General features: G+C 71.9%; 49 protein-coding genes, 1 pseudogene and 1 riboswitch (2 of these 51 running past the window's edge). Of the genes and pseudogenes, 27 read left to right on the plus strand and 23 right to left on the minus strand.

Features of this window, described 5'->3' with window-relative positions:
- Window positions 1–1803, plus strand: the 3' portion of a protein-coding gene (locus OG520_RS33320) for a peptidase C14 (protein ID WP_406015565.1). It extends 357 nt beyond the left edge of the window; only the last 1803 of its 2160 coding nucleotides appear in the window; its start codon lies off the left edge, out of view; it ends in the stop codon at window positions 1801–1803.
- Entirely contained in the window at window positions 1800–2732 is a 933-nt protein-coding gene (locus OG520_RS33325; RefSeq protein WP_406015566.1) for a GNAT family N-acetyltransferase, read from the plus strand. Before OG520_RS33320 ends, OG520_RS33325 begins: the two co-directional genes overlap by 4 nt.
- Before the next feature lie 18 nt (window positions 2733–2750).
- Here the strand turns inward: OG520_RS33325 and OG520_RS33330 are convergent, their stop codons facing one another.
- The 3 genes from OG520_RS33330 to OG520_RS33340 form a co-directional block, all read right to left on the minus strand.
- Complete coding sequence (locus tag OG520_RS33330) at window positions 2751–3455, minus strand: DUF5995 family protein (RefSeq protein ID WP_406015567.1); 705 nt, start codon at window positions 3453–3455, stop codon at window positions 2751–2753.
- A gap of 161 nt (window positions 3456–3616) precedes the next feature.
- On the minus strand, window positions 3617–5002 hold the full coding sequence (locus OG520_RS33335; RefSeq protein WP_406015568.1) for a uracil-xanthine permease family protein: 1386 nt from the start codon (window positions 5000–5002) through the stop codon (window positions 3617–3619).
- Between the two features lie 183 nt (window positions 5003–5185).
- The gene (locus OG520_RS33340) at window positions 5186–6418 is read right to left on the minus strand and encodes an MFS transporter (RefSeq protein WP_406015569.1); all 1233 of its coding nucleotides are present in this window, start codon (window positions 6416–6418) and stop codon (window positions 5186–5188) included.
- 147 nt (window positions 6419–6565) lie between these two features.
- Here OG520_RS33340 and OG520_RS33345 point away from each other — a divergent pair, with 147 nt between their 5' ends.
- On the plus strand, window positions 6566–7756 hold the full coding sequence (locus tag OG520_RS33345; protein WP_399334838.1) for an ROK family transcriptional regulator: 1191 nt from the start codon (window positions 6566–6568) through the stop codon (window positions 7754–7756).
- Here the strand turns inward: OG520_RS33345 and OG520_RS33350 are convergent.
- Entirely contained in the window at window positions 7726–8058 is a 333-nt protein-coding gene (locus tag OG520_RS33350; protein WP_406015570.1) for a hypothetical protein, read from the minus strand. The genes OG520_RS33345 and OG520_RS33350 overlap by 31 nt on opposite strands.
- Window positions 8059–8290: 232 nt before the next feature.
- A riboswitch (FMN riboswitch) is annotated at window positions 8291–8421 on the plus strand.
- A 159-nt stretch (window positions 8422–8580) separates the two neighbouring features.
- Between OG520_RS33350 and ribD the strand changes: the two genes are divergently transcribed.
- The 10 genes from ribD (at window position 8581) to OG520_RS33400 (ending at window position 17137) form a co-directional block, all read left to right on the plus strand.
- Window positions 8581–9681: a bifunctional diaminohydroxyphosphoribosylaminopyrimidine deaminase/5-amino-6-(5-phosphoribosylamino)uracil reductase RibD gene (gene ribD / locus OG520_RS33355; RefSeq protein ID WP_406015571.1), complete on the plus strand. Its 1101-nt coding sequence runs from the start codon at window positions 8581–8583 to the stop codon at window positions 9679–9681.
- The gene (locus OG520_RS33360; protein ID WP_406015572.1) at window positions 9682–10299 is read left to right on the plus strand and encodes a riboflavin synthase; all 618 of its coding nucleotides are present in this window, start codon (window positions 9682–9684) and stop codon (window positions 10297–10299) included. It begins immediately after the preceding gene.
- Window positions 10296–10940: a nicotinamide riboside transporter PnuC gene (locus OG520_RS33365; protein ID WP_384755341.1), complete on the plus strand. Its 645-nt coding sequence runs from the start codon at window positions 10296–10298 to the stop codon at window positions 10938–10940. The genes OG520_RS33360 and OG520_RS33365 overlap by 4 nt, the downstream gene beginning before the upstream one ends.
- Window positions 10937–12235 carry a bifunctional 3,4-dihydroxy-2-butanone-4-phosphate synthase/GTP cyclohydrolase II gene (locus OG520_RS33370; RefSeq protein ID WP_385550381.1) on the plus strand — a complete coding sequence of 433 codons (1299 nt, stop codon included), beginning with the start codon at window positions 10937–10939 and terminating at the stop codon, window positions 12233–12235. Before OG520_RS33365 ends, OG520_RS33370 begins: the two co-directional genes overlap by 4 nt.
- 28 nt (window positions 12236–12263) lie before the next feature.
- Complete coding sequence (ribH, locus tag OG520_RS33375) at window positions 12264–12749, plus strand: 6,7-dimethyl-8-ribityllumazine synthase (RefSeq protein WP_266422233.1); 486 nt, start codon at window positions 12264–12266, stop codon at window positions 12747–12749.
- A gap of 34 nt (window positions 12750–12783) precedes the next feature.
- Entirely contained in the window at window positions 12784–13056 is a 273-nt protein-coding gene (locus tag OG520_RS33380; protein ID WP_018524273.1) for a phosphoribosyl-ATP diphosphatase, read from the plus strand.
- 71 nt (window positions 13057–13127) lie between these two features.
- Window positions 13128–13976 carry an ATP phosphoribosyltransferase gene (hisG, locus tag OG520_RS33385; protein WP_406015573.1) on the plus strand — a complete coding sequence of 283 codons (849 nt, stop codon included), beginning with the start codon at window positions 13128–13130 and terminating at the stop codon, window positions 13974–13976.
- Window positions 13977–14011: 35 nt separating this feature from the next.
- On the plus strand, window positions 14012–14476 hold the full coding sequence (locus OG520_RS33390; RefSeq protein ID WP_399334852.1) for a PH domain-containing protein: 465 nt from the start codon (window positions 14012–14014) through the stop codon (window positions 14474–14476).
- A 193-nt stretch (window positions 14477–14669) separates the two neighbouring features.
- Window positions 14670–16034: a hemolysin family protein gene (locus OG520_RS33395; RefSeq protein ID WP_406015574.1), complete on the plus strand. Its 1365-nt coding sequence runs from the start codon at window positions 14670–14672 to the stop codon at window positions 16032–16034.
- Window positions 16031–17137 (plus strand): hemolysin family protein, encoded by a 1107-nt coding sequence (locus OG520_RS33400; RefSeq protein WP_406015575.1) that lies wholly within the window; start codon window positions 16031–16033, stop codon window positions 17135–17137. The genes OG520_RS33395 and OG520_RS33400 overlap by 4 nt, the downstream gene beginning before the upstream one ends.
- Before the next feature lie 110 nt (window positions 17138–17247).
- Here OG520_RS33400 and OG520_RS33405 read toward each other — a convergent pair whose 3' ends face one another.
- Both OG520_RS33405 and OG520_RS33410 read right to left on the minus strand, forming a co-directional pair.
- On the minus strand, window positions 17248–19161 hold the full coding sequence (locus OG520_RS33405) for an AAA family ATPase (protein WP_406015576.1): 1914 nt from the start codon (window positions 19159–19161) through the stop codon (window positions 17248–17250).
- 361 nt (window positions 19162–19522) lie between these two features.
- Window positions 19523–20152: a uridine kinase gene (locus tag OG520_RS33410; protein ID WP_406015577.1), complete on the minus strand. Its 630-nt coding sequence runs from the start codon at window positions 20150–20152 to the stop codon at window positions 19523–19525.
- 175 nt (window positions 20153–20327) lie between these two features.
- Here OG520_RS33410 and OG520_RS33415 point away from each other — a divergent pair, with 175 nt between their 5' ends.
- Complete coding sequence (locus OG520_RS33415) at window positions 20328–21698, plus strand: peptidase C39 family protein (protein ID WP_406015578.1); 1371 nt, start codon at window positions 20328–20330, stop codon at window positions 21696–21698.
- A 258-nt stretch (window positions 21699–21956) separates the two neighbouring features.
- On the opposite strand, the gene OG520_RS33420 is transcribed toward OG520_RS33415, so the two are convergent.
- The 7 genes from OG520_RS33420 to OG520_RS33450 all read right to left on the minus strand — a co-directional run bounded on the left by OG520_RS33420 (window position 21957) and on the right by OG520_RS33450 (window position 29893).
- Window positions 21957–22484, minus strand: coding sequence for a GNAT family N-acetyltransferase (locus OG520_RS33420; RefSeq protein ID WP_406015579.1), 528 nt, complete (start codon window positions 22482–22484; stop codon window positions 21957–21959).
- 170 nt (window positions 22485–22654) lie between these two features.
- Window positions 22655–23683 (minus strand): LacI family DNA-binding transcriptional regulator, encoded by a 1029-nt coding sequence (locus tag OG520_RS33425; RefSeq protein WP_406015580.1) that lies wholly within the window; start codon window positions 23681–23683, stop codon window positions 22655–22657.
- 58 nt (window positions 23684–23741) lie between these two features.
- Window positions 23742–25595 carry a glycoside hydrolase family 36 protein gene (locus OG520_RS33430; protein ID WP_406015581.1) on the minus strand — a complete coding sequence of 618 codons (1854 nt, stop codon included), beginning with the start codon at window positions 25593–25595 and terminating at the stop codon, window positions 23742–23744.
- A 5-nt stretch (window positions 25596–25600) separates the two neighbouring features.
- Window positions 25601–26416 (minus strand): carbohydrate ABC transporter permease, encoded by an 816-nt coding sequence (locus tag OG520_RS33435; RefSeq protein WP_399334871.1) that lies wholly within the window; start codon window positions 26414–26416, stop codon window positions 25601–25603.
- Window positions 26413–27375 carry a carbohydrate ABC transporter permease gene (locus tag OG520_RS33440; protein ID WP_406015582.1) on the minus strand — a complete coding sequence of 321 codons (963 nt, stop codon included), beginning with the start codon at window positions 27373–27375 and terminating at the stop codon, window positions 26413–26415. Before OG520_RS33440 ends, OG520_RS33435 begins: the two co-directional genes overlap by 4 nt.
- A 5-nt stretch (window positions 27376–27380) precedes the next feature.
- Window positions 27381–28709 carry an extracellular solute-binding protein gene (locus tag OG520_RS33445; RefSeq protein WP_406015583.1) on the minus strand — a complete coding sequence of 443 codons (1329 nt, stop codon included), beginning with the start codon at window positions 28707–28709 and terminating at the stop codon, window positions 27381–27383.
- The gene (locus tag OG520_RS33450; RefSeq protein WP_406015584.1) at window positions 28694–29893 is read right to left on the minus strand and encodes an aminotransferase class V-fold PLP-dependent enzyme; all 1200 of its coding nucleotides are present in this window, start codon (window positions 29891–29893) and stop codon (window positions 28694–28696) included. Before OG520_RS33450 ends, OG520_RS33445 begins: the two co-directional genes overlap by 16 nt.
- Window positions 29894–30053: 160 nt before the next feature.
- Here OG520_RS33450 and OG520_RS33455 point away from each other — a divergent pair, with 160 nt between their 5' ends.
- Window positions 30054–30419: a hypothetical protein gene (locus OG520_RS33455; protein ID WP_399334879.1), complete on the plus strand. Its 366-nt coding sequence runs from the start codon at window positions 30054–30056 to the stop codon at window positions 30417–30419.
- Between the two features lie 538 nt (window positions 30420–30957).
- Here the strand turns inward: OG520_RS33455 and OG520_RS33460 are convergent.
- From OG520_RS33460 to OG520_RS33470, 3 genes are all read right to left on the minus strand, one after another.
- Window positions 30958–32331, minus strand: coding sequence for an alkaline phosphatase (locus tag OG520_RS33460; protein WP_406015585.1), 1374 nt, complete (start codon window positions 32329–32331; stop codon window positions 30958–30960).
- 224 nt (window positions 32332–32555) lie between these two features.
- Complete coding sequence (argG, locus tag OG520_RS33465; protein WP_399334883.1) at window positions 32556–34004, minus strand: argininosuccinate synthase; 1449 nt, start codon at window positions 34002–34004, stop codon at window positions 32556–32558.
- Window positions 34005–34123: 119 nt separating this feature from the next.
- On the minus strand, window positions 34124–35398 hold the full coding sequence (locus OG520_RS33470) for a glycoside hydrolase family 18 protein (RefSeq protein WP_406015586.1): 1275 nt from the start codon (window positions 35396–35398) through the stop codon (window positions 34124–34126).
- Window positions 35399–35773: 375 nt separating this feature from the next.
- Here OG520_RS33470 and OG520_RS33475 point away from each other — a divergent pair, with 375 nt between their 5' ends.
- Window positions 35774–36946 (plus strand): acyl-CoA dehydrogenase family protein, encoded by a 1173-nt coding sequence (locus tag OG520_RS33475; RefSeq protein ID WP_406015587.1) that lies wholly within the window; start codon window positions 35774–35776, stop codon window positions 36944–36946.
- Between the two features lie 464 nt (window positions 36947–37410).
- Here OG520_RS33475 and OG520_RS33480 read toward each other — a convergent pair whose 3' ends face one another.
- Entirely contained in the window at window positions 37411–37818 is a 408-nt protein-coding gene (locus tag OG520_RS33480; RefSeq protein ID WP_266422321.1) for a hypothetical protein, read from the minus strand.
- A 204-nt stretch (window positions 37819–38022) separates the two neighbouring features.
- On the opposite strand from OG520_RS33480, the gene OG520_RS33485 reads away from it, so the two are divergent.
- From OG520_RS33485 to fxsA, 4 genes are all read left to right on the plus strand, one after another.
- Complete coding sequence (locus OG520_RS33485; RefSeq protein WP_399334887.1) at window positions 38023–38463, plus strand: Lrp/AsnC family transcriptional regulator; 441 nt, start codon at window positions 38023–38025, stop codon at window positions 38461–38463.
- A 46-nt stretch (window positions 38464–38509) separates the two neighbouring features.
- Window positions 38510–40156, plus strand: coding sequence for an amidohydrolase (locus OG520_RS33490; RefSeq protein WP_406015588.1), 1647 nt, complete (start codon window positions 38510–38512; stop codon window positions 40154–40156).
- Window positions 40157–40704: 548 nt separating this feature from the next.
- Entirely contained in the window at window positions 40705–41472 is a 768-nt protein-coding gene (locus OG520_RS33495) for a polyprenol monophosphomannose synthase (protein WP_399334889.1), read from the plus strand.
- Between the two features lie 99 nt (window positions 41473–41571).
- A complete protein-coding gene (gene fxsA, locus OG520_RS33500; RefSeq protein WP_406015589.1) occupies window positions 41572–42162 on the plus strand; it encodes an FxsA family membrane protein in 591 nt (196 codons plus the stop codon).
- A 101-nt stretch (window positions 42163–42263) separates the two neighbouring features.
- On the opposite strand, the gene OG520_RS33505 is transcribed toward fxsA, so the two are convergent.
- From OG520_RS33505 to OG520_RS33520, 4 genes are all read right to left on the minus strand, one after another.
- On the minus strand, window positions 42264–42638 hold the full coding sequence (locus OG520_RS33505; protein ID WP_007262928.1) for an RNA polymerase-binding protein RbpA: 375 nt from the start codon (window positions 42636–42638) through the stop codon (window positions 42264–42266).
- Window positions 42639–42913: 275 nt separating this feature from the next.
- Complete coding sequence (locus tag OG520_RS33510) at window positions 42914–44287, minus strand: MFS transporter (protein WP_266422332.1); 1374 nt, start codon at window positions 44285–44287, stop codon at window positions 42914–42916.
- A 46-nt stretch (window positions 44288–44333) separates the two neighbouring features.
- The gene (locus OG520_RS33515; RefSeq protein WP_406015590.1) at window positions 44334–45098 is read right to left on the minus strand and encodes a glycerophosphodiester phosphodiesterase; all 765 of its coding nucleotides are present in this window, start codon (window positions 45096–45098) and stop codon (window positions 44334–44336) included.
- The gene (locus OG520_RS33520; protein WP_399334893.1) at window positions 45095–45850 is read right to left on the minus strand and encodes a YitT family protein; all 756 of its coding nucleotides are present in this window, start codon (window positions 45848–45850) and stop codon (window positions 45095–45097) included. The genes OG520_RS33515 and OG520_RS33520 overlap by 4 nt, the downstream gene beginning before the upstream one ends.
- 102 nt (window positions 45851–45952) lie before the next feature.
- Here OG520_RS33520 and OG520_RS33525 point away from each other — a divergent pair, with 102 nt between their 5' ends.
- Window positions 45953–47452, plus strand: coding sequence for a PLP-dependent aminotransferase family protein (locus OG520_RS33525; protein ID WP_399334895.1), 1500 nt, complete (start codon window positions 45953–45955; stop codon window positions 47450–47452).
- A gap of 68 nt (window positions 47453–47520) precedes the next feature.
- On the opposite strand, the gene OG520_RS33530 is transcribed toward OG520_RS33525, so the two are convergent.
- Both OG520_RS33530 and OG520_RS33535 read right to left on the minus strand, forming a co-directional pair.
- The gene (locus tag OG520_RS33530; RefSeq protein ID WP_406015591.1) at window positions 47521–49107 is read right to left on the minus strand and encodes a hypothetical protein; all 1587 of its coding nucleotides are present in this window, start codon (window positions 49105–49107) and stop codon (window positions 47521–47523) included.
- A 37-nt stretch (window positions 49108–49144) separates the two neighbouring features.
- Window positions 49145–49339, minus strand: coding sequence for a hypothetical protein (locus OG520_RS33535; RefSeq protein ID WP_018103962.1), 195 nt, complete (start codon window positions 49337–49339; stop codon window positions 49145–49147).
- 314 nt (window positions 49340–49653) lie between these two features.
- On the opposite strand from OG520_RS33535, the gene OG520_RS33540 reads away from it, so the two are divergent.
- The 6 genes and pseudogenes from OG520_RS33540 to OG520_RS33565 all read left to right on the plus strand — a co-directional run.
- Window positions 49654–50046 carry an ankyrin repeat domain-containing protein gene (locus tag OG520_RS33540; RefSeq protein ID WP_406015592.1) on the plus strand — a complete coding sequence of 131 codons (393 nt, stop codon included), beginning with the start codon at window positions 49654–49656 and terminating at the stop codon, window positions 50044–50046.
- A gap of 218 nt (window positions 50047–50264) precedes the next feature.
- Window positions 50265–51683, plus strand: coding sequence for a HEAT repeat domain-containing protein (locus tag OG520_RS33545; RefSeq protein ID WP_399334901.1), 1419 nt, complete (start codon window positions 50265–50267; stop codon window positions 51681–51683).
- A 166-nt stretch (window positions 51684–51849) separates the two neighbouring features.
- A pseudogene (locus OG520_RS33550) lies at window positions 51850–52379 on the plus strand (glycosyltransferase); the annotation flags it as partial.
- Between the two features lie 791 nt (window positions 52380–53170).
- Window positions 53171–53425: a hypothetical protein gene (locus OG520_RS33555; protein WP_406015593.1), complete on the plus strand. Its 255-nt coding sequence runs from the start codon at window positions 53171–53173 to the stop codon at window positions 53423–53425.
- On the plus strand, window positions 53422–57078 hold the full coding sequence (locus OG520_RS33560; RefSeq protein ID WP_406015594.1) for a hydantoinase B/oxoprolinase family protein: 3657 nt from the start codon (window positions 53422–53424) through the stop codon (window positions 57076–57078). The genes OG520_RS33555 and OG520_RS33560 overlap by 4 nt, the downstream gene beginning before the upstream one ends.
- A gap of 83 nt (window positions 57079–57161) precedes the next feature.
- Window positions 57162–57671, plus strand: the 5' end (the start) of a protein-coding gene (locus OG520_RS33565; RefSeq protein WP_399334903.1) for a hypothetical protein. The gene runs 1017 nt beyond the window's last position; 510 of the gene's 1527 nt are visible here — the first part of the coding sequence; its start codon is at window positions 57162–57164; its stop codon lies beyond the right edge, outside the window.

The raw sequence follows: 57671 nt of genomic DNA on the forward strand, positions 1-57671 counted from the left end.
ACCGGAACCCTCGACTTCCGCACCTTCGGCCACTTCGACGCGAAGACCCCCGCCGACGCCGCCCTCGACGCCATGATCGCCGACAACAGCGTCCACCGCATCGAAGCCCACACCGACCTTCTCCTCACCAAACGCCACCTCTTCAACCGCTCCGACATCGAACTCGACTTCGGCGGCCACCGCATACGCACCGAAGGCATCGAGAAGAACACCCACGACAACCCCTTCGGCGCCGTCCTCTCCTTCCGCGGCACCGTCACCGACACCACCGTCAGGCACGCGCTCTCCGGCAAGGTCATCGAGCTCACCGACACCTTCCCGGTCCCCGACGCCAAGGCGTTCGAGGTCGGTCAGTGGTGGGCCGTGCAGGTCGACCCGGTCGCGGGCGGCGGCGGTGACGAGCGCGAACTGCAGAAGCTGGTCGAGATCACCGAGATCGTCGACGCGGGACACATCCGGATCGGCTACCTCAACGGCTGGGAACTCGCCGCTGGCCGCAACCTCACCTGGACCCGCGTCGAACCGGTCCGCAACACGCACATCCGCAACATGGTCTTCGAGGGCGCCGGCCCCGACGAGTACACCGGCTCGCACCCCGTCAGCTTCGAGTACGCGGTGGGCTGCGACGTCTCCGGAATCCATGCCACCGGCACCTTCTGGCCGGTCATCATGCGCCGCTGGTGCACCCGCTTCCGCACCGAGGAGTGCTCGCTGAAGAACCCGCCCACCGTCGAGTACGGCGGCGCGGGCTATCTCACCCAGCAGATCTACTGCCTGTACGGGCGGGTCGCGGACTGCACCACCAGCAATGTGCGCCACCTCAACGACCTCACCGCCTCCGCCTACTGCACCGTGGTGAACTGCCACGGCGACGGCGACGACGCGGGCGGCAATCCCTTCACGACGCACGGGCAGTACGAGCACGATCTGCTCTTCGACGGCAACTCCGGACTGATGGACATTGCCAACTCCGGTGCGCAGTGGGGGATTTCCGCGAAGCGGATCACCGTACGCAGACATGTCTGCTCCTGGTTCACCGCCAACACCAAGATCACCGACCTGACCCTCGAGGACATCACGGTGATCGCGCGCCCCACCTTCGACCAGGCCGGCACCCTCACCGTCAACGCCGACGGCGCCCAGGTGCGCGGCTGCACCGCGAAGACCTTCGCCGTCGCCCAGCGTTCCGCCCGCTCCACCCGGCCGACCACCATCAGCGACTGCTCCTTCGAGCCGCCCGCGGGCGCCGTCCTCGTACAGACCCCGGTCACCGCGCCCGTGCACTTCGTACGCTGCACGTTCAAGGGCGTCGACGGCGCGATCCTGCGCGGGGCGGGGCCCGTCCACTTCACCGACTGCACCGTCACCGGCGCCGAGAACGCGGCCCCGCTCTCGGTCGGATCCGCGGATCTGCGGATCGACGGCGGCAGTTACGACAACACCGGCATCGAACTCAGCGCCGTGCGCGACCAGCGGATCACCGTCACCGGCGGCGCCCGTCTCACCGGCAGCAACAAGGCCAAGGCGCTGCTCGGCCGTGCGGCCGGTCCGGGGAAGGTGACCTGGGACATCAGCGCGCTCAGCAGCGCCGCCTCCGACGCGGACACCGCCCATGTCCGCATCGATGACGGCACCAACCACTACGCGGCCACCGGGAGCCGCTTCACCGGTGGCACGCTCCACCTCGCCCCCGGTGCGCTGGACTCGGTCCTGCACACCTCGTGCGTGGAGAACGGGACGAAGCGCGACGCGATGCCCGCGAACAGCGACAAGGTGCGCACGGACGGGAACCTGACCCTGTGACCGCCGTCATCCGGACCGCGACGGCGGCCGACGACCCGGCCCTGGCCGCCCTGTGGCAGCGGTGCTTCGACGCCCCGCAGGTCGTCGCCCTGCACGCCCTCGACCCGGACCGCCACCGGCACACCTTCGTCGCGCAGAACGCCTCGGGGGACGGGATCGACGCGGTCGTCGTCTACGTACCGAGGCTGATCCGCGACGCGGACGGCACCCCGCGGCGGGTCGGCGGCATCGGTAGCGTCGCCACCCGTCCCGAGGCGCGGGGACAGGGGCTGGTGCGGCGGCTGCTGGTGGCGGCGGAGCACACCATGAGGGCCGAACAGTGCGCCTGGTCGCTGCTGTTCACCGGGACTCCCGGCGTCTACCGGGGCTCGGGATGGCAGGAGTTCGAGAGCTCGTACACCGAGGGGGCGCTCGCGCCCTCGCCCGCCGCCGGGACGTTTCGGATCCGCGAGGCCACCGCGCGGGACGCCGCCGAGGTGGCCGCGCTGCACCACGCGTACAACGCGAACCGGCCGCTCGGCTCGTTGCGGGCGCCGGAGGACTGGGCGGTGCGGGTGCCCGCCTGGTACGGCCCGCTCGACCGGTCGCTCGTGGCCGAGGACCCCGGATCGGGAGCGCTCGTCGGCTGGATGGTGGCCCAGTACGAGGGGGAGTGCGTGGAGGTGCGCGAATTCGCGGGCGCCCCCGAATGTCTGGGCGAGCTGTTCGCGGCCGTCGGCGAGCGGGGCCGGGCGGCGGGCCTGGGCCGGGCCCGGGTCCGGCTCCCCGACGCTCCCGGGGTCCGGGCGGCGCTGCCGTTCCTGCTGGCGGACGCCCGGCCGGTGGCGGAGCAGGTGGGCATGGCACGCCCGCTGCACGCCTCCGCGGACGCCGTCCGGGCCACGGTCACGGCACCCGGTGCGGTCCACTGGTACGGCGACTGCTTCTGAGGGCCGGGCGGGGCGCCGTCAGCGATGCGGAGTGAGCAGACAGCGCCCCACCAGCCCCGCTCCCGCGTCCATCCGCTTTCTGAACTCCTCGGCCAGCAGCGGCACATCACGCAGCCGCCACAGCACCAGCGCCGCCGACCAGGCCGCCTCACAGGCCCGCTCCAGACTCCACGAGCCGAGCAGATGGGTGAGCGGGTCCGCGAGTTCCAGCAGATCCGGGCCCGGCATCAGGTCCTCGCGGATCCGCTCCTCCAGCATCACGAGGAGATCGCCCACCCGGTCGAACTCGTCCTCCAGGGCCGGCGGGGCGCAGCCGAGCGTGCGGCAGGCGTCCACGACGGCGAGCGGCAGATTGTGGCCGATGTGCGCGTTGATGCCGGCCAGCGCGAACTGCAGCGGCCGTACGCCGGGATGGCGCCGGTACTGGAAGAGCGGACGCCAGCAGTCGGGCGGCGGGTGTCCCGCCGCCGCGGCGTCGACCGCCGACAGGTAGCGCTCGGCGAACCGCACGTCCAGCGCGGCGGCGGCCTGCCGGTCCGGGAACGCACCGTCGTCGATCTGTTGCCGGACGGTCTCGGTGACCGTCAGATAGACGCGGTTGAAGACCTCCACCCCGTCCTCGGCGCCGTCCACCGGCGGCCAGGCGGAACGGAACGCGCGCATCCGCTCGATCACGGAGGCGATGTCGGGGACGGAGCTGTGCGACTGCTCGAACTGAGCCATGGGGGCAGCGTCCCAGCCGCGGGACCGGGACGGCGCCGACGGACCCAGGGTTCATCGGAACGGGGGAACGGCCGCGACACGTGCCGGCTGTGCGGCGGCCGAGCTCACCCTTCCGGTATGGCCGGGCTCACCCTTCCGGTACTACGGGACTGCCCTTACGCCTAGTCCTTCGACGGCCCTTCGTCGTACGCCGAGGTGCCCGAGTCCAGCAGGGGCTCCTGGGTCTTGAGGTGTGCCGGGGCGAAGGCGCGCAGCACGTGATAGCCGGTGATCACCACGATGGTGCCCAGCGCGATCCCGCTCAGCTCGAAGTTGTCGGTGATCTTCAGGCTGACCCCGCCGACGCCGATGATGATGCCCGCGGCGGCCGGCACCAGGTTCAGCGGGTTGCGCAGGTCGACCTTGGCGTTCAGCCAGATCTGGGCGCCGAGGAGGCCGATCATGCCGTAGAGGATGACGGTGATGCCGCCGAGCACACCGCCGGGGATGGCGGCGACGACCGCGCCGAACTTGGGACAGAGGCCGAAGAGCAGGGCGAAGCAGGCGGCGGCCCAGTACGCGGCGGTGGAGTAGACCCGGGTCGCGGCCATCACGCCGATGTTCTCCGAGTACGTGGTGTTCGGCGGACCGCCCACCGCGGTCGACAGCATCGACGCGGCGCCGTCGGCGGCGATCGCGGTGCCCAGCTTGTCGTCCAGCGAGGAGCCGGTCATCTCGCCGACGGCCTTCACATGCCCGGCGTTCTCCGCGATCAGCGCGATGACCACCGGCAGCGCGACCAGGATCGCCGACCACTCGAAGCTCGGCGCGTGGAAGGAGGGCAGCCCGATCCAGTCGGCCTTGGCCACGCCCGACAGGTCGAGCCGCCAGTGGTCCACGGCCCCGGCGCCGCCGGCCGGGGAGTGGATCTTGCCGAAGATCCGGTCGAAGACCCAGGACAGCGCGTACCCGAAGACCAGGCCGAGGAAGATCGCGATGCGCGAGAAGAAACCGCGCAGGCACACTACGGCCAGTCCGGTGAACAGCATCACCAGCAGCGCCGTCCACTGGTCCTGCGGCCAGTACGTCGACGCCGTCACCGGAGCCAGGTTGAAACCGATCAGCATGACGACGGCACCGGTGACGACCGGCGGCATGGCCGCGTGGATGATCCGGGCGCCGAAGCGCTGCACGGCGAGACCGGCGAGGAAGAGCACCGCACCGACGACGAAGACCGCGCCGGTGACCACCGCGCTGCTGCCGCCGCTCGCCCGGATCGTCGCGGCGACCCCGACGAAGGAGAGCGAGCAGCCGAGGTAGCTGGGCACCTGGCCGCGCGTGGCCAGCAGGAAGATGGCCGTCGCGACACCCGACATCATGATCGCCAGGTTCGGGTCCAGGCCCATCAGTACCGGAGCGACGAACGACGCGCCGAACATCGCGACCACGTGCTGGGCGCCCAGTCCGAACGTACGGGGCCAGGAGAGCCGTTCGTCCGGCCGGACCACGGCCCCCGGTGCGGGGGTCTTCCCGTCGCCGTGCAAGGTCCAGCGCACGCCGAGGCCCATGGTCGCTCCCTGTTGTGTAGGTGCGGAGCCGAGCGCCTCGCCGGGCACGTCGCTGCCGCAGAAATGATCAGCGCCATGGTAATGCCGGATCGTGGCATGCTCGCGGCCGGGCCATGGCCCCTGAGCACGGCGGATGCGGGCGACGGAGGGGAACGGGCCCCGGCCGTCCGCCGGCCCGGCCGGTCAGGGACGCGGCTCGGCGGACTTCGTGCTCGGGGCACCGGCGTCCGAGGACGACACCTGCCTGCGGTCGCCCGCCCGCAGCACCCCGGCCCCCAGCACCAGACCGAACGCGAGCACCGTCACCAGGCCGAACGAGACGACCAGCGAGGTCGCCTCGGCCAGCGAGCCGATCGCGGACGGGGCGATCAGCCCCGAGGTGTACGTGATCGTGGCGACGCCCGCGATCGCCTGGCTCGGGTTCGGGCCGCTGCGCCCGGCCGCCGCGAAGGCGAGCGGGACGACCACCGCCACTCCGAGGCCCAGGAGCCCGAAGCCGCACATCGCGAGCGCCGCGTCCGGCGAGGCGACCACGAGGATCCCGCCGACCGTCGCGAGGACGCCGCCGACCCGTACGGTCCGGACCGCGCCGAAGCGGTCGACGACCTTGTCGCCGGCGATCCGGGCGACCGCCATGGTCAGCGCGAACGCCGTCGTGGAAGCCGCGGCGAGCCCGGCGGAGGTGTCCATGACGTCCCGGAGGTAGACCGCCGACCAGTCCAGGCTGGCCCCCTCGGCGAACACCGCGCAGAAGCCCACCGCGCCGATGATCAGCGCCGACTTCGGCGGCAGGGTGAAGCGCGGCGGCGGCTCCTCGTCCGGCCGGCTGCGCAGGTCCAGCACGCCCTGGCAGGCGATCAGGCCGAGCGTGGTGAGCACGAGGGCGGCCAGGGCGTGGTGCAGCCGGGCGTCGGCGCCCAGATGCGCGGCCACCGTGCCCGCCGCCGAACCGATCAGGGCGCCCACGCTCCACATCCCGTGCAGTCCGGACATGATCGACTTGTCGAGGCGGTTCTCCACCTCGACGCCGAGGGCGTTCATCGCCACGTCCGACATCCCGGCCGTCGCCCCGTACACGAAGAGCGCGGCGCACAGCGTCAGCAGGTTGGGCGCCGTCGAGGGCAGGATCAGCGCCAGCGTCCACAGGGCGAGCAGTCCGCGCAACGCGGTCCTGGCGCCGAAGCGATGGCTGATCGCACCGGCCAGCGGCATGGCGAGCGAGGCGCCGATCGCCGGGAAGGCGAGGGCGAGGCCGAGCTGACCGGCGCTGAGCCCGGCGTGGTCCTGGATCCAGGGCACCCGGGTGGCGAAGCTGCCGGTCACCGCGCCGTGCACGGTGAAGACGGCGGCGACGGCGAACCTGGCCCGCCTCACCTGCTCCGTGCCGAAGGCCGTGTCTGTGGAATCCGCTGTCATACCGCCGTGCCCTCCCCTGGGGAATCCTCTGTTGCCGGTGGTCCCGGCGCCCGACTCCACGGTGCGCGCCGTAAACTATCAGGAACCCTGCCTGATAAATAGTGCGCCTGGGCATCCAGTGCGTCAGCGATCTGGAAGGATCCCGGCATGCCCGCATCACCGAGCACCGCACGGGCCATCAACGACCGGCTCGCCCTGCGACTGCTCCAGCAGGACGGCCCGCTGACGGCCACGCAGCTGAAGACCCTGACCGGCCTGTCCCGGCCCACCGTCGCCGACCTCGTCGACCGGTTGCAGGGGGCCGGTCTGATCCGCGTCGTCGGCGAGGCCGGCGCCGAGCGCCGCGGTCCCAACGCCCGGCTGTACGGGATCGCCGCCGACCGCGCCCATCTCGCCGCCCTCGACGTACGCACCGGCAGCGTCGCCGTGGTCGTCGCCGATCTTCTCGGCGCCACGCTCGCCGAGGCCACCCTGCCCATCGGCAGCGACACCGACACCGAGGCCGCCGCCGAACAGGCCGCCGCACTGCTGGAACGCACGGCGCGCGAGGCCGGTGCCGGCCCGCTGCACAGCGTCGGCATCGGCGCGCCCGGTCTGATCGACCCGGTCACCGGCGAGCTGCGCGACACCACCGGGCTGCCCGCCTGGCACCGGCGGCTGGTGCGGGTGCTCCAGCAACGGCTGCCCGCGACCGTGCTGGTCGAGAACGAGACCAATCTCGCCGCCGTCGCCGAACACCGCGGCGGCGCGGCGGCCGACCACGACACCTTCGTGCTCTTCTGGCTCGGCCACGGCGTCGGCGCCGCCGTCATGCTGGACGGGAAGCTCCGCCGGGGAGCCTCCGGCGGCGCGGGCGAGATCGGCTTCCTGCCGGTGCCCGGCATCGCGGGCACGCCGTCGGCCGTCAACTGCGACGGCGGGTTCCACGCGCTGGTGGGCTCCGCCCCGGTCTGTGAACTGGCCGCCGCCCACGGCATCGCCGTGCCCCCGGGCACCGCCGAGGGGGACAAGGAACCGGGCGCGGCGTTCGCCGTGCGGGCCGCGCTGGCGGGGGAGGGGGACGGCGAGGCGTTCCTGGACGCCCTCGCCGGCCGTCTCGCGGTCGGCGCCGCCGCCATCGCCTCGGTCCTCGACCCGGGCTGTGTGCTGCTGGCGGGCGAGGTCGGCCATGCCGGCGGAGACGCGCTCGCGGCACGGGTCGAGGAGCGGCTGACCCTGATGTCACCGCTGCGCACCGAGGTCAGGGCCGGGCGGCTGGGCGGCGCGGCGGTGCTCCGCGGCGCGCTGCTCGCCGCCCGGGAGGCGGCTCAGGACGAGCTGTTCACGCCGGCCGGGTAGTCCCCGGACGGCCGGTCGGTTCCCCGGGCAGGGGAGAGGCCGACGGTGACCAGGGGCGATCCGGTCACCGCCGGGCGGTACGGAAGGTGGTGAGCTGCTGTCGGTTCGGTGAGCTGGAGCGAGTCCTGTCGGAGGGGCCGTGGGGTGGGAACGGGCTCCTGGTCGGCGGCGGCCGACGAGGTGGCGGCGAGCGAGCCCATCAGCAGTCTGGCGACGGCTACGCCGCCTGCGAGCAGGGTGGCTCTCGCACGGGTGGGGGACAGCGCGTTCGGTTCCTCCCGGGGAGGTTCGGCAGAACGCAACTGGCAAGGGGGTGGGTCGTGTTGATGCCCCGGGTGTGCGCACACCACGGGACCGCTCCTCGGAGGTGGCGCAGAGATAAAAAGGACTAGACCAGTGCGTCAACGGATCTGGACCTTTAAGTGTCAACTTCTTCGGCCGCACCCCTCGCCGCGGCCGTCCTGTGAGCCAGTCCACAAGCACTCACCCGCATGGTCCTCCGCCGGGCGTGGCACACTGATCGTGTACCAGCAGCAGCGCACTCCGGGGTCGGTGCAATTCCGAACCGGCGGTTATAGTCCGCGACCCGTCCGCATCCAGCGGCCGGTTGACCAGGTGGGATTCCTGGACCGACGGTTAAAGTCCGGATGGGAGGCAGTGCGCGGCGGGCCGTTTCGCGGGTACGCCGCCGTCGGCGGATGGTCTTCGGGCAACCGATCCATCCGTGTTTTCCGGCATTTCCGGCGTTCCCCCGTGGCGTTCCCGCTTCATCTGTCGTCATCGACAGGCCCCGGAGTCCGTGCCCGAAGAGGCAGGAGGACCCGGTGGACACCGCAGCCGACATCACCGCCATGCGCCGTGCGATCACGCTCGCCGCCCGCGGTCTCGGCTCCACCAGCCCCAACCCCGTCGTCGGCTGCGTCATCCTCGACGCCGCGGGCCGCCACGCCGGCGAGGGCTTCCACCAGCGGGCCGGCGGACCGCACGCCGAGATCCACGCCCTGCGCGACGCGGGCGACCGGGCCCGGGGCGGCACCGCCTACGTCACCCTCGAACCCTGCAACCACACCGGCCGCACCGGCCCCTGCGTCCAGGCGCTCATCGAGGCCGGGGTCGCCCGGGTCGTCTACGCGGTCGGCGACCCGAACCCGCAGGCCACCGGCGGTGCCGACACCCTGCGCGCGGCCGGGACCGAGGCCGAGCAGGGGCTCCTCGCGGCCGAGGCCGAGGCGGGCAACGCGGCTTGGCTGACCTCGGTGCGCCTGGGCCGCCCGTACGTCCTGTGGAAGTACGCGGCGACCCTCGACGGCCGGATCGCGGCCGCCGACGCCACCAGCCGCTGGATCACCTCTCCCGAGTCCCGCGCCGACGTCCACCGGCTGCGCGCCGAGGCCGACGCCGTCGTGGTCGGCTCCGGCACCGCCCGCACCGACGACCCGCAGCTCGGGGTACGCGGCATCGAGGACGCAGTGCAGCCGCTGCGGGTGGTCGTCGACACCGGCGCCACCGCCGTACGGCCCGGCGCCCGGGTTCTCGACGGCACCGCGCCCACCCTGATCGCCGTCGCCGAGGACGCCGACGCCGGGCACCTGCCCGAAGCGGCCGTCGTGCGGCTGCCGCGCGCCGCCACCGGCCCCGGCCTGGACATCCCCGCCCTGCTCCGCGCCCTGCACGGGCGCGGCGTCCGCTCCGTACTCCTCGAAGGCGGCCCGACCCTGGCCGGGGCCTTCGTCGCCGCGGGAACGGTCGACAAGGTCGTCGGCTATCTCGCCCCCGTGCTCCTCGGCGCCGGCCCCGCGGCCCTCGCCGATGCCGGAATCTCCACCATTGCCGAGGCGTTGCGCCTCGATGTGACCGAGACCGTCCGTATCGGCCCCGATCTGCGCATCACCGCCGTCCCCGGCCCTGCCCGGAAGGGAAACTGAGTGTTCACCGGAATTGTCGAAGAACTGGGTGAAGTCACCGCCGTCGAGAAACTCGGCGACGCCTCCCGATTCCGCCTCCACGGTCCCGTGGTCACCGAAGGCGCCAAGCACGGCGACTCCATCGCCGTCAACGGCGTCTGCCTCACCGTCGTCGACCTCGGCGAGGGCGAGTTCACCGCGGACGTGATGGCCGAGACCCTCAACAGGTCCAGCCTCGGCGCCCTGGACACCGGCTCCCGGGTCAACCTGGAACGCCCCATGGCGGTCGGCGGCCGGCTCGGCGGGCACATCGTCCAGGGCCATGTCGACGGCACCGGGCGCATCGTCGAGCGCAGGATCTCGGAGAACTGGGAGGTCGTGAAGATCTCCCTCCCCGCGGAGCTGACCCGCTACGTGGTGGAGAAGGGATCGATCACCGTCGACGGCGTCAGCCTCACCGTGGTGGACGCCGGACCCGACCACTTCACCATCAGCCTCATCCCCACCACCCTCGCCCTGACCACGCTCGGCATCAAGGAGCCCGGCGACCCGGTCAACCTGGAGGTGGACGTCATCGCGAAGTACGTCGAGCGACTGCTCGGCAACCCCGCGCAGGAGCCCGAGGAGCCGGTGAAGTGAGTGCCCTGCACTGGCTGAACTCGGAGGCGTTCACTGTCTTCGGGCAGCACATCATCTGGTCCGACATGATCGGCAACACCGTCGGTCTGATCGCGCTCACCCTGGGCTGGCTCCGCTCCATCTGGACCTGGCCCGCCCAGCTGCTGTCCGGCGTCGTGCTGGTCGCGGCCAACGCCTCCGTGCACCAGGCGGGCAGCGTCGGCAAGCAGCTCGTCGTCATCGCCGTGGCCGTCTGGGGCTGGCAGCAGTGGACCCGGGGCAGGCAACAGGCCCAGGACGGCTCCATCGCCGTACGGTTCGCCACCTGGCGCGAGCGCGGCTACCTGCTGGGCGGCGCCGCACTCGGCACCCTCGCGGTCGGCGGCCTGTTCACCGCGTTCCCCTCGCTCTCCTGGAGCCCGTGGGCGGACGCGTACATATTCGCCGGGACGCTCGTCGCGATGCTCGCCCAGGCCCGCGGCATGGTCGAGTTCTGGTTCGCCTGGCTGCTGGTCGACCTGGTCGGCGTACCGCTGAACTTCCACAGCGGACTCGCCTTCTCCGGTCTCATCTACGTCGTGTACGGCGCCCTCGTCCTGTGGGGCATGCGCGACTGGTGGCTGCGTTCGCGGACACCCGCTCTGGAAGGAGCCACGGCATGACTGCCCAGCCCACCTGGTTGCACCGGGAGCACGAGGACGCCGCCGAGGACCTACGCCTGGACCCCGTCGAGCAGGCGATCCGCGACATCGCCGCCGGACGGCCCGTCGTGGTCGTCGACGACGAGGACCGGGAGAACGAGGGCGACCTCGTCATCGCCGCGGAGAAGGCCACCCCCGAGATCGTCGCGTTCATGATGAGCGAATGCCGCGGCCTGATCTGCGCGCCCATGGAGAACGACGAGCTGGAACGGCTCGAACTGCCGCAGATGGTCGACCACAACACCGAGTCGATGCGCACCGCGTTCACCGTCTCCGTCGACGCGTCCGCCGCCCACGGCGTCACCACCGGCATCTCGGCCGCCGACCGGGCCACCACGCTCCGGCTGCTGGCCGGCGGCGAGGCCGGCCCCGGCGACTTCGTACGGCCCGGCCACATCTTCCCGCTCCGCGCCCGCTCCGGCGGGGTGCTGGTCCGCAACGGCCACACCGAGGCCGCCGTCGACCTCGCCCGGCTCGCCGGACTGCGGCCCGCCGGGGCCATCGTGGAGATCGCCGGCGAGGACGGGGTGATGCTGCGGCTGCCCCAACTGGTCCCGTTCGCCCGCAAGCACGGCCTCACGATCATCTCCATCGAGGACCTGATCGCCTACCGCCGCAGCTCGGAGCCGACGGTCCGCCGTGAGGCCGAGGTACGGCTGCCGACGGGCTTCGGCGCGTTCACCGCGTACGGCTACCGCTCCACCACCGACGGCGTCGAGCACGTCGCGCTCGTCCACGGCGACCTCGGCGACGGCGACGACGTCCTGGTCCGGGTCCACTCCGAGTGCCTGACCGGCGACATCTTCCAGTCCCAGCGCTGCGACTGCGGCCCCCAGCTGCACGCCTCCATGCGCCGGATCACCGAGGAGGGCCGCGGCGTCGTCGTCTACCTGCGCGGCCACGAGGGCCGCGGCATCGGACTGCTGTCCAAGCTCCGCGCCTACGAACTCCAGGAGCGCGGCATCGACACCCTCGACGCCAACCTGGAGCTCGGCCTGCCCGCCGACGCCCGGGACTACGCGGCCGGCGCCCAGATCCTCAAGGACCTCGGCGTCCACAGCCTCAGGCTGATGACCAACAACCCCGACAAGACGGCCGCCATCCTGCGCCACGGGCTCGCCGTCACCGGCCGCGAGCCGATGCCCGTCCAGGCCGGCGAACACAATCTGCGCTACCTGCGCACCAAGCGCGACCGCATGGGGCACGACCTGCCCTGGCTCGACACCGCCACGGCGTCGACCTGCGGCAACCAGTGAGATCACGGAAACGAGCGGTAGGAGAGACATGAGCGGCAAGGGCGCACCCGAACTGTCCGTACGCAACTGCGGCGACCTGCGCGTGGCGGTCGTCGCCGCGCAGTGGCACGAGAAGATCATGGACGGACTCGTCGACGGCGCCCTGCGCGCCCTGCACGAGCTCGGCATCGACGAGCCGACCCTGCTCCGGGTGCCCGGCAGCTTCGAACTCCCGGTCGTGGCCAAGGTCCTCGCGGGCCGCGGCTACGACGCGATCGTCGCCCTCGGCGTGATCATCCGCGGCGGTACCCCGCACTTCGAGTACGTGTCCAACGGCGTCACCAACGGTCTCACCCAGGTCGCCGTCGACACCGGGGTCCCGGTCGGCTTCGGCGTACTCACGTGCGACACCGAGGAGCAGGCGCTCGACCGGGCCGGCCTGGAAGGGTCCAACGAGGACAAGGGGCATGAAGCGGTCACCGCGGCCGTCGCCACCGCCGCCACGCTGCGTACGGTCAGCGAGCCCTGGCGCTGAGCGCAGGGCCCGGACCCCGTACTCTAAGACCATCATGGCGAACAAAACCTTCGAAGAGCTCTTCGCCGAGCTGCAGCTCAAGGCCGCCAACGGCGACCCCTCCACCTCCCGTACCGCCGAGCTCGTGGACAAGGGTGTCCATGCCATCGGCAAGAAGGTCGTCGAGGAGGCCGCCGAGGTCTGGATGGCCGCCGAGCACGAGAGCAAGGACGCGGCCGCCGAGGAGATCTCCCAGCTGCTGTACCACGTCCAGGTGATGATGGTCGCCCGCGGGATCTCGCTCGACGACGTCTACGCCCATCTCTGAGCACCACCTCAGCACCACGTACGTCCGCACGCCCGCACAAGACTCCCTCCTCGCAAAGGAAACCTGACCTCATGCTGCGCATCGCCGTCCCCAACAAGGGTTCACTCTCCGGGCCTGCGATGGCGATGCTCCATGAGGCCGGCTACCAGCAGCGCAAGGAGTCCAAGGAACTCGTCCTCGTCGACCCCGAGAACGAGGTCGAGTTCTTCTACCTGCGGCCGCGCGACATCGCGATCTACGTGAGCTCCGGCCGCCTCGACATCGGCATCACCGGCCGCGACCTGCTGCTGGACTCCGGCGCCGACTCCGAGGAGATCCTCCAGCTCGGCTTCGCCCGCTCCACCTTCCGCTACGCCACCAAGCCCGGCACGGCCGAGGGCCCGCAGGACTTCGACGGCAAGACGATCGCCACCTCCTACGAGGGCATCGTCGCCAAGCACCTCGCCGACGTCGGCGTCAACGCCTCTGTCGTCCACCTCGACGGCGCGGTCGAGACCGCCATCGAACTCGGTGTCGCCCAGGTCATCGCCGACGTCGTGGAGACCGGCACCAGCCTGCGCAACGCCGGACTCGAAGTCATCGGCGAGCCGATCATGAAGTCGGAGGCCGTCGTCATCCGCCGCACCGGCGCACCCGACGACGACCCCAAGGTGCAGCAGTTCCTCCGCCGCCTCCAGGGCGTCCTGGTCGCCCGCTCCTACGTGATGATGGACTACGACTGCCGCGTCGAGCACCTGGAGCGCGCGGTCGCCCTCACCCCGGGCCTGGAGTCGCCGACCATCTCGCCGCTGCACCACGAGGGCTGGGTCGCCGTCCGCTCCATGGTCGCGGCCCGGGAGGCCCAGCGGATCATGGACGATCTGTACGACCTCGGCGCCCGCGCCATCCTCACCACCGCCATCCACGCCTGCCGCCTCTGACGGCCGGGCGACCACCCGGAAGACAGAAGAACATCATGTCCGCCCCCGCACCCCGGCCCGAACTCCCCACCCTCCCGGTCACGTTCCGGCCGACCCGAACCCGGGTGGTCCTGCTGACCGTGGGGGCGGCGATGTTCTTCGTCATCACCGCCGTCGCCCTGACCCTGGAGCAGTTGAGCCCGGGGGAGCGGGCCAGCTTCGTCTTCACGGCACTGCTGTTCTTCGGCGTACTCGCGCTGCTCAGCCGCCCGAAGGTCGTCGCGAACGAGGACGGGGTGACCGTGGTCAATCTCACCCGGACGCGCCGGCTGTCCTGGGCGGAGATCCTCCGGGTCAACCTGCGGGTCGGTGACCCCTGGGTCTTTCTCGACCTGAGCGACGGGACCAGCATGCCCGCCCTCGGTATCCAGCCCGGAATCGCCAAGCAGCAGGCCATCCGCGACGCCCGTACGCTCCGCGCCCTCGCCGAGAACCACGGCACCGGAACGGACATCGGCTGAGCCCCCTGCCCCGCACGGCCTCTTCTTGATTACTCTGGAGGGCGGCGGTGCCCCTGCGCACCCCGCCCCGCAACCAGAGGTCCACGAGAATCGAGACCGGCGGGGCTTTCCTGCGACCCAAGGAGTGACTCCTTCCAGCAATGGACGGATCGTCCGGTAGTACCTGCGCCGCCCCTTCCCCGGAGGCGGCGGCATGACCACCCCCCTGCTGCTTCTGAGCGCGGCATTCCTTCTCATCCTCGCCAACGGATTCTTCGTGGCAGCCGAATTCGGGCTCGTCACGGTGGAACGGCCGGACGCCGAGCGCGCCGCGGCCGAGGGCGACCGGCGGGCCCGCACCGTCGTCGAAGCCCTGCGTGAACTCTCCTTCCAGCTCTCCGGCACCCAGCTCGGCATCACCATCACCTCACTGGTCGTCGGCATGCTCGCCGAGCCGGCACTCGCCCAGCTGCTGGAGGGCCCCCTCACCGCGACCGGGCTGCCCGACGGCGCGGTCCCCGGCGTCAGCGTGGTGATCGGGATGATGGCGGCCTCCGCCGTCCAGATGGTGATCGGCGAACTCGTGCCCAAGAACTGGGCGGTCTCCCGGCCGCTCCAGGTCGCCCGGTTCGTCGCCGGCCCTCAGCACCGTTTCTCCGCCGTCTTCCGGCCGGTGATCAGCCTGCTGAACACTGTGGCCAACCGGCTGGTGCGGCTGCTGGGTGTCGAACCCACCGACGAGCTGGCCTCCGCCCGCACCCCCGGGGAGCTGGTCTCCCTGGCCCGGCACTCGGCCGAGGCCGGCACCCTCGAACAGGACACCGCGGATCTCTTCGTACGGACCCTGTCGCTCGCCGGACTCACCGCCCAGCACGTCATGACCCCCCGGGTGAAGGTCAGCGCCCTGCAGTCCTCGGCGACCGCACAGGACGTCCTCAACCTCACCCGCGCCACCGGCCTCTCCCGCTTCCCCGTCTACCGGGAGCGGATCGACGAGGTCGTCGGCATGATCCACCTCAAGGACGCGCTCGCCGTGCCCGCCCAGGACCGGCTGCGCACCCCGGCCGGACGGATCGCCGTACCGCCGCTGCTGGTCCCGGAGACCCTGCCCGTCGAACAGCTGCTCCAGCGACTCCGCAATGAGCAGCCGATCGCCGTCGTGGTCGACGAGTACGGCGGCACCGCCGGAGTCGTCACCCTCGAGGACATCATCGAGGAGCTCGTCGGCGAGGTCAGGGACGAGCACGACGCCGAGGGCGCCGACCGGCCCGAATTGGCCCCCGCCACCGCGGAGGACGGCCGCCAGGCCTGGGACGCCGAAGGCAGCTGCCGGGTTCTCACCCTGCGCCGGATAGGACTCGACGTCCCCGACGGGCCGTACGAGACCGTGGCCGGACTCGTCGCCGATCTGCTGGGACGCATCCCCGCCCCCGGCGACCGGGCCGAGCTGCCCGGCTGGCGGATCTCCGTCCGCCAGGTCGGCCACTACCGCGCCGAGAAGGTCCGCTTCGTGCGCACGGCCGAGCCGGCCGGCGCCGGGGCCCCGGTGGCCCATGAGCTCCTGGAGGCCGTGCGATGAGCCTGGTCCAACTGCTCTTCGCCGCGCTCCTCGTGCTGGCGAACGGCTTCTTCGTCGGTGCCGAGTTCGCCCTCGTCTCCGTACGGCGCAGCCAGGTCGAGCCGCTCGCGGCGGCCGGGTCGGTCCGGGCGCGCCAGGTGCTGTACGGACTGGAGAACCTGCCGCAGATGATGGCCGCCGCCCAGTTCGGCATCACCGTCTGCTCACTGACCCTCGGCGCCGTCGCCGAACCGACCGTCGCCCATCTGCTGGAGCCGGTCTTCCAGGCGGTCCACCTGCCCGAGGGCCTCATCCATCCGCTGGGCTACGTCCTGGCACTCGTCTTCGTGGTCTTCCTCCACCTCGTCATCGGCGAGATGGTCCCGAAGAACCTCGCGATGGCGGCGCCGGAGAAGACCGCGCTCTGGCTCAGCCCCGGACTCGTCGGCTTCGCCCGCCTCTGCCGCCCGGTCACCGCCGCACTGGGCGCCTGCGCCCGGCTGGTCCTCCGGATCTTCGGAGTCGAACCGAAGGACGAGGTGGAGGCCGTCTTCACCAGCGAGCAGCTCAACCGGCTCGTCGAGGACTCCGGTCAGGCCGGACTGCTGGAGCCGGAGGCACAGGAGCGGCTGGAGGACGCACTGGAGCTGGGCAGCAGGCCGGTCACCGACGTGCTGCTCAGCAGGGCCTCCCTGGTGACCGTGGATCCGTCCGTCACCCCGCACCGGATCGAGGAGCTGACCGTACGTACCGGCTACTCGCGCTTTCCCGTGTGCGCGGAGGGCGGCGGTCCGTTCATGGGCTATCTGCACGTCAAGGACGTCCTGGACCTGGAGGACGGCGAGCGGGCCGTCCCCCAGCACGTATGGCGCCCGATGGCGACCGTACGGGCCGAACTGCCCCTGGACGACGCCCTGACCGTGATGCGCAGGGCGGCGACGCACCTGGCACAGGTCGCCGACGCGTCCGGCCGGATCCTCGGCCTGGTCGCCATGGAGGACGTCCTGGAGATGCTCGTCGGCGAGGTGCGGGACCCGGCCCACCGGGTCGGGGTCCCGCGCCGGGCGGCGGAGCCCGCGAGCACGACGACCGGCTACGGGGAACTCACCGCGTCGGTCCGCTAAGGCGTGTTTGAGAAGTCCCGTCTGTCTCGCGGGGTCTGACACGCACGCTTCAGCAACACCTTCCGGGTCGCCGGAGGGGCCGTCGCCCGGTCCCTCCGGCAACCGGGGACTCACAGGGCCGGCGGCTCCTGCGGCCCCCGGTCCACCGGCCCCCGGCCGGACAGCACCTCGCCGTACGCCTGCATCAGGTCCGGCAGCCGCAGGGTGGCCAGATCGTCCCGGCTCGGCACGGACGCATAGCCGGAGAGCCGCAGATCGCGGTAGGCGCAGCTCTTCTCGTACAGGGTGCGCAGGAACCGTCCGTTGCCCAGCTCGTCGATCCAGCCCTGCTCGACGACATGGCCGCTGATGGAACGCAGCTCGTCCAGGGACTCCTCGTCCCACGCGTCGCCGTTCTCCGCCGCCAGCACCTCGCCGATCGAGGTGAGCTCCAGCGGCCGGTAGCTCGGGAAGTCCACCCGGGTGGTGAAGCGCGAGGAGAGCCCCGGATTGGTGGCCAGCAGCCGGTCCATGCCCTCCGGGTAGCCCGCGAGGATGACGACGAGATGGTCCCGGTTGTCCTCCGCGCGCTTGAGGAGGACCTGCAGGGCCTCGTCGCCGTACGCGTCGCCCTTGCTGTAACCGCTGTTGGCGAGGCTGTACGCCTCGTCGACGAAGAGCACCCCGCCGAGCGCCGAGTCGATCAGCTCATTGGCCTTGACCGCGGTCTGGCCGAGGAACTCGCCCACCAGATCAGCCCGTTGGGCCTCGACCAGGTGATCGCCGCCGAGCAGCCCCAGCGCGTAGAAGACCCGGCCCAGGATGCGGGCCACCGTGGTCTTGCCGGTGCCGGACGGGCCGGAGAAGACGAAATGGCGCTTCGGCGGCTGCACGGGCAGCCCCTGGCCGGATCTCAGCCGCGCCATGTTCAACTGCGCGGACAACGCCTTGACCTGGCGCTTGACGGGCTCCAGACCCACCATCCGCTCCAGCTCGGCCAGCGCCTCGGCGAGCAGCACCGGATCGCTGGGCCCCGCCGGGAACGGGGACCGCGGCTGTCCGGGCACCGCGGCCCTGCGCCGGGCCCCGCCGGACGGCGGCGGCATTCCGATGCCCGGAAGACCGGGCCCCTCACCGCCGGGCCGCAGCTCCCGGCCGTCCGGCGGATCGGCGCCGAGCAGCGGATCCGCCTCCGGCTGGGCCTCCGACACGGTGTTGTCCGTGCCGAGCCCGGCCAGCGACACGGCGGCCAGCCCCGCGGCCTCGTCGGAGCCCTCCAGGCCGTCGTAGTCGGCGATGGCGGCGAGCCGCGCCGAGGTGTCCATGAACGCCGGGTCGATGCGGTGCACCGCCCGGTAGAGCGGCAGGGCGGCGGCGCTGCGACCGGTGCCCTCGTGCGCACGGGCCAGCCAGTAGCGCAGCTCCTTGCGCTGCGGCTGCTCGCTGCGACAGCGCATCAGGGCGGTGGAGAGCAGCGGCTCGGCCTGCCCGTACATCTCCAGCCGCACCCGCGCCATGCCGCCGAACAGCCCCGCCTCGATGCCGAGCAGCGGATCGTCCATCAGCCGCTCGGTGTTGCGTACGAGCTGCTCCCAGTCCTTGACCAGATACGAGCGGCAGGCATGCAGAAAACGCACCTGCGGGTCCGCGTCCACCGGCGGCAGGCCCGCGAGCGCCCGGTCCAGCTCGGGGACATGGCGGCCGTCCAGCCAGTGCGAGGCGTGCGCGAGCAGCAGATCGCGCGCGCTCTCCAGGACCGGCTGCACCCACCAGCCCAGCCAGTACCAGGAGTTGAGCGTGCGCCGATGGCGGGTGCGCTGCTCACCGAAGCGCTCGCGATGGCGGTACATGCGCAGCAGCGCGGTCGTCGTGTCGACCCTCAGCGCATGGAGGCCGAGCCAGCCGTCCGCCATGCCGGGATCGAGGCGAACCGCGGCCCTGAACTCCTCCTCGGCCTGTGGGTAGGCGCCCATCGTGTAGGCGTCCACGCCGCGCAGCCAGGCGAGGTCGGCCGGGGCCTGTGCGCCCTGCGTGCCGATGTCCATCTGGTCCCCCACAAACCGTGCCCCCAGGATGTCCCGCCGCACGATTCTGCCCACCGGGGCGCGCCGAATCACTTTGCCGCGGACGGGAATTGACCGCACCGAGAGGCATCGTACCTGCGCAGGGTGTGTGCGACTAAGTGCGCCGCAGGCGGAAGGGAGACCGTGACCCAGGGTGAGTGGAATCCACTGAACCGGTGTGGGGGAGGGGGCGCGAGGGCAGAACGAAGCCCCCGATCACGGGGGAACAATCGGGGGCTTCGCGTCCATGGGGGCTCCGAAAAGCCGCACATTGAGAACGTAAGACCTGTACCGCCCCCGGGTCAAGCAGAGTTGAGGCACTTGCGGGGCGATTTCTCACCATTCAATACGACGGAGCGCTGCGCTCACGTTCGGTGACGGAATGGTTCGCTCCTGCTTCCGTTCCGGGTCCCTCCAGCAACTCGTACCCCACGGGCAACTGCCGTACCAGGGCGTCCGCGTGGGAGCGTGAGGGATCGGCCGAGAAGTGCTCCGCCTCGGCCGCCGTCCACCCGTCCCAGAACTCCGAGAGCGCCGGCCCGTCCCTGCGGCGGCCGCGCTCCCAGGACTCCGCGGCGGCGAGATCCATCCACAACAGCCGGGCCAGCCGCGGCCGCAGCGCCCGGCGGCCGGCCCCGACCCCCTCGATCAGGACCACCGGTGCGGGCTCCAGCCCGCGCGGCGCTCCGAAACGCCGCGCGGTCCAGTCGTACGGCGCGTACCGCGCGCACTCGCCGCGCTCCAGTGGCCCGAGCACCTGCTCCCGCAGCCGGTCCACCCAGGTGAAGAAGGAGCCATGGGCGGCCAGGTCGTCCAGATGCAGGACCGGGGCGTCGTCGAGGGCGGCGGACAGGCGGGCGGCGAAGGTGCTCTTCCCCGACCCCGCGTGGCCGTCGACGGCGATCAGCCGTACCGGCCCGCAGGACGGCGGCAGGGCGCGCAGCCGCGCGGCGAGGGGCGAGAGGTCGTTCATGTCCACCAGCTTACGAGCCGCGCCGGAGCAGCCGCAGGTCACGCCAGTGGACCAGACCAATATTGGTTTACCGGCGCGAGTCGAATCGCTGGCCGGATCCGGCCACGACCCGCGATAGTTGGCGCACTGTCGTGCACCTGCCGCCCCACTCCGCCTACGACCGGGGGTCTCGCCCATGAACAGACCGACCTCACGCAGAACCGTGCTGACTGCCGCGCTCGCGGCAGCGGCCACCGCCGGCGCGGTGTCGCCCGCCGGTCCCGCGGCCGCCGCCGTTCCGTCCGCCGTCCCGTCCGATGCCTCCTCGGCGGCGGGCCCTGCCGTGGACAACGGTTTCTGGCACACCTACACGGACTGGCGCGCCGGTTCCGGCGCCGGGACGCGCGTCGTCGCGGGCCGCCGCCCCGGTCTGGTGATCGGACACGCCGAGGGGCGCACCGACTACACCGATCCGCACACCGGTACGACCGCCACCTGGGAGTACGCGAGCTGGACCTCTCCGGTCCACCGGTCCACCGTCCCGGCGACCGAGGTGATCGCCTCCTGGAACGCGGAGACCCCGGCGGGCACCTGGATCCAGATCGAGCTCCAGGGCCGCTACTCGGACAGCACCTCGACACCCTGGTACGTGATGGGCCGCTGGGCCGCCGGTGACGGCGACATCCGGCGTACCTCCGTCGACGACCAGACCGACGGCAAAAGCTCCGTCTGGACCGACACCTTCTCGGTGGACGACCCCGCGAGCGGACTGCGACTGGTCTCGTACCGGCTGCGGCTCACCCTCCACCGCACCCCGGGCAGCCGCCTGACGCCCACCGTCCGGCGGCTCGGCGCGATGGCGTCCGACATCCCGGACCGCTTCACCGTGCCGGCCAGCAACCCCGGCCTCGCCCGTGAGCTGCGGGTGCCGCGCTACTCGCAGAACGTCCACGCGGGCCAGTACCCCGAGTACGACAACGGCGGCGAGGCCTGGTGCAGCCCCACCTCCTCGCAGATGATCATCGAGTACTGGGGGCGCCGCCCGACCGCCGAGGAGCTCGCCTGGGTCAAGCCCGGCCTGGCCGACCCGCAGGTCTGCCACGCCGCCCGGTTCACCTACGACTACCAGTACGAGGGCTGCGGCAACTGGCCGTTCAACGCCGCGTACGCCGCGACGTACGACGAGATGAGCGCGGCGGTGACCCGGCTGGACTCGCTCGCGGACCTGGAGACGCTGATCCGCGCGGGCATCCCGGCCATAACGTCGCAGTCCTTCCTCAAGGAGGAGCTGACCGGCGCGGGATACGGGACCTCCGGCCACCTGATGACCGTGATCGGGTTCACCGCGGACGGCGACGTGATCGCGAACGACCCGGCCTCGCCGAGCAACGAGGCCGTGCGCCGGGTCTACAAGCGCAGGGAGTGGGAGAACATCTGGTTGAGGACCAAACGGTACGACGCGAACGGCAAGGTCAGGAGCGGTACGGGTGGAGTGTGCTACCTCTATTGGCCCGCCCGGCCGACACCGGCTCAGCGCCGGGTGCTGAAGTCGTTCGGCCTGCTCTGAGCATGTGCGCAGCCACGGCCGCCTCGACCACCTGACGGCAGCGTTCCCGGCCGTCCTGGGCGAGGTGGCCGCCATCTGCGGCTTTGCTTTCGAGAGGGCCTCTGACCTGCGCCGGAGGCCCTTTCGAAGCAGGGCGCCAGGGCGATCACGGCAGTGCCGCAGACGGCATCGAGTCACCGATGAACTGGAGATGAACTGAAAGAGCCCGACCCGGTCGAAGCCGTCCCTCACGTCGCGGCGAGTCCGGAACCGGGCGGCTCAGCCGAGGTCGTCACTCGACGTGGAGTTGCGGATCATGCGCACGTTGGGCAGCCTTCCTCGCCAAATCTCTCGTTCACCCGTGGCCTTGAATCCGTAGCGCTCGTAGAAGCGGACCGCGCGCTCGTTGTACTCGGTGACCCATAGGCGCATGGATGCGCTTCCTGCCCAGGCCAGGAATTCGCTCATCATTCGCCCCCCGACACCTTCGCCCTGGGCCTCGTTCAGCAGATACATCGGCCCGAGGGTGACCACGTCGTCCCGGCGGCCGCAGAGGAAACCGACGATCTCCGTATCGGAGCGGACGACACGGCAGAACAGCAGGTCCGGCCGTTGCTTCGCCGCCACTATGAACTCCCGCCACTGAGCGATGCCTTCCTCGGTGGCGGAGGAGCCTCGGTGCTCACGTATCCAACTCTCGTCTATCCCCGCCTCCTCGTTGGGATACGTCTGCAGCCAGGCCCTCAACTGCACAGGCCCCAGAGACTCGGCGTCCTCGGCGTGGGGGGCTTCGATCACGTGGGTCACGGCGGCCTTCCTTCACGATGCCCCGCGAGCACCTCGCACGGCCCTCATCGGCTTCAGCCCGTAGTCGAGCTCGACCGGTCCGCCGCCGTGGCAAGGGCGGACGGACCGCAGGTGGTCGGTCGTCCTGCTGCGCAAGGCCGCCGAGCCGGTGTGACGGCCGGCGGCCTCCGTTACCGCCCCGGCGTGCTGCCGCGCACGACCGGCTCCGCAGGAAGCAGCAGCCCGCTCGCCTCGGCGGCGGCGGGGTCCTCGACGGCGGTGATCAGCCGGTCGACGAGGACGTGGGCGATGGCGGCCAGGGGCAGGCGCGCGCTGGTGAGGGCGGGCTGGAGCAGTGTGCAGAGCGGGATGTCGTTGAAGCCGGTGACGGCGACGTCGTCGCCCACGACGAGGCCTGCGGCGCGGACGGCCTGGTAGGCGGACAGGGCGAGCCAGTCGTTTGCGCAGACCAGGGCGGTGGGGCGGTCGGGGCCGGTGAGCAGGCGCTCGACGGCGTGGGAGAGCGCGGCCGGGTCGTCGTCGGGGACGCCGACCTCGAAGGCGCCGTCAGGGGCGGCGGCCGCGGCTTGCAGGAAGCCGGCCCTGCGGTCGGCGAGCCAGGGCAGGGACGCGGCGGAGTTGAGGTAGCAGATCCGGCGGTGGCCCTGGTCGAGCAGGAGTCCGGTCAGGGCGGCGGTGGCGGCGGTGGAGTCGATGTCCACCCAGTTCTGCGGGCGCCCGGGGGCGGTGCGGCCGAAGGCGGCGAACGGGAAGCCGGCCTCGGCGAGCACGTCGACGCGGGGGTCGTCGTGGACGACGTCGGAGAGGACGAACCCGTCGACCTGGCGGGCCGCGATCAGGCCGTTGAAGGACCTGGCGACTGCTGCGGCGCCCTGCTGGGGGTCGGAGCGGAACACCAGGATGCGGTGGCCCACGGCGTCGGCGGCGGTCACCAGCGCCTGGAGGAAGCCGCCCATCAGGGGGTTGGGGTCGGCGGGGTTGTCGGCGGGGGCGGGATAGCCGATGACCTTGCGGGTGCCGGTGCGCAGGCTGCGGGCGGACTGGTCGGGCTGGTAACCGAGTTCGTCGATGGCGGCGGTGACCCGGGCGAGGGTGGTGGCGCGCAGCCGGTGGGGTGCGTTGAGAGCGTTCGAGACGGTCTGGCGGGAGACTCCGGCCGCGTGTGCGACGTCCTCGATGGTCACCTGTCGAGCGGTCATCGTTCCTCTGTGGTCGGCGGGCTGGGGGCGGCGGGTGGCCGCCCCCGGCCCCCGGTCGTCAGTGCTCGCGGGTCAGGGTGAGCAGGCCACCGGTCGGCACGGTCACCGAGTTCACCCCGGCGACGAGGTCGAGAACGGTCTCCGACAGGATCTCACCACGGCAGTCCTGGACGCGGGCGAGGGTCTGTTCCGGCCGGGTGGCGGTCAGGAGCACCACGGGGTCGCGGTCCGCGTTGGCGACGAGCAGGGTCTGCGGGCCGTCCGCGGCGCGCCGGTCCGGGAGGGCGACGGGCAGCGGCGCGTAGCGTGCGACCACGGTGGTGTGGTGGTCGCGGGCGCGGACCAGGGGGTAGCCGAGGTCCGGTCGCGCGGGTTCCAGGGCGCCGAGCTGGAGGACATCGGCGTACCGGCGGAAGACGCCGAGCCAGAAGCGCAGGGTGGCGAGCTGCTCAGGGCTCTGGGCGGCGAGGTCGACGGAAATCTGCGGCACCGAGAACAGGGCGTTGACGAGGTGGACGGCAACGGACTCGGGCGTTTCGGCGGAGTGCCACGTGATCATGTCGGCGTGGACGGCGAGCGGGCCCGCGGTGAGCCGGCAGTCGACGGTGCGCTGGCGGTTCTCGGCGGGGCTGAGCGGGCAGTCGGTGGCGCGGACCATGGTGGCGTACGGCCACAGCCCCGGGCTGACGTACGGCTGGCGGTGCTCGACGATCACGTCCGGCCGGGTGCGGCGCAGACGGGTGTCGAGGTCGGCGAGCAGCTGGAGCACGCCCTCGTGGACGGCGGTGCGGTCGGCGCCGGCCGGGGCGGGCGGAGGGTCGGTGACGGCGAAGCGGTCGATGAAGTCGAGCTTCAGACCGTCCATGTCCCACTGCTCGACGGCGCGGGAGACCTTCTCGACCAGGTGGGCGCGGACCTCGGGGTGGCGGGGGTCGAGCACGGCCGCGTCCAGGTGGGGCTCCTCGCGCAGGATCATGCCCTGGAAGCGGTCCCAGGCGTCGTTGTGCCGGCCGATGAACGGCACCGCGTACCAGAGGAGGTAGGCGACGCCGAGCCGGTGGACCTCGGCGACATGGGCCGCGGGGTCCGGGAAGGCCGCCGGGTTGGGCTCCCAGTCGCCGCAGTGGCCGTAGCCGCGGGCGCGGTCGGTGGTCTGCCAGCCGTCGTCGACGATGATGCTCTCGCAGCCGACGGCCGCGGCGAGGGCGGCCTGGCGCTCGACGGCGGCGGTGTCGACGTTCTGGTGGAGGCTGTACCAGGTGGAGTAGGCGGGCATCCGGGCGGCGGGCGCGATGCCGGGGTGGTCCAGGCCCTCGGCCCACCAGTCGGTGACGGCCTGCAGGGTGGCGGCGAAGTGGCGGTCGCTGAGGTCGATCCGCAGCCGCAGCGGCGGCCCGTCCGGGGTGAGGTCCTGCTCCACGGTGAAGGCGAACTCGCCGCTCTCCTCCACCACACCGGCACCGACGCGCACGGGTGCGGAGGTCTCGCCGGCGGCGGCGGTGCACAGAGCGCGGTCGTCGGCGCCGACCAGACTGGCCACGGGGGCGCCCAGAGCGAGCGAGACGGCCCGGGGGGCGACCCAGGACGGCGGCAGCCAGCGGGAGGCGTTGGTGTCCGGGGTCCAGTAGGCGGTGGCCCCGACGCAGGGGATCCGCCATTCGGCGCGGACGGTGGCCGCGGCCGACGCCGTGACCTCGATCAGGGCCACGCCGTCGCCGGCCGGGGTGACGGTGGTCTCCAGCCGGTCGCAGCCGAGCCCGGTGAGGTGGACGGTGAGCGGGGCGTCGGCACCGTGGAGCAGCCCGGTGGCGAGCTGCTGGTGGACGACGGTGTCGGGGGTCGCGTCGGCCGGCGTGTTGGGGCGCCAGACCGGGACGGGCTGCTGCGGGACCGCGGGCGCTTCGGTGGTCATGGCGGTCACTCCTTGGTGGCCCCGGCCAGCAGGCCGGAGATGAACTGGCGTTGCAGGACGAGGAAGAGGGCCATCACGGGGACGGCGGCGATGGCGGCGGCGAGCAGGACCTGCGCGTAGTTGGTGGTCGCAAGGCCCTGCAGGGTGGCGGTGGCCACGGGCAGCGTGTACATGTCGGGGCTGCGCAGTGCGATCAGCGGCCAGACGAACTGGTTCCAGCCGCCGAGGAAGACGAACAGCGCGAGCGCCGCGATGACCGGCCGGTTGACCGGGATGACGATCCGCCACAGCACCCGCAGTTCGCCGGCGCCGTCGACGCGGGCCGCGTCCAGGAGCTCGTCGGGCATGGAGCGCAGTGCCTGCCGCATCAGGAAGATGCCGAACGGGGTGACCAGGCCGGGGAGGACGACGGACTGGTAGGAGTCGATCAGGCCCAGCTTCATCATCATCTCGAAGATCGGGATGAGCATCACCGTGTCGGGGAGGACGAGGGTGCTGAGCAGCAGGACGAAGAACAGATTGCGCCCGCGGAACTCGAACTTGGCGAAGGCGTAGCCCGCGAGGACCGAGACGACGACCGCGCCGACCGTCTGAACGCCCGCCACCAGCACGGTGTTGAACAGGACGCGGGTGAGCCCGATGGAATCCTGGAGCCCCTGGAGGTTCTCCATGAGGTGACCGCCGGGCAGCAGCTTCGGCGGCCAGGAGAACACGTCGCTGTTCTCCTGCGTGGCGGCCATGGCGAGCCAGTAGAACGGACCGACGCAGAGCCCGAAGGCGCCCGCGAGGAGCAGGGTGAGGAGGAGGCTGCGGCGTTTCACTTGCGCTCTCCCATCAGGCGGACCTGCAGGAAGCCGAGCACGGCCACGATCAGCGCGAGCGCGTAGGCGAGAGCCGAGGCGTAGCCGAAGTCGAAGTATTTGAAGCCGTTGTTGTAGAGGTACATGGTGACCGTCAAGGTGGCGTTGTCGGGGCCGCCGCCGGTGAGGACGTACGGCTCGTCGAAGAGCTGCAGGGTGCCGATGGTGGAGAGCACCACGGTGAGGAGCAGGATCGGGCGCAGCTGGGGAAGGGTGATGGAGACGAAGCGGCGGATCGGTCCCGCGCCGTCGACCTTCGCGGCCTCGTACAGCTCCTGGGGAATGCCCTGCAGGCCGGCGAGGTAGATCACCGCGTTGTAGCCGGTGTAGTGCCAGGTGATGACGAGGACGACGCCGACGCGGGCCCAGAAGGGGCTGCCGAGCCAGTTCACCCGGTCGATGCCGAACAGGGAGAGGACCCAGTTCAACAGTCCGGCGTCGCGGTTGAGGATCACGGAGAACATCACGCCCGCGGCGACCAGACCGGTCAGCGAGGGGACGAAGACGCCGAGCCGCCAGAGCGGGCGCAGCCAGACCTTGGTGGAGTTGAGGCCGAGGGCGACGAGCAGGGCGAGACCGAGCATCAGCGGCACCTGGACGACCAGGATCAGCGCGGTGTTCTTCAGCGCGGTCCAGAACAGCGGGTCTTTCAGCAGGCGCTGGTAGTTGTCGAGCCCGGTGAAGTGCCGACCGGCGCCGTTGCCGGTGGTGAGGCTGATCCAGAGCGAGGCGACGATGGGGTACGCCTTGAAGATCGCGAAGCCCAGCACGGCGGGCATGATCAGCAGGTACGGGACGGAGGTGCGGGTCAGCAGTCGGCGGCGGCCCGAGCGGGTGCGGCCGTTCCGGTCGGTGGTGCCGCGGCCGGCCGGGGTGGCGGTGGCGGTGGCGGGAGCGTGTTCGGACGGGGCGAGGGACATGGTGGTCAGGCCGCCTGCTGCCGACCGGTCTGCTGGGCAAGCTGCTCGGCGGCCTTCTTGAGGGCGTCGGCCGGGTCGGCGCCCTTGATCAGCACCTGGCTCTGGGCGTCGCTGGCGAACTTGAGGGCGCGGGCGTAGTCGCCGGTGAAGTTGGTGGCCCGGGTATCGGCGGAGAGCGATTCGACGAAGGGCTTCAGCACCTTCTGGCCGCCGTAGAAGGGGTGCGGCGCGCTGAACCTCGGGTCGTCGTACGCCGCCTTGAGGGCGGGGAAGACGCCGCCGGAGGCGAACATCCGGTTGATCTGGGCGGGCTTGGTGAGCGCGTACTCGATGAATTGCCAGGCGGCCTTGCGGCGCGTGCTGGAGCCGGAGACGGTCAGGTAGGTGGAGTTGACGATGGCGTTGCGCTTGCCACCGGGAACGGCGGCGGGCGGCTGCATGGAGCGCCACTTCCCCTTCTGCTCGGGAAACGTGGAGGCCAGATACTCCACGGCCCAGGCCGCCTCCGCGTAGGTGGCGAGCTTCCCCTGGCTGAGCAGGCGCTTCTCGGTGCCCTGGCCCGCGGTGTCGGCGATCAGGCCGGCGTCGTTGAGCCGCTTGATGATGGTGAGGGCCTTGACGGCGGCCGGGGAGGCGAGCGTGATCTTCCCGTCCTGGTCGAAGTAGAAGACGTCCTGGAGTTGCATCAGGTTCTGGAAGAAGTCCATGTCCTGGGTGGCGCCGGTCTTGTCGAGCCCGAGCAGCCGGACACCGGTGGCGTCGAGGATCTTCGACCCTGCGGCGGTCATGTCGTTCCAGTCACTGATGTCGGCGGGGTCGACACCGGCCTTCTCGAAGTGGTCGTGCCGATAGAAGAGACCGAGCGGGTTGACCTCCCAGGGGAGGGCGTGGGCGGCCTTGTCCTTGCCTATGACGGTCGGCCACAGACCCTTGGCGAAGGCGTCCTTGTACGTGTCGGCGCCGAGCCCGGACAGGTCGGCGATGCCGTCGGGGAACTTGTCCAGGTAACCGGGCAGGTAGTCGACGCCGATGTGCAGGACGTCCGCGAGGCCCTTGCCGCCCGAGGCGAGGCCGACGGTGATCTTGTCCCAGATGGCCGGGTTGCCGACGTCCTGGACGTCGACCTTGATGCCGGGGTTGTCCCGCTCGAAGGAGGGGACGACGCTGCGCAGGCCCTCGGCCGCGGTGGTCCAGCTCCAGACGGTGATCCTGCCGCTGTCGCCGTCGCCTCCGGCGCTGCCCGATCCGTTGTCGCCGCAGGCGGTGAGGCCGAGTCCGGCGACGGAGGCGGTGGCGAGCTGAAGCAGACGGCGGCGGCTCAGTTGGTGGGACATGTGGGCTCCTGGGAGTGGGACATGGAGTGGGACGTGGGGCGGGTGAAGGCCTGCAGCGCCTCGGTGAGCAGGTCCGCGGCGGCGTCGGGGGTCGAAGCGTGGGGAGACAGCCGGATCCACTCGTCGCGGCGGGTGGTGATGACTCCGCCCGCTTCGAGGGCGCGGTGGACGGAGGCGGGATCACGACCGGGCAGCCGGAAAGCGCCGATGCCGCCGCGCTCCTGGGGCCCGAGCCCGTCCAGCAGGACCTCGGCACCGGCCTGGCGTGCACGATCGAGCAGTTCGTCGAGGACGGCGCGGATGCGACCGCCGACGACGGCCGGTCCGCCCTGGCCGACCAGGTCGTCGATCGCCGCGCCGAGGGCCGCGGCGGCCGGGAAGTCCGGGTTGGTGGCGAGGTGGGCGGCGGCCCCGGGCAGCGGCGGCGCCGGATGCCGGGGCGCGAAGGGATCCGCGACGCCGGCCCAGCCGCCGAGCCCGGGAGCCAGGTGCTCGGCGCACCGGTCGCGGATCAGTAGCAGTGCGGCTCCCCAGCCGGCCCGTAGCCACTTCTGGCCGCCGCTGACGAGGATGTCGGCGGCATCCGCTTCGAGCGCGACGGCGCCCAGGCCCTGGATGGCGTCGACGATCAGCAGCCGGCCGGGCCCGAGGACCTCCTTGAGGGCGGCGAGCGGTGCCAGGTGGCCGGTGAGCGAGTCGACGGCGCTGACGGTGAGGGCGGTGACATCGGGAGTGAGGTGGCGGCGCAGGAGGTCGGGGGTGATGTGCCGCTGCCCGGCCGGGTCGACGAGACGGACGGCGGGGCCGCCGCGGCCGGCGAAGCGGAGCCAGGGGTAGAGGTTGGCGGGGAACTCGCCACGGGGCACCAGGACGGTACCGGGGCCGTGGAGTGCGGCGGCCACGGTGAACAGGCCGTTGCTGGTGGACGGAGCGAGGGCGATTTCGTGCGGACGGGCGTCGAGCAGCCGGGCCGCCGAGGCCAGGGCGGCGTCGCCGAGGGCGAACAGCCGGTCGAGGTCGGCTGGGTCGACGCGGGCGGCGAGCGCGGTCGCGTCGGCGAGCGCGGCGGCGGCCGGGCGGGAGAGCGGGCCGACCCTGGCGTAGTCGAGGTAGCCCACCATCGGACCGCGGGCGGGAGCCGGACCGGGGGCCGCGGGGGTGACGGCTTCGGATGTCTGATGCATTTGATCGTTCAAAAATTTGCCCTAACAGAGCTTGCTGTACGTACTTTCCGGGGATTTGAAGGTTCACATTAGGGAGATCAGATCGACCCGACAAGAGGTTCGACACAACTGCTTTTCGGCGCAACTGCTTTCCGGTGAGCCGGCCGCAGGCCCCGCGCGGGTGGGCGGCGGGCGGTTCACCGGCACGGGCTCCGCTTCGACGAGAGCCGAGCGCTGCCGTCCTGCGGCACTTCGCTCGGCAGACGCCGGATCGTCGGCCCGGCCGGAGAGCCGGCGCTCCGCCGACACCGCCCTGCGCGAGTCGCTCGCGGGGCTGACCAACCCGCACCCGTTCAAGCGGTGCGCCGAGCTGGCGGCCTCCGGACCTGTCGCGGCTGCCCGCCACACCCTGCGGTCGCCGGCCCGCCGCATTCAGCACCTGCCCAAGAAGAGCGATGTCGGTGCCGTAAATGACGCCGGTAGCGAGGACGAGCCGGTCCCGGGCGGCGGCGAGGACGGTGGCGAAGCCGGATCTCGGCGTCGGTGACGCGCACGGTCGGGGGACCGATCCGGGTCGGGGCCGAGCCGTCGCGGCGCGCTGTTTCTCCGGACTCCGATGCTCCTCGCCGATGGACATGCGCGGCTTCTCGGCGCGCAGGCGATGGGACGGACCGTCCACTGCTTCGGCAGCGCTCACCTCGGAGACCCGCGATGCGTAACCGGTCCGAGCCCGGCGTACAGCCCGACCCGTCTGCCGCCACTTGCGGCTCTGCTCAGGAAAGGGCCTCTGACCTGGGCAGCACGCCGGGGCGCGGCCGTCCCAGGGACTCTGCAGGGAATTTCACGTCTGTACCGGGGGAGATTCCAGGGACTTTCGCTGTGCGGGCAGGGAAGGCACTGACAGCGCTCAAAGATGGAAAAGCGCTGGTCAGGGCACCGGCCCAGCGCCGGGTGCTGAAGTCGTTCGGCTGCTGCGAGCGGGTGCGGCGCCACGGCCGCACCTCCGAGGTCCTGAGCCGGTACACGTCCCGGCCCCGCCGGCATGCTGCTCGTGCCGACGGGGCCGGGAACGTCTTCCCGAGTGGTCAGCGCACCCGGAGCGCCTCGCGGATCGTGGCGAACAGGTCGGTCTGGTCGGTGACGCCCAGGACGCGGTAGGCCTGCGGGCCCTGAGCCGCGATCCGGACCTCGGTACCGGTGTGCTCCTGCGACTCGCCGGGCGGGTTGGTCGAGTAGTTCACCTTGATCTGCTGGCCCTCGTCGGTGACCAAGGTGGAGGACAGGCCGGGCGGCTGGGCCTCCAGGGGCACGATCTGGCTGCTGTGGCCGTGGTCGGCGGTGGTGACGACGAGGGTGTCGGGGTGCTTGGCGGCGTACGCGCGGGCCGTCTTCACCGCGCGGTCGAACGCCGCGGTCTCGCCGATCTGGCCGCACGGGTCGGCCGCGTGGTCCTGCTTGTCGATCGACGCGCCCTCGACCTGGAGGAAGAAGCCCTTCTCGCTGTGCCGGCGCTTCTGCTTCGCCTCCAGGAGCTGGATGGCCTTGGTGGTCTGGTCGGCGAGGTTCGGGGTGCCGGAGGGCCGGTTCGGGTTGGACGTCACGCAGCGCTGCGGGGCGGTCCCGCCGACCGCGGCGGTCTTGCCGGTCCACTCGGTGGGAACGTTGCCGGGCGCGAAGAGCCCGAGCACCGGCTTGCCGCCCTTGACCGACTTCAGGGAGGCGTTGTCGGTGACGACCTGGTAACCCAGCTTCCGCGCCTGCTCGCTGACGGTCAGGCCCTTGTACTTGCCGGCGGTCACCTTCTGGTCGAAGCGCTGCTTGCCGCCGCCGAGGAGCACATCGACCTTGTGGTTGACGCTCTGCTCGGCGATGGAGCCGGGTCCGCCCTTGGCGATGGTGTCGGTGGGGCACTTGGCCATGTCGGCGGGGCCCTGGCAGGAGCGGTCCGTGGCGTGCGAGGCGAGGACGGCCGGGGTGGCGTCGGTCAGCTCGGCGGTGGTCACCGAGCCGGTCGCGTAGCCGCCCTTCTGCGCCAGTTCCAGAATGGTCGGCACGGCCTTGTCGGTGCCCGGCGTCTTGGAGATCCGCCCGTTGACGGTCTTCACGCCGGTCGCCCAGCCGGTGCCGCTGGCCGCGGAGTCGGTGACGTAGTCCGGTGTGCCGTCCGCGTGCACGGCGTAGGTCGTGTACGCGCCGGTCAGCGGGAACTTGTCCATGTTCAGGCGGCCGGCCGCGCCCACGGTGTAGTCGCGGGCGAGGGTGATCTCCGAGTCGCCCATGCCGTCACCGATGAGCAGGATGACGTTCTTCGCCTTGCCGCCCTTGACGGCGTCCTTCGCGTGCTCCTTCGTACCGTACGCACCGGCCGTCGCCGTGAGGGCGACGGCGGCGGTGGCGGTGGCGACGAGGACCGCACCGGTGGCTGTCAGGTGACTGCGGGACAGGCGCTGTCTGGGCATGGAAATCTCCTTGATCCGGTCGGCGGGGAGCACCGACGACGATCACCTCATCAGCGGCGGGTGAACCACCGGTGACGTCGAAGCCGCGTCCGTCCTGCCGGAACATGGCATGAGGAGCCCGCCCGCCCGGCCCGCTGTCGCGAGCACGGCCGTACGGCAGCGGGCCCCGGCGGAACGGAATCCGCCGGGGCCCGCTGCCCGGATGCGTACGGCCGGGGCCGGGGTCAGTCCGTGCCGGACTCCATCGCGGCACGGTCCAGCATCGTCTCCTCGTCCGTGGCCTCGCCGCGCGAGGCGATCGCCTGGGCGCCGCCCTGGTCCATCGCGCCGATCAGGCCGGTCGAGGCGGCCTGTGCGGCGCCGATCGGCGTCGGGTGGCCGGTGCCGACCAGGCCCAGGCCCGCGTACTGCTCCAGCCGCGCACGGGAGTCGGCGATGTCCAGGTTCCGCATGGTGAGCTGGCCGATCCGGTCCACCGGGCCGAACGCCGAGTCCTCGGTGCGCTCCATGGAGAGCTTGTCGGGGTGGTAGCTGAACGCCGGGCCCGTGGTGTCGAGGACCGAGTAGTCCTCGCCGCGCCGCAGCCGCAGGGTCACCTCGCCGGTGACGGCCGCGCCGACCCAGCGCTGCAGCGACTCGCGGATCATCAGCGCCTGCGGGTCCAGCCAGCGGCCCTCGTACATCAGCCGGCCGAGCCGCCGGCCCTCGTTGTGGTACGCGGCCAGGGTGTCCTCGTTGTGGATCGCGTTGACCAGGCGCTCGTAGGTGATGTGCAGCAGCGCCATGCCGGGCGCCTCGTAGATGCCGCGGCTCTTGGCCTCGATGATCCGGTTCTCGATCTGGTCGGACATGCCGAGACCGTGGCGGCCGCCGATCGCGTTGGCCTCCATGACGAGGTCGACCGGGGAGGCGAACTCCTTGCCGTTGATGGTGACCGGGCGGCCCTGGTCGAAGCCGACCGTCACGTCCTCCGTGGCGATCTCCACCGACGGGTCCCAGAACCGCACGCCCATGATCGGGTCGACCGTCTCGACGCCGGTGTCGAGATGCTCCAGGGTCTTGGCCTCGTGCGTGGCGCCCCAGATGTTGGCGTCCGTGGAGTAGGCCTTCTCCGTCGAGTCCCGGTACGGCAGCCCGTGCGCGAGCAGCCACTCGGACATCTCCTTGCGGCCGCCGAGCTCCGTGACGAAGTCCGCGTCCAGCCAGGGCTTGTAGATCCGCAGGTGCGGGTTGGCGAGCAGCCCGTACCGGTAGAACCGCTCGATGTCGTTGCCCTTGAACGTGGAGCCGTCGCCCCAGATCTGCACCCCGTCCTCGAGCATCGCCCGTACCAGCAGCGTGCCGGTCACGGCCCGCCCCAGCGGCGTGGTGTTGAAGTACGGGCGCCCGCCCGACTTGATGTGGAACGCGCCGCAGGCGAGCGCCGCCAGCCCTTCCTCGACCAGCGCGGCACGGCAGTCGACGAGCCGGGTGATCTCGGCGCCGTACGCGGAGGCGCGGCCGGGCACGGACGCGATGTCGGGCTCGTCGTACTGGCCGATGTCGGCGGTGTACGTGCAGGGGACGGCGCCCTTGTCGCGCATCCAGGCGACGGCGACGGAGGTGTCGAGTCCGCCGGAGAAGGCGATGCCGACGCGCTCGCCGGTGGGGAGGGAGGTGAGGACTTTGGACATGGCAAGACTATGCATCACTTCGCATGATCATGCAACATTGCCTTCGGTGACGCACTGCGCGGCCGGGCAGACTCACCCGGCCGCGCGGCCCCGATCCGTGTTCCGCGGAGCGGACGGTCTCAGTCGATCGCCTTGATCAGCTCGCCGTTGGTGGTGTCGCCGCTCAGCTCCCAGAAGAAGGTGCCGCCGAGGCCCTGCTGGTTCTTGTAGTTCATCTTGGTGCCGATGGTGGCGGGGGTGTCGTAGCTCCACCAGTTGGTACCGCAGTGGGCGTACGCGGTGCCGGCGACGGTGCCGGTGGCCGGGCAGCTGTTCTTGAGGACCTTGTAGTCCTCGATGCCCGCCTCGAAGGTGCCGGGCGCCGCGCCGGTCGCGGTGCCGCCGGGTGCGTCCTGGGTGACGCCGCTCCAGCCGCGGCCGTAGAAGCCGATGCCGAGCAGCAGCTTGGCGGCGGGGACGCCCTGGGCCTTCAGCTTGGCGATGGTGGCCTCGCTGTTGAAGCCGTCCTTCGGGATGCCGTCGTAGGAGGTGAGCGGGGAGTGCGGGGCGGTCGGCCCCTTCGCGTCCCAGGCGCCGAAGTAGTCGTACGTCATCGGGTTGTACCAGTCGACGTACTTCGCCCCGCCGCCGTAGTCGACCGCGTCGAGCTTGCCGCCGTCGGAGGCGTCGGCGGAGATCGCCGAGGTGACCAGGTTGCTCGTCCCGAACTTGGTGCGCAGCGCCGCCAGCAGGTTGCCGTAGGCCTCGCGCCCGCTGGTGTCGCAGGTCAGACCGCAGGCGTTGGGGTACTCCCAGTCGATGTCGATGCCGTCGAAGACATCGGCCCAACGCGGGTCCTCCACCAGGTTGTAGCAGGACTCGGCGAACGCGGCCGGGTTCTTCGCCGCCTCGCCGAAGCCGCCGGACCAGGTCCAGCCGCCGAACGACCAGATGACCTTCAGATCCGGGTGCAGCTTCTTCAGCTTGCGGAGCTGGTTGAAGTTGCCGCGCAGATCCTGGTCCCAGGTGTCCGCCACACCGTCGACGGACTGGTCGGCCGTGTACGCCTTCTCGTAGTCGGCGTACGAGTCGCCGATCGCGCACTTGCCGCCGGTGACGTTGCCGAAGGCGTAGTTGATGTGCGTGAGTTTGTCGGCCGAGCCGGAGGTCTCGATGTTCCTGACGTGGTAATTGCGCTGGTAGACACCCCAGTTGGTGAAGTATCCGACCACCTTGTCGCCGGCCGCTGTGGGGGTGGCGTCGGCGGACGCGGGGGCCGCTGCCCGCGTGGTGGTGGGGGTCGCGCCGGCCGATGCGGTGCCCGCGGCACCCAGCAGGGCGGCGCCGAGGGCGGCGGTACAGGCGGCTGCGGCGAGCGCCCGGAAGCGGGCGCGGGGACGATGCGGTCCGAACATCTTGTCTCCTCGTGGGGGAGGGAACTTGCTTGTGGGGGGCAGGAAGTCGGCCATCGCGTGGACTTGGCATGAACGCGCAAAGGCCGTTCCGGTTGAAACCGTAGATGGACTAGACCAGTCGGGTCAATGGTTCGGACCAATCCCGCTGATCGTTCCGCCCGGTGCCGAGTCGCCCGGTCACCCCGTGACGGATATCGTCCGATCGGGCATACTCAAGCCGCCACAGCCGCTGGCCGGCAGCTCTCGTAATCCGACGAGGCCGGTGTCGGCCGGGCAGCAGTGCTTTTCCGGGTCGCGCCCGGAAGCCCCCGGCGGCGCCGCCCACACCCCGCGCGCGCGACCGTCGCAACGCCCGACAGGGAGGAGAGCGCCGTCATGACCGACCGTGCCCCGCAATTGGTGGAACGCCGTCTGCCCACCGAGGAGTCCAGGCAACTCGTCGCGCTCGTCCGCGACATCGCCCAGCGAGAGATCGCACCCCGGGCGGCGGAGGAGGAGGAAGCGGGCCGCTTCCCGCGCGAAGTCTTCACGCTGCTCTCCGACTCCGGACTGCTGGGACTGCCCTACGACTCCGCGTACGGCGGCGGCGATCAGCCGTACGAGGTCTACCTCCAGGTCCTCGAAGAACTCGCCGCCGCCCGGCTCACCGTCGGCCTCGGTGTCAGCGTCCATTCCCTCGCCTGTCACGCGGTCGCCGGATACGGCACCAAGGAGCAGCGGACCGAACACCTCCCGGCGATGCTGGGAGGGGGCCTGCTGGGCGCCTACTGCCTCTCCGAGCCCGCCGCGGGCTCCGATGCCGCCTCGCTCCGTACGAAGGCCGTACGGGACGGCGACGACTGGGTCATCACCGGCACCAAGGCGTGGATCACCCACGGCGGCATCGCGGACTTCTACACGGTCCTGGCCCGCACCGGCGCCGAGGGCGCCCGCGGGATCACCGCGTTCCTGGTCCCCGGCGACGCCGAGGGGCTCGACGCGGCCGTCCCCGAGAAGAAGATGGGCATGAAGGGCTCGCCCACCGCCCAGCTGAACTTCGACGGCGTACGGGTCTCCGACGCGCGCCGGATCGGCGAGGAGGGTCAGGGCTTCGCCATCGCCCTGTCCGCGCTCGACTCCGGGCGGCTCGGCATCGCCGCCTGCGCGGTCGGCGTCGCCCAGGCCGCCCTGAGCGAGGCCGTCGGCTACGCCACCGGGCGGGAGCAGTTCGGCCGCCCCATCGCGGACTTCCAGGGGCTGCGCTTCATGCTCGCCGACATGGCCACCCAGATCGAGGCGGGCCGGGCGCTCTACCTGGAGGCGGCCCGGCTCCGCGACGAGGGCAAGCCCTTCTCGCGCCAGGCGGCCATGGCCAAGCTGTTCTGCACGGACACGGCCATGCGGGTCACCGTCGACGCCGTCCAGGTGCTCGGCGGATACGGCTACACCCTCGACTTCCCCGTCGAGCGGCTGATGCGCGAGGCCAAGGTGCTGCAGATCGTCGAGGGCACCAATCAGATCCAGCGGATGGTCATCGCACGCCACCTCGCGGGTCCTGAGACGCGCTGACCCGCAGCGGCCGGTCCGACCACACGGGCGTCGCCATGATCCGGTGCCACTCCTGGTCGTGGCGGCCCGGCAGGGTCCGGTCCGCGCGCTCCCAACGACGCAGCAGGGCCCGGTAGATGGGCGGATCGGTGGAGTGCGGCACCGGTCGCGGAGCCGACCGCGGGGGCACGGGCCGGGGCACCGGCTGCGAACCGGGCTGCGGAACCGATTCTTCGGCGGTGGGAGAGGCGAGGCGGCGGCCGGGACCGGCCGTTGATTGCAGCAGGGTCATGCCCGGCCAACGGCGCGGGGCGGGCCCTGGTCACTGTCCGGCCGAATAGAGAGCCCGTTCGCCCTGTCCCCGGGCGGCGGGCGGTCCTCGCCGGGGGCACCACGCCGGTCGGGCCGTCGTGGTGCGGCGCAGAGGTGCCGGGCGGGCCCGGAAACGTGTCCGGGCCGGTCCCGCGCGGACGCGGGGGCTGCCGTCAGGCGGCGTCGCGCCGCATCCGGGGCACCCGCAGCGGGCGTGAGCCGGGGCCGCCGGCGTGCGAGAACGGCTGCATTCTCCAGTCGAGTCCCTGAGGGAGCGTCAACAGCAGGCCCGTTTCCTGCTCCTGGGCGTCGAACGAATCGTCGGCGGGCCGCGACTGCGACGCCGCGCGGCCCGTGCCGGCGCAGACGGTCAGCACGAACGGGTTCCACGGCGTCGGGCACAGCGCGTGCTCCGGCAGTACGTCCTCGTCCGCCAGCAGCGCGATCGGCTGCGCGCAGTCCGGGCAGATCACCCGGTACATCTCGAAGGTGTCGTACGCGTCGGGAGCGGTGTTCTCGACGGGAGCGGTGTCCTCGACGGGTTCCGGTTCGATACGTCCGGTGAGCTTCAGGCTCTGCATGGGAAATTCCCCCCTCAGGTGGGCCGACCAGGCGACACGGCCTCGACCACAGCAAGCACTTCCCGTCGCGCATCCGCCGTAACCGCGAGGTGGTCGGCTACCCACCCGTAAACCTGTGGCATTCGTCACATGTCCGCCGTGGGTGCCCCTTCCGGAGCCCCTGCCGCTGTGCCTGGAGGGACCCGGGGCAATAGGTTGATCCGTATGGAGGAGCTGGACCGACAGATCGTGGAGTTGCTCGTCGAGGACGGGCGGATGAGCTACACCGACCTGGGCAAGGCCACGGGCCTGTCCACATCGGCCGTTCATCAGCGTGTCCGCAGGCTGGAGCAGCGCGGGGTGATCCGGGGCTACGCCGCGGTCGTCGACCCCGAGGCCGTCGGCCTGCCGCTCACCGCGTTCATCTCGGTGAAACCCTTCGACCCGAGCGCGCCGGACGACATCGCCGAGCGGCTCGCGGACGTCCCGGAGCTGGAGGCGTGTCACAGCGTCGCGGGTGACGAGAACTACATCCTCAAGGTGCGCGTCGCCACGCCGCTGGAGCTGGAGCACCTGCTCACCCGGATCCGCTCGCTCGCCGGTGTCTCCACCCGGACCACGGTCGTCCTGTCCACGCCGTACGAGGCCCGGCCGCCGCGGATCTGAGGGGGTCGCGGACCGCGCGGGTCCGGGCAGGCGCGAGACTGGTCCCATGACCGAGAGCACCGCCCCCCAGAGCGAACACCGCACCGTACTGCTGCGCGGTGGAGACGTCCACAGCCCCGCCGACCCCTTCGCCACCGCCATGGTGGTCGAACGCGGCCATGTCGCCTGGGTGGGCTCGGAAGGGGCCGCCGACGCCTTCGCGAGCGGCGTCGACGAGGTGATCGACCTCGACGGTGCGCTGGTCACCCCCGCGTTCACCGACGCCCACGTGCACACCACATCGACCGGGCTGGCCCTCACCGGCCTCGACCTGTCCGGCGCCCGGACCCTCGACGAGGCGCTCGGCCTGCTGCGCGCGTACGTGGCCGCGCACCCCGCGGACCGGGTCGTCCTCGGCCACGGCTGGGACGCCACGCGCTGGCCGGAGCGTCGCCACCCCTCGCGCGGCGAGCTCGACGCGGCGGCCGGCGGACGACCGGTCTACCTGCCCCGCGTCGATGTGCACTCCGCGGTCGTCACCGCCGCCCTGCTCGACCTGGTCCCGGGCGTCACCGGGCTGACCGGCTACCACCCCGACGCCCCGCTGACCGGCGCCGCCCACCACGCGGTCCGCTCCGCGGCCCACGGCGCCGTCTCGCCGCGGCAGCGTGCCGACGCCCAGCGCGCCGCCCTGCGGCACGCCGCGTCGCTCGGCATCGGCACCGTCCACGAGTGCGGCGGCCCCGACATCTCCGACGAGGAGGACTTCGCCGCACTGCTGAAGCTCGCCGCCGCGGAGAGCGGGCCGCGGGTCTTCGGCTACTGGGCCGAGCAGGTCGCAGACGAGAAGGACGCCCGCCGGATCAGGGAGCTCGGCGCCGTCGGAGCGGCCGGAGACCTCTTCGTGGACGGCTCGCTCGGCTCGCACACCGCCTGCCTGCACGAGCCGTACGCCGACGGTCCGGCCGGACGCACGGGCACCGCCCATCTGGACGCCGCGCAGATCGCCGCGCACGTCACCGCGTGCACCGAGGCGGGGCTGCAGGCGGGCTTCCACGCCATCGGGGATGCGGCGGTCTCCGCCGTGGTGGAGGGGGTCCGGGCCGCCGCCGAGACGCTCGGCCTGCCCCGGATCCGGGGGGCCCGGCACCGTGTCGAGCATGCCGAGATGCTCACCCCCGAGACCGTCGCCGCGTTCGCGGAACTGGGTCTGACCGCCTCCGTCCAGCCCGCCTTCGACGCGGCCTGGGGCGGCGAGGAGGGCATGTACGCGCAGCGGCTCGGCGTCGAGCGGGCCAGGACCCTCAACCCGTACGCGGCGCTCCTGCGGGCCGGTGTGCCCCTGGCCTTCGGCTCCGACAGCCCGGTGACCCCGCTCGACCCGTGGGGCACCGTACGGGCCGCCGCCTTCCACCGCACGTCCGAGCACCGGATCTCCGTACGGGCGGGCTTCACCGCCCATACCCGGGGCGGCTGGCGGGCCGTCGGCCGCGACGACGCGGGGACCCTGGTGCCCGGCGCCCCGGCCGACTACGCGGTCTGGCGCACCGCTGACCTGGTGGTCCAGGCCCCGGACGACCGGGTCGCCCGCTGGTCGACCGACCCCCGGTCGGGAACGCCCGGCCTGCCCGATCTCACCCCGGGTGCCGAACTGCCGGTCTGCCTGAGGACCGTGGTCTTCGGACAAACGGTCTACGCGCGGCCGAACGAGTGACGTCCGGACATTTCGTATCGTCACTGATCGTGGTCCCCGTTCCGCCGCGACCTGCGGATCTTCGCTACTGACCAGGCAAGTTTCGTAAATATTGCAGGTCAGACGGCTATTGACAGAACGCGCCCACCGGCCGGTAGGTTCGGCCGAGTCCACCACAGGACGTCCGACCGGTAAACCTCCACGCAGTCGTCGAACGCCGCTGGGTCATGGGGTGGTGTGCCGCACCGGCGCACCACCACTGACAGCCAGGTTCAGCGCCCGCGCCTCGGGGGCGAGGGAAGGTTTCATCCGGACGGCGGTGCGACCCGGGTGGGGCCCGGACGTTCAGTAGACAACGGCTCTAGGTCGACCCGCAGCCAGCGGGTCCCAGGTCGGCCCGAAGGGCGCTGGGCCCCCATCCGTAGTTCCCGCGCGCGCGTACCCGTGTTTCTGTCCGTACTTCCGTCCATCTGTCCCCGGCGATGCCCGGCCCCGTCCGACCATGTCGGCGAGGGGCCACCGCCCGCTGGATATGGTGTGCACCTGCGTACGGACTTAAGGGGCAGTAAGTGAACGACGGCGGTCAGCGGCGGTACGGCCCGCTCGGCAGAATCCTGGTGATCATTCCGACCTACAACGAGGCCGAGAACATCAAGCCGATCGTCAGCCGGGTGCGTGCCGCTGTGCCGGACGCCGACATCCTGGTCGCCGACGACAACAGCCCGGACGGCACCGGCAAGGTCGCCGACGAGATCGCCGCCGGGGACAGCCAGGTCCACGTGCTGCACCGCAAGGGCAAGGAAGGGCTGGGCGCGGCCTATCTCGCGGGCTTCCGCTGGGGCTCCGAGCACGGCTACGGCGTGCTCGTGGAGATGGACGCCGACGGCTCCCACCAGCCCGAGGAACTGCCCAGGCTGCTCACCGCGCTCAAGGGCGCCGACCTGGTGCTCGGCTCCCGCTGGGTGCCGGGCGGGCGCGTGGTCAACTGGCCCAAGTCCCGCGAAATGATCTCCCGTGGCGGCAGCACGTACTCCCGGTTCCTCCTCGGGCTGCGGACCAGGGACGTCACCGGCGGCTACCGGGCCTTTCGCGCCGAGACCCTGGACGGCATCGGCCTCGAACAGGTCGCCTCGCAGGGCTACTGCTTCCAGGTCGACCTGGCCCGCCGGGCCGTCGAAGCCGGCTATCACGTCGTCGAGGTGCCGATCACCTTCGTCGACCGGGAGATCGGTGACTCGAAGATGAGCCGCGACATCCTGGTCGAGGCGCTCTGGCGGGTCACTTCCTGGGGTGTCACCTCCCGTACGAACCGGGCCCTGGGCCGCAAGGCGATCTGATCCGCCGCGCCCGCCGCCACCGGCGGCGGGCATCGGGTCCGCCGCCCATGATCACCCCCCTTGTGCCGTTCGGACGCCCGTACGGGCACACTGGGGACCATGACGACCGGCACACCGCCCCCGACCGCCCCCACGCGCTCTCGCGCCCGAACCTTCGTCCCCCTCGCCGTCGCCGCCTGGGCGGTGCTGGAGATCTGGCTGCTCACCGTCGTGGCCGACGTGGCCGGCGGGTTCACCGTGCTGCTGCTCCTGGTGGCGGGCATCGTGCTCGGCGCCGCGGTGATGAAGCGGGCCGGCCGCCGGGCCTTCCGCAACCTCACCCAGACGCTCCAGCAGATGCCGGGGCAGCCCGGGGCCGCCGCCGCCCCACCGGCCGCAGGCTCGGGCGGCAAGGGCAACGGCTTCCTGATGCTCGGCGGGCTGCTGCTGATGATCCCCGGGATCGTCTCGGACGTGGCGGGGCTCCTGCTGCTGGTGCCGCCGGTCCGTTCGTGGCTCGGCCGGTACGCGGAGCGGTCGCTGGAGCGCCGGATGCGTGCCGCGAGCCCCGGCAGCCTCTCCGACGCCTTCCAGCAGGCCCGCATTCACCGGCCGGACGGAAAGGTCGTCCAGGGCGAGGTCATCCGCGAGGACGGCGCACAGCCGGGCGCACGCCCCGATGAGGGCCCCCGGCCACCGCTGACTCCCTGAACGGGCGAGTCCCGCAGCTGCGGTACGACAGAGCCGCGGGCCGCGACACCGGCTGGTGTCGCGGCCCGCGGCTCTGTCGTACCGAGGTGTTACGCGGTCAGTCAGGCAGACTTCCTGCTGTCCCGCGGATGTACGGCGATGTTCATGGCTCCGGAGCGCAGGACCGCAAGCCTCTCGGCGAGCACTTCCTCCAGCTCCTCGCGTGTGCGCCGCTCCATGAGCATGTCCCAGTGCGTGCGCGCAGGCTTGCCCTTCTTCTCCTCGGGGCCATCCCCGTCCACCAGGAGTGCCATGGCGCCGCACGCCTTGCACTCCCACTCCGGCGGAATTTCCGCCTCTACCGAGAACGGCATCTCAAATCGATGTCCGTTCTGGCATGCGTACTCCACCGCCTGGCGCGGGGCCAGATCGATGCCGCGGTCCGTCTCGTAGCTGGTAACCACGAGTCGCGTGCCGCGGAGAGCTCGCTCACTCATGAATCGTGCCTCCCGGGCTTGTCGCCCACAGGACAGGTGTCGCTGTCGTCGTCATCCGGTCAACGTCCGGTCGGCGGTAAAGATTCCCGTTGCCGGTCATGCGTCGCCCGTCGTGCCGCTGCTTTTTCAGGTTTCCCAGGGTTTCAAGTACCCAGCAATGCCCGGTTTGTCACATCTGGCGGAAGTTGTAACCCAACGGTTTGGCTTCTTCCGCTCGCAGTAACGGTCCTCCGGGCAGGCCAAAGGCGTACACTACCGGCCTTTCACTTCAACGTCTAAATCCGTTCCGGAACGGGGTTGCCCGCGGCCGCCACGGCCCGCCGGACCGGCACCCTCGCGAGCAGCACGGAACCGACCACGAAGAAGATCACCAACGAGATGATCGCATCCCGGTAGCTGCCGGTCAGCTGATACGCGAGCCCGAACACCAGCGGTCCCAGCCAGCTCAGTCCGCGGTCGCTCATCTCGTACGCGGAGAAGTACTCGGCCTCCTTGCCGCGCGGCACCAGATGGGAGAAGAGCGAGCGCGACAGCGCCTGGCTGCCGCCCAGCACCAGGCCGATCGCCGACGCCAGTACATAGAAGAAGACCGGTGCTCCGGCGGGGAGGAAATAGCCGGCGACGAGAATCAGCGTCCAGACGACGAGCGAACCGAGGATCGTGCGCTTCGCGCCGTACACCCGTGCCAGCCGGCCCATCCCCAGCGCTCCGGCCACCGCGAGCACCTGCACCAGCAGCACCGCCGTGATCAGGGTCGTCTGGTCGAGGCCCAGTTCCTCCGAGCCGTACACCGATGCCTGGGAGATCACCGTCTGCACGCCGTCGTTGTAGACGAGGTACGCCAGCAGGAAGGAAAGTGTCAGGGGATGGCGGCGCATGTCGCGCAGGGTGGCCATCAGCTGCCGCCAGCCCGAACCGACCGCGCCCTCGCCGCTCGCCGTCACGTGCCGGTCGCGCAGCCGGCGCAGCGGCACGAGCGTGAAGGCGCCCCACCAGAGACCGGCCGACGCGAGACAGATCCGTACCGAGTCGGACTGGGAGAGGCCGAAGGAGTCGTGGCCCGTGTACAGGACCAGGTTCAGCACCAGGACGAGCGCACCCGAGGTGTAGCCGAAGGCCCAGCCGCGCGAGGAGACCGCGTCCCGCTCCTCCGGTCCGGCGATCTGCGGCAGATACGCGTTGTAGAGCACCATCGACACCGAGATCGCGGCGTTCGCCACGATCAGCAGGAACGCGCCCAGCAGATAGCGCTGACCGTCCAGGAAGAACATGCCGGTGGTCGCGGCGGCCCCGGTGTAGGCGGCGGCCGCGAGCAGCGGCTTCTTGCGCCCCGTGCGGTCCGCGGCGGCGCCCACGATCGGCATCAGGATCACCGCGACCACGACGGACATGGAGACCGCGTAGGCGAACAGCGACCCGGCGCGGACCGGAATGCCGAGCGGGTGCACGAAGCCGTCGGCGTCGGCGGACGCCTTGGCTATCGAGGTGAGATAGGGGCCGATGAAGACGGTCAGGACACTCGTCGAGTAGACGGAGCAGGCGAAGTCGTAGAAATACCAGCCGCGTTGTTCGTGCCTGCGGCTCGCGGCATCGGCGGAATCCGCTGTCGGTTCCGTCGGCTCAGCGGTTTCCGCGGTCTCGGCGCTCAACCCGCACCCCCTCGTCTCTCCCTGTGAAGACCTCGCACGGCCGGCGTCAGGCCCAGGCCCCCCGCTCGCTCAACACCGTGCGCAGCGTCTCGATGTGATCGGTCATGATGCCATCCACGCCGAGATCGAGGAGCGCTGCCATCCGCTCCGGTTCGTTCACGGTCCAGACGTGCACCTGGAGCCCGCGCGCGTGTGCCTCGCGCACGAAGCGCCGGTCGACCACCCGGACACCGTTCTGGCTCTCCGGCACCTGTGCGCACACCGCGCCCGCCCGCAGTGCCGCCGGTATTCCGTACGAGCGCAGCCGCAGGCCCAGCACGCCCCGGACGCCGTAGGAGGTGGCGAGCCGGGGGCCCGCCAGGCGGTGGGCCCTGGCGACCCGGGCCTCCGAGAACGAGCCGACGCACACCCGGTCCCAGGCGTCCGCGCGGCGGATCAGTTCGACCAGCGGTACCAGCGCGGACCCGGCCTTGATGTCGACGTTCCAGCGGGCCTCGGGGAACGTCTCCAGCAGCTCCTCGAACAGCGGCAGCGGCTCCCGGCCCGCCACCCTGGCCCGCCGCACCTCGCTCCAGGGCAGCTCGGCTATCCGGCCGCGGGCGTCCGTCACCCGGTCCAGGGTGGCGTCGTGGAAGGCCACCAGGCGGCCGTCCGAGGTGGTGTGCACATCGGTCTCGAAGTAGCGGTACCCGGCGTCGGCGGCCCGGCGGAACGCGGCCGTGGTGTTCTCGATCCCGTCCGCCGCACCGCCTCGGTGGGCGAAGGGGATCGTCGCGGGATGGTCCAGATAGGGGTGGCGTACGGAGGTCACTGCGGAAGTATGGCCTGCTCCGGTGTCCGTGCGGTGACGGCGGTGTCGCCATTGTCCGGCGCGGGTGCGACAGTGCCCTCCTCATGGGTTCCGGTCTCCTCGTGGGCCCGGGTCTCCGCGTCGGCCCCGGCCCCCGCGGCCGGAATCCCGCCGACCGTGAAGAAGCGCAGGAAGAACTGGGCGAGCGGGCCGATGGCCAGGGCGTACACGACCGTGCCCGCCCCGAGCGTGCCGCCGAGCAGGAAGCCGGTCGCCACGACCGCCACCTCGATCAGCGTCCGCACCAGCCGGATGGAGCGGCCGGTGCGCAGATGCAGTCCGGTCATGAGCCCGTCACGGGGTCCCGGGCCGAACCGCGCCGCGATGTACAGCCCGGTGGCGACGCCGTTGACGACGACGCCCGCGACCATCACGGCTATCTGCGCGGCGAGGCCGTGCACGTCGGGTACGAGCGCGAGCGTGCCGTCCATGGCGATGCCGACGGCGAAGACATTGGAGACGGTGCCCAGGCCCGGACGCTGCCTGATCGGGATCCACAGCAGCAGGACGGCGGCGCCGACGACGATCGAGACGACTCCGATGGACAGACCGGTGCGCTCGGCGAGCCCCTGATGCAGTACGCCCCAGGGTTCGAGCCCGAGACCGGCGCGGACCAGGAGCGCCGAGCTGGCCCCGTACAGCGCGAGACCGACGTACAGCTGGATCAGCCGACGGGTGAGGTGCGCCCCGCGAGGGGCGGCGGCGGTGGACAAGAGGTGCCCCCTGGTGTGGTGGTAGTGGACTGCCGCATGTCACTCTGTGGCAGGGGATCGGCCGCCAACTATGGCCAATCCGAGGAAGGTGGACTGATTTCCATGGCTCAGTGGACTTCGGCAGTGGGTGCGGCGCAGCTCGCCCGGCAGCTCCAGGCCCAACGGTCCCGGCCCGTCGGACCGGGCGCCCGCAGGCCTCCCGCCTATCGTGCGCTGGCCGACGGGATCCGTCTGCTCGTCCTCGAAGGCCGGGTGCCCGTCGCCGCCAGGCTCCCCGCCGAACGCGAACTGGCGCTCGCCCTGTCCGTCAGCCGCACCACCGTCGCCGCCGCGTACGAGGCGCTGCGGACCGAGGGATTCCTGGAGTCCCGCCGGGGTGCCGGCAGCTGGACCGCCGTGCCCGCCGGGAACCCGCTGCCCGCACGCGGTCTGGAGCCGCTGCCGCCGGAGTCCCTCGGCTCGATGATCGACCTGGGCTGCGCCTCGCTGCCCGCCCCCGAACCGTGGCTGACCCGGGCGGTCCAGGGCGCCATCGAGGAGCTCGCGCCGTACGCCCACACCCATGGCGACTACCCGGCCGGTCTGCCCGCGCTGCGGCAGATGATCGCCGACCGCTACACCGGGCGCGGCATCCCGACCATGCCCGAACAGATCATGGTCACCACGGGTGCGATGGGCGCGATCGACGCGATCTGCCACCTCTTCGCGGGCCGCGGCGAGCGGATCGCGGTGGAGTCCCCGAGCTATGCCAACATCCTGCAGCTGATGCGCGAGGCGGGTGCCCGGCTGGTGCCGGTGGCGATGGAGGAGGGGCTCGGCGGCTGGGACATGAACCGGTGGCGGCAGGTGCTGCGGGACGCGGCGCCGCGGCTCGCCTATGTCGTCGCCGACTTCCACAACCCCACCGGCGCGCTGGCCGACGAGGACCGGCGGCGCGCCCTGGTGGACGCGGCCCGCTCCGCAGGCACGGTCCTGGTCGTCGACGAGACCATGAACGAGCTCTGTCTCGACGCCGATGTGCGGATGCCCCGCCGGGTCTGCGCCTTCGATCCGGCGGGCTCCACCGTGATCACGGTCGGATCGGCGAGCAAGGCCTTCTGGGCGGGCATGCGGATCGGCTGGGTGCGCGCCGCCCCGGACGTGATCCGCAGCCTGGTGGCCGCCCGCGCCTACGCCGACATGGGCACGCCCGTGCTCGAACAGCTCGCCGTGAACTGGCTGATGCGCACCGGCGGCTGGGAGGAGGCCGTGCAGGTCCGGCGCGAACAGGCGCGGGAGAACCGGGACGCGCTCGTGGCCGCGGTCCGCCGGGAGCTGCCCGACTGGGAGTTCTCCGTTCCGCGCGGCGGCCTGACGCTCTGGGTGCGGACCGGCGGCCTCTCCGGCTCCCGGCTGGCGGTGGCCGGGGAGCGGGTCGGGGTACGCGTTCCGTCCGGTCCCCGGTTCGGGGTCGACGGCGCCTTCGAGGGGTACGTACGGCTGCCGTTCACGGTCTCGGGGCCGGTCGCGGACGAGGCGGCGGCACGGCTCGCGGCGGCGGCGCAGCTGGTCGGGTCGGGGGCGGGCGCGGGCGTCGAGGCGCCGCGGACGTTCGTCGCCTGACCGGACACAGGGGTGCGGGGTGACCGGTCGCCCGACCGGTCACCCCGCACCCCTGTGGACAGCTCCGTTCAGTCGGTGACCGCCATGCCCTCGACGGCCACGGTCACGGTGCGCGGCAGTACCGGCTCGGGGACGCCCGCTCCGGCCGGCACCTGCCGCTCGGGAAGCAGACCGAGGACCGCCTGCCGCTGTGCCTCGCCGGTCGCCTCGTCGTACGGATCGGGCGTGGCCGGGACCTGGAGCCGGAGCACCGGGCCGGTGCCGAGCCGCGCGTAGCCGCGGCCGGGCGGGACATCGGCGGCCGGGGTGGTGTGCGGCTCGGTACCGAGCACCGACTCCACCTGCTCGCGGGAGCAGTGGCCGAGCGCGACCCGGGCCCTGCAGTGCGTCCGTACGGTCTCGCCGAGGGTGTCCAGGCTGTCGAACTGATCGGTCAGGACCACGGTGACGCCGGCCGCCCTGCCGTGCCGCAGCGGCCCCTGGAGCAGTTCCTGCGGATCGGGCCTGCCGTCGGCGGCGGCCAGATGGCCGAGGACACTCGGCCGGTCCAGCAGGATCCAGAGCGGGCGCTTGATGTCGTCGGGCACGGGGTGGCCGACCTGCCGGGCCCGGTTCGCGGCGGTCAGCCGCCGTTCCGTCTCGTGGGCCGCCCATTCCAGGGTCGCCAGTGCGCCGGCCAGCCCGCACTCCACGCTCAGTACGCCGTCCCGCCCGGTCAGGCAGGCGTATTCGCCGGTTCCGCTGCCTTCGACGATCAGGATGTCGCCGTGCTGGAGCGCCTGCAGGGCGATGGAGCGCATCAGGGTCGTGGTGCCGCTGCCGGGCTGCCCGACCACCAGCAGATGCGGCTCGGTGGAGCGGGCGCCGGTCCGCCAGACGACCGGAGGGGCGTCGCGGGTCGTGTCGCCGTCGTGCACCGGAACCGTGCGCTGCACCGCGTCGCCGTCGGTGAAGCCCAGCACGGTCTCGCCGGGGGCGGTGACGAAACGCTGGGCGCCGATCGAGGTGGGCAGGGCGCCGAGGACGTTCATGACGAGCTGGTTGCCCTCCTCGTCCCAGGTGAAGTGGTATTCGCGGCCGCGGCCGGACTTGGCGTGCAGCAGCCGCTCGATCCGGGCACGGGAGGCGGCCTCGCTGTCGGTGAAGTAGGCGGGGTACGTCACCTGGAGGCGGGTCAGCCGCCCGTCGCCGTCGAACTCGTAACCGCTGAAGGCCTTCTCCCAGTCGCCGCCGTGGGAGAACAGCGGACCGGGGTCGTCGGCCACGGAGAAGTACGGCACGAGCGCCTCGTACAGGGATCGCAGCCGCGCGGTCTCCGCATCGTCGGGTCCGGTCTTCACGGGGGTCCGCTCCCGCCCCGCCCAGGCGGCGGCGCCCATCGCCGTGACGAGGGCGATCAGACCCCCGTACGGCATGAGCGCGAACGCGAGTACGCAGGCCGCGACGAGGAACAGCGTGGGGCCACGCCTGTCCTTGGGCGTCGCGGCCCACTTCTGCCGTCCGGCTCCGGCCAGCAGCCGCAGACCACGAGTGATCGTGATCAGCGGATGGAGGACATCCGTGGCGTTGTCGGCGGCCGTGCGCGCGAACTCGCGACTGCGAGTGATCGAGGCGCTGCCGCTGCTCAGAATGCGGGGGAGTGGTCGCCGGGCCACGTCGGTCTCCTGACGGGGTGGGAGCGGTCGCGGAGGGTCAGAACTTGATCCCGCCCAGGAGGCCGGCGAGGCTCGCGCCCCCCGCGGTGATGCTCGGTGCGATGGCGGTGCCTGCCAGATAGAAGCCGAACAGGGCGGTGACGAGGGCGTGCGAGGCCTTGAGGCCGTCCTTCCTGAAGAACAGGAAGACGATGATGCCGAGGATGACGACGCCTGACATGGACAGGATCATGAGTGGTTCTCCTGGTTGGGGGGACGGTCACCATGAGTCCTTCCAGGTTCACCGGAAGTATCTATACGATAAAAGCTGCATTTGGGTGAAAAGTCGTTATTTTCACTTGAATGGCCGACCGAGGGGTCCCGGTGGGCCGGAACTTTCGGTGTCGCGCACTGTTCCGCCGCACCATTCGTGATCCTTTGCCACGGGTGGGCCGGGTCATGTGCCCGGTCGGGCAGTACCCTGTCGGTTCACTCGTACGGCCCCCTCGGCGTACGCCCCGGCAGGTCGACAGCGGTGAAACCGGTTAATGGAAGGCGGTCCGTCCGATGAGCGAAACCCCCGATCCCGAGGTGGTCGAGCTGGCGACGAAGGTCTTCGACCTCGCCCGCCGCGGTGAGACCGACGCGCTCGCCGCGTACGTCGACGCGGGCGTCCCCGCGAACCTCACCAACGACCGGGGCGATTCGCTGCTGATGCTCGCCGCCTACCACGGGCACGCAGCCGCGGTCACGGCCCTCGTCGGCCGGGGCGCCGACCCGGACCGGGCCAACGACCGCGGGCAGACGCCGCTCGCCGGAGCCGTCTTCAAGGGCGAGGGCGCGGTGATCGAGGCACTGCTCTCCGCGGGCGCCGATCCGGCCGCCGGAACACCCTCCGCTCTCGACACGGCTCGCATGTTCGGCAAGGCCGACCTGCTGGAACTCTTCGGCTCCCGCTGACCGGGTACGCCGTAAATGTGGTCGCGGTGGCGAAATGGCTGGGTCATCATGACGTCGCGGGCCCGGTTCCGGGCCACCGACGAGAGGCAGAGGAAGATGGTCTACACCAAGCAGAAGACGGCGGTCGGCCGATCATGTTGCTGCGCGGCGTAGTGCCCACCCGGCACTTGGAACTGCACAGTCCCGGTTGCGTCGACAGCTTGATGTGAGGCTTTTCCATGTTTGATCCGTTCATAGCGCCGAGCGGCACCCTGCTCGGCCTGCTGCAGAGGGGCCGTGGCGACGGCACGCTCCACGCGCTCGCCGCACCACGCCCCGAGGCCCTGGCGGCTCTCAACCACTGCGTCCTGAGCGATCCGCGTCACGACTGGCAGGTGGAGAACCGCTCCCTCTACTACGCACGCCTGTACCTCGACCTCGACGGCGGCATCGAAGAGATCGAGCGGCACCTGTGCGATCCCGACGACCACCTCGACACCGACGACTCGCGCACCGGGCTGGCCCTCGCCGTGCTCGGCCACCTCGCCTCGTACGGACGCGACGACGCCCTGGCCCTGCTGCGGCGGTACGCCGCGACCGGCGCCAACTGGGCCTGGGCCCTCGACGAGCTCGCCCTGCGCGACGACGACGCGGGACTCCGCGCCCTCGCCGTACCCGTGCTCGGCCGGTTCCCGGCCACCGAGGAGGGCGCCGCCGAGCTGGCCGCCGCCGTACGGGACGCCTACGAACCCCGCCCCTGGCGGCTCTGGGCGGACGACCCGCGCGACACGGTCGGCGCCAGGGTCAGGGCCGCCTCGGAACAGGGCTCCTTCGACCGCTGGCAGCGCCAGATGCGGCCCGGCGGCCCGCGTCCGGGCTGGAGCGTCCAGGCGGTCTTCGACTGGGCCCAGCAGGGACTCGAACGCGGCAGCACCCTCCATGTGCCGGCCGCCCGCTGCCTCACCGCCGTCGCCGGCCCCGAGGACCGGCCCACGATCATCGAGGCCGCCCGCAGCGGCCCGGAAGGCGCACGCTGTGCCGCGCTGCACTACCTGGCGGAGGCCAGGGACCCGGCCGTGCTCGACCTGATCGAGACCGGAGCGGTCGGCGTCTCGCGCACCGTCGCCGACGCGTCCGTCGCCGCCTTCGAGCGGATGTGCGGCGACGCTGCGGTGGAGCGCGCCAGGCGCTGGGCCCGACGGCCCGACGCGCTCGGCGCCTCCGCGGCCGGTGTGCTCGCCTGCCGGGGCGGCGCCCAGGACGCCTCACTGGTCCTCGGAGCGCTCCGCGAAGCCGTACGGGGCGACGGACCGGACGCACCACGTCTGTGGACCCTCGTCGACGGCGCGGGGCGGCTGGGCATCGTCTGTGCCGCTCCCGTGCTGCGGCACGTCTACCGGGAGACGTCCTCGTCGCATCTGCGCGGCCGGGCGGCCCGCGCACTGGCCGCCACCGATCCCTCCTTCGCCACCGGATTCGCCGTCGAGTGCCTGTGGGACTGCGAGGAGACCACCCGCGAGGTCGCCGCCCTCCACGCGGAGACCGGGGACATCAGGGTCGCCGAGCGGCTCCGCCGCCTCGCCGCGGACCCGGCCGAGGAGGCCGAGGTGCAGACGGCGGTACGCAGCCGGATCGGGCCCGACACCCCGGCGGCCTGACCGAGTACGCACGCGACGCGCGTCGGGGGGCGCGCGGCGTGAAACGGGTGGCCCCACCCGAACGGAAGACCCTCGCGACGCGTTCGGCTCAAACGCTCACGGGACGTTCCCCGGGCGGAAGGATCCAAGTCGGCCCGGTCACGCCCGGCGTGGCGACAACACGGACATGCGTGTCGTCATCGTCACCGAATCCTTCCCGCCCGATGTCAACGGCGTGGCCCACTGCACCCTCCGGACGGCCCGGCATCTCGCCGGCCGCGGCCACGCACCGCTCGTCATCGCCCCGGCCACCGCCGGCGCGACGGCCACGTCCCGTCCGGACCTCCCCGACGCCTTCGAGGCCGACGCACCCTGCCCCGTGGTGCGCGTCCCCTCCCTCCCTCCCTCTGCCCGGCTACCCCCAGGTCCGGGTCGCGCTGCCGAGTAGGCGGCTGACCGCCGCCCTCACCGCCCACCGCGCCCGACTCGTCCATCTGGCCGGACCGTTCGTGCTCGGCGCACGGGCCCTGGCGGCCGCCGCCAGGCTCGGTCTGCCGGCCGTGGCCGTACCAGACCGATCCGGCCGGCTACGCACGCACGTACCTCGGCACCGGCGAGAACACCGCCTGGCGCCGGATGCGCGCCGTGCACGGCGCCGCCGACCTCACCCTCGCCCCGTCCACCGCCGCCCTGTTCCTGGCCGCCCACGAGGTGCCGGACCGGGGCCGGATCGCGGGGGTGCGGATATGAGCGGGGGTGCGGGTACGAAGGGCGCGTCGGAGCCGTGCGGCGCCGCGGAACCACGTACTGGGGGACCACGTACTCCGGGACCCTGCGACGCGCGACCGTCGGGCCCGTGCCCGGTGCGGTTCGCCGCGCTCGGGGACTCGTTCACCGAAGGCGTCGGCGACCCCGTCCCCGGTGGCTTTCGAGGCCAGGGCCTGTCCGGCGGATCACGGCCGGGGTCGCGGACGGACGGCGGGGCGTGGAGTTCCGTAACTTCGCCGTCAGCGGTGCGCAGTCCGGCGACGTCCGGGACCGGCAGGCCGCCGCCGCGGCGGCGTTCCGGCCCCACCTCGCCGCCGTCGTCGGCGCCAACGGCACCCTGCGCCGTACCTTCGACATCGTGCTCCTCGCGCGGCGCCCCGACGAGGTCTGCGCGCTGCTGACCGGGGGCGGAGCCGTGCTCCTGACCGCCTGTCTGCCCGACCCCGGCGCCGTGCTCGGGTTCCCCGGGCCGCTGGGCAGACCGCCGGCCCGGCGGCAGGCGGCGGTGAACGCCGTGGTCCACGCGCTGTCCGACCGCTACGACGCCGTTCATCGCACATGGCGGACCGGGCCTGGGTCGGCGACCGCTCGCTGTGGAGCTCCGACCGGCTCCATCCGGCCGAACGCGGTCACCGGACGGTCGCGGCGGGCTTCCACGCGCTGCTGGCCGCCCGAGGACTGGCCCCCGGCGCCGCACCGGGGCTCGAACCCCGGCAGCCGTCCCCGAGCCGCCTCGACGCATGGTGCCGGCCGGCCACCGCCGGTACCGGCTGGCCGGCCCGCAGAAGCACCGATCTGCTGCCCAGCTGCTGTGCCTGGCCGGAGCGGGCCTGCGGCGCCGGGCCCGCGGCACCGGCGCCCACCCCGACCGACGTGCCGAGACGTCCCTGCGGAGCGCGTTGGCCGCCGTACAGCCGGCCGGTGCGCCGGGAGCGGGGGAGCGGGCCGTGCCGTCCGGGCCGTTGGCCGCGCCGGGGGTCAGTATGGAGGGATGACCGGACGCTGGGAGTTCTGGATCGACCGGGGCGGGACGTTCACCGATGTCGTGGGCCGGGATCCCGGCGGGCACCTGGTCACCCGCAAGCTGCTCTCCCACGACCCGGACCGCTACCGCGACGCCGCCGTGGCCGGGATCCGGGCGCTGCTCGGCCTCGGCCCCACCGACCCGGTCCCCGCCGACCGGGTCGCCGCGGTGCGGATCGGCACGACCGTCGCCACCAACGCCCTGCTGGAGCGGCGCGGCGAGCCGACCGTCCTGGTCATCACGGAAGGCTTCCGGGACGCCCTGCGCATCGCCTACCAGAACCGGCCGCGGCTCTTCGACCGCCGCATCCTGCTGCCCGAGGCCGTGTACGAGCGGGTGATCGAGGTCCCCGAGCGGATCGACGCCCGCGGCCGGGTCGTCAGACCGCTGGACCGGGAAGCGGTCACCGAGCGGCTGAGGGCCGCCCGCGCCGACGGACTGCGCAGCGCGGCCGTCGTCCTGATGCACGGCTACCGCCACCCCGCACACGAGCGCGCCGTGGCCGCCGCGGCCCGGGAGGCGGGCTTCACCCAGGTCAGCTGCTCGCACGAGGTGAGCCCGCTGATCAAGCTCGTCCCACGCGGCGACACCACCGTCGTCGACGCCTACCTCTCACCGATCCTGCGCCGGTACGTCGACGAGATCGCCGGTGAACTCGACGGCATCCGGCTGATGTTCATGCAGTCCAACGGCGGGCTGCGCGAGGCCTCCCACTTCCGGGGCAAGGACGCGGTGCTCTCCGGCCCGGCCGGTGGCGTGGTCGGCATGGCCCGCACCTCCGAACAGGCCGGATTCGGCCGGGTCATCGGCTTCGACATGGGCGGAACGTCCACCGACGTGTCCCACTACGCGGGCGAGTTCGAGCGCGAGCTCGGCACCCAGGTCGCCGGAGTGCGGATGCGCGCCCCGATGATGAGCATCCACACCGTCGCGGCCGGCGGCGGCTCCGTCCTGCACTTCGACGGCCGGCGCTACCGGGTCGGCCCCGACTCGGCGGGCGCGATCCCCGGCCCGGCCTGCTACCGCCGCGGCGGCCCGCTGACCGTCACCGACGCCAATGTGATGCTCGGCCGGATCCAGCCCGCGCACTTCCCGGCCGTCTTCGGACCGGACGGAGACCTCCCGCTCGACGCGGACCTGGTCCGCGAACGCTTCGACGCGCTCGCCAAGGACGTGAGGCGCGCCACCGGAACACGGCGCACGGCCGCCGGGACCGCCGCCGGGTTCCTGGAGATCGCCGTGCTCAACATGGCGAACGCGGTCAAGACGATCTCCGTGCAGCGCGGGCACGACATCACCCGCTACGCCCTGACCGGCTTCGGCGGCGCCGGTGGACAGCACGTCTGCGCCGTCGCCGACTCCCTGGGCATCGACACGGTCCTCGTACCGCCGCTCGCGGGCGTGCTGTCCGCGTACGGCATCGGCCTCGCCGACGCCACCGCGATGCGCGAACAGTCCGTGGAGGCGGAACTGAACGAGGCGACCCGGACCGCGGTGGGCGAACTCTGCGACGAACTGGCCGCCCGGACCCGCGCCGAACTGCGGGCCGACGCCGTCCCCGACAGCGCGATCAGCACGCACGCCCGAGTGCTGCTCCGCTACGCCGGTACGGATTCGAGCCTGCCCGTCGTCCTGGACACCGCACCCGCCATGGCCGAGGCGTTCACCGCCGAGCACCACGCACGCTACGCGTTCACCATGGACAAACCCCTGGTCGTCGAAGCGGTCTCGGTCGAGGCGACCGGCACGGCGGGCCGGCACCAGCCACGCCCGGCCGACCGTACGCCCCGCACCGGCGCGAAGCCCCGGCCGCGCGACACCGTGAGGATGTTCGCCGAGGGCCGATGGGGGGACACCCCGCTCCACCGCCGCGAGGAACTGCGTCCCGAGGACACCGTGACCGGCCCCGCCGTGATCGCCGAGGCGGACGCCACCACCGTTGTGGACCCGGGCTGGCAGGCCGCTCTCGCCGACACCGGCCACCTGCTGCTCACCAGGGTCCGCCCACGCCCGGACCGTACGGCCGTCGGCACCCGGGTCGACCCCGTCATGCTGGAGGTCTTCAACAACCTCTTCATGTCGATCGCCGAGCAGATGGGGGTCCGCCTGGAGAACACGGCACACTCCGTCAACATCAAGGAGCGGCTCGACTTCTCCTGCGCGCTCTTCGACGCGGACGGCAATCTGATCGCCAACGCCCCGCACATCCCCGTCCACCTCGGCTCGATGGGGGAGTCCATCAAGGAGGTGCTGCGGCGCAACGGCGGCACGATGCGTCCCGGCGACGCGTACGCCATCAACGATCCGTACCACGGCGGAACCCACCTGCCCGATGTGACCGTGGTGACGCCGGTGTTCGACGAGGCCGACGGCGAACGGCCGGAGCTGCGCTTCCTCGTGGCCTCACGCGGACACCACGCCGAGATCGGCGGCATCACCCCCGGTTCCATGCCCGCCTTCAGCCGCACCATCCACGAGGAAGGGGTGCTGTTCGACAACTGGCTGCTGGTACGCGACGGCAGCTTCCGCGAGGACGAGACGCGCGAGCTGCTCACCACCGCCGCGTACCCCTCCCGCGACCCGGAGGCCAACCTCGCCGACCTGCGCGCCCAGATCGCCGCCAACGAGAAGGGCATCGCCGAACTCCGGCGCATGGTCGAACAGTTCGGGCCCGACACCGTCGCCGCGTACATGGGGCACGTGCAGGACAACGCCGAGGAGTCCGTCCGCCGGATCATCGCCGGACTCCACGACGGCGCCTACCGCTACGAGACCGACAACGGCGCGGTCATCGAGGTCGCCCTCACCGTGGACCGGGCCGCCCGCTCCGCGGTCGTCGACTTCACCGGCACCTCGCCGCAGCAGCCGGGCAATTTCAACGCGCCGAAATCCGTGGTCATGGCGGCCGTGCTGTACGTCTTCCGGACCCTGGTCGCCGACGACATCCCCCTCAACAGCGGCTGCCTCAAGCCCCTGGAGGTCCGGATCCCGGAAGGCTCCATGCTGGCCCCCGTCCACCCGGCGGCCACCGTCGCGGGAAACGTGGAGACGTCCCAGGCCGTCACCGGCGCCCTGTACGCGGCCCTCGGCATCCAGGCCGAGGGCTCGGGCACCATGAACAACCTCACCTTCGGCAACGAACGGGTCCAGTACTACGAGACGGTGGCGAGCGGCTCGGGCGCGGGCGACGACTTCGACGGCGCCGACGCCGTGCAGACCCATATGACCAACTCCCGCCTCACCGACCCCGAAGTCCTCGAATGGCGCTACCCCGTCCTGCTGGAGAGCTTCCGGGTGCGCGAGGGCAGCGGGGGCGGCGGGCGCCGGCACGGCGGCTGCGGGGTGGAGCGGCGGATCCGTTTCCTGGAACCCGTCACCGTGGCACTGCTCTCCGGCCACCGCCGGGTCCGGCCGTACGGCATGGCGGGCGGGGAACCCGGCGCACTGGGCGACCAGCACATCGAGCACCCGGACGACCGGGCGGACACACCGCTGCGCGGCTGCGACACGGCCGAGCTGGAGCCGGGCGACGTACTGGTGCTGCGCACACCGGGCGGCGGGGGCTACGGAACCCCGGAGCAGGGCCCCGACGACGGTACGGAACGCACCGGGGAACGGCCGTGACGCCACTGCCGCCCGGCCCCGGGCCAGGGGTCGCTTCTGCGCCGTTTCGACCGTTGTCTGTGTGAGGACCTAATCTGTGCAGCGTGACTTCGCCTGCCTACACGGACAACGCTGCGCCCCAGCTCAGCGCGGGGCCGCGGCCCGCCCCGGGCCCGGCCGCCGACGAGGGGCTCTCGCGGCGGCTGCGCGCGCTCGCCTGCACGGCGCCGCTGCACGACCTCGATGTGCGCAAGGCGAATCTGGCCGGTGAGTACACCGTCTACGCGATGGCCGAGGTCGCCCTCGCCGCGATCGATCTCGTCACCCTCAACATGGACTTCGACACGGGTGCCGACCACGACCAGATAGTGACCAGACTGCTTCCCCGCGTCGCCGCCCAGGCTCCGCGCCGCCCTCTGGCCGAGCACGAGCGCGTCGCTCGCTGGGTGCTGGAGAACCTGATCAATGTCGGCAGCGTGGACCGCGGATTCCGCGCGGTGTACGGCACGTTCGGCCCCGACGGGGTGTACGTCCGCCGGGACTACGACTTCAAGCTGATCGAGGAGGTCCCGGGATACGGCGGCACCGTCTACCTCCGGGCCACCGACGAAGCG

The sequence above is a fragment of the Streptomyces sp. NBC_00984 genome (genome assembly GCF_045162475.1).
Classification (GTDB): Bacteria; Actinomycetota; Actinomycetes; order Streptomycetales; family Streptomycetaceae; genus Streptomyces.

Coding starts and splice junctions, on each gene's coding strand:
- OG520_RS33425 (WP_406015580.1), bottom strand. CDS start 23,683: ATGACCGCTCGACAGGTGACCATCGAGGACGTCGCACACGCGGCCGGA.
- OG520_RS33475 (WP_406015587.1), top strand. CDS start 35,774: ATGACCGACCGTGCCCCGCAATTGGTGGAACGCCGTCTGCCCACCGAG.
- OG520_RS33460 (WP_406015585.1), bottom strand. CDS start 32,331: ATGCCCAGACAGCGCCTGTCCCGCAGTCACCTGACAGCCACCGGTGCG.
- OG520_RS33505 (WP_007262928.1), bottom strand. CDS start 42,638: ATGAGTGAGCGAGCTCTCCGCGGCACGCGACTCGTGGTTACCAGCTAC.
- OG520_RS33335 (WP_406015568.1), bottom strand. CDS start 5,002: ATGGGCCTCGGCGTGCGCTGGACCTTGCACGGCGACGGGAAGACCCCC.
- OG520_RS33405 (WP_406015576.1), bottom strand. CDS start 19,161: ATGGACATCGGCACGCAGGGCGCACAGGCCCCGGCCGACCTCGCCTGG.
- OG520_RS33390 (WP_399334852.1), top strand. CDS start 14,012: ATGTCCGCCCCCGCACCCCGGCCCGAACTCCCCACCCTCCCGGTCACG.
- OG520_RS33490 (WP_406015588.1), top strand. CDS start 38,510: ATGACCGAGAGCACCGCCCCCCAGAGCGAACACCGCACCGTACTGCTG.
- OG520_RS33445 (WP_406015583.1), bottom strand. CDS start 28,709: ATGTCCCACCAACTGAGCCGCCGCCGTCTGCTTCAGCTCGCCACCGCC.
- ribH (WP_266422233.1), top strand. CDS start 12,264: ATGAGCGGCAAGGGCGCACCCGAACTGTCCGTACGCAACTGCGGCGAC.
- fxsA (WP_406015589.1), top strand. CDS start 41,572: ATGACGACCGGCACACCGCCCCCGACCGCCCCCACGCGCTCTCGCGCC.
- OG520_RS33330 (WP_406015567.1), bottom strand. CDS start 3,455: ATGGCTCAGTTCGAGCAGTCGCACAGCTCCGTCCCCGACATCGCCTCC.
- hisG (WP_406015573.1), top strand. CDS start 13,128: ATGCTGCGCATCGCCGTCCCCAACAAGGGTTCACTCTCCGGGCCTGCG.
- OG520_RS33485 (WP_399334887.1), top strand. CDS start 38,023: ATGGAGGAGCTGGACCGACAGATCGTGGAGTTGCTCGTCGAGGACGGG.
- OG520_RS33440 (WP_406015582.1), bottom strand. CDS start 27,375: ATGTCCCTCGCCCCGTCCGAACACGCTCCCGCCACCGCCACCGCCACC.
- OG520_RS33415 (WP_406015578.1), top strand. CDS start 20,328: ATGAACAGACCGACCTCACGCAGAACCGTGCTGACTGCCGCGCTCGCG.
- OG520_RS33540 (WP_406015592.1), top strand. CDS start 49,654: ATGAGCGAAACCCCCGATCCCGAGGTGGTCGAGCTGGCGACGAAGGTC.
- OG520_RS33430 (WP_406015581.1), bottom strand. CDS start 25,595: ATGACCACCGAAGCGCCCGCGGTCCCGCAGCAGCCCGTCCCGGTCTGG.
- OG520_RS33535 (WP_018103962.1), bottom strand. CDS start 49,339: ATGATCCTGTCCATGTCAGGCGTCGTCATCCTCGGCATCATCGTCTTC.
- OG520_RS33345 (WP_399334838.1), top strand. CDS start 6,566: ATGCCCGCATCACCGAGCACCGCACGGGCCATCAACGACCGGCTCGCC.
- OG520_RS33400 (WP_406015575.1), top strand. CDS start 16,031: ATGAGCCTGGTCCAACTGCTCTTCGCCGCGCTCCTCGTGCTGGCGAAC.
- OG520_RS33370 (WP_385550381.1), top strand. CDS start 10,937: ATGACTGCCCAGCCCACCTGGTTGCACCGGGAGCACGAGGACGCCGCC.
- OG520_RS33525 (WP_399334895.1), top strand. CDS start 45,953: ATGGCTCAGTGGACTTCGGCAGTGGGTGCGGCGCAGCTCGCCCGGCAG.
- OG520_RS33340 (WP_406015569.1), bottom strand. CDS start 6,418: ATGACAGCGGATTCCACAGACACGGCCTTCGGCACGGAGCAGGTGAGG.
- OG520_RS33480 (WP_266422321.1), bottom strand. CDS start 37,818: ATGCAGAGCCTGAAGCTCACCGGACGTATCGAACCGGAACCCGTCGAG.
- OG520_RS33560 (WP_406015594.1), top strand. CDS start 53,422: ATGACCGGACGCTGGGAGTTCTGGATCGACCGGGGCGGGACGTTCACC.
- OG520_RS33380 (WP_018524273.1), top strand. CDS start 12,784: ATGGCGAACAAAACCTTCGAAGAGCTCTTCGCCGAGCTGCAGCTCAAG.
- OG520_RS33555 (WP_406015593.1), top strand. CDS start 53,171: ATGGTGCCGGCCGGCCACCGCCGGTACCGGCTGGCCGGCCCGCAGAAG.
- argG (WP_399334883.1), bottom strand. CDS start 34,004: ATGTCCAAAGTCCTCACCTCCCTCCCCACCGGCGAGCGCGTCGGCATC.
- OG520_RS33450 (WP_406015584.1), bottom strand. CDS start 29,893: ATGCATCAGACATCCGAAGCCGTCACCCCCGCGGCCCCCGGTCCGGCT.
- OG520_RS33545 (WP_399334901.1), top strand. CDS start 50,265: ATGTTTGATCCGTTCATAGCGCCGAGCGGCACCCTGCTCGGCCTGCTG.
- OG520_RS33395 (WP_406015574.1), top strand. CDS start 14,670: ATGACCACCCCCCTGCTGCTTCTGAGCGCGGCATTCCTTCTCATCCTC.
- OG520_RS33410 (WP_406015577.1), bottom strand. CDS start 20,152: ATGAACGACCTCTCGCCCCTCGCCGCGCGGCTGCGCGCCCTGCCGCCG.
- OG520_RS33470 (WP_406015586.1), bottom strand. CDS start 35,398: ATGTTCGGACCGCATCGTCCCCGCGCCCGCTTCCGGGCGCTCGCCGCA.